The 55,142-nt window shown below is 62.9% G+C and carries 52 protein-coding genes, 1 pseudogene and 1 riboswitch (2 of these 54 cut by a window edge); of the genes and pseudogenes, 34 read left to right on the top strand and 19 right to left on the bottom strand.

Features of this window, described 5'->3' with window-relative positions:
- Both ACIQUI_RS11375 and ACIQUI_RS11370 read right to left on the bottom strand, forming a co-directional pair.
- Positions 1–569, bottom strand: the 5' portion of a protein-coding gene (locus ACIQUI_RS11375) for a YbgA family protein (protein ID WP_403198287.1). The gene continues 400 nt to the left of window position 1, outside the view; 569 of the gene's 969 nt are visible here — the first part of the coding sequence; its start codon is at positions 567–569; its stop codon lies beyond the left edge, outside the window.
- A 100-nt stretch (positions 570–669) separates the two neighbouring features.
- Positions 670–1,656, bottom strand: a complete 987-nt coding sequence (locus ACIQUI_RS11370) for an FAD-dependent oxidoreductase (protein ID WP_391124150.1) — start codon at positions 1,654–1,656, stop codon at positions 670–672.
- A gap of 187 nt (positions 1,657–1,843) precedes the next feature.
- Between ACIQUI_RS11370 and ACIQUI_RS11365 the strand changes: the two genes are divergently transcribed.
- Positions 1,844–2,749 carry a TIGR01777 family oxidoreductase gene (locus tag ACIQUI_RS11365; RefSeq protein WP_403198284.1) on the top strand — a complete coding sequence of 302 codons (906 nt, stop codon included), beginning with the start codon at positions 1,844–1,846 and terminating at the stop codon, positions 2,747–2,749.
- Positions 2,750–2,762: 13 nt separating this feature from the next.
- Positions 2,763–3,776 (top strand): ferrochelatase, encoded by a 1,014-nt coding sequence (gene hemH, locus ACIQUI_RS11360; RefSeq protein WP_403198282.1) that lies wholly within the window; start codon positions 2,763–2,765, stop codon positions 3,774–3,776.
- 132 nt (positions 3,777–3,908) lie between these two features.
- Here the strand turns inward: hemH and ACIQUI_RS11355 are convergent, their stop codons facing one another.
- Complete coding sequence (locus tag ACIQUI_RS11355) at positions 3,909–5,183, bottom strand: uracil-xanthine permease family protein (RefSeq protein ID WP_258655209.1); 1,275 nt, start codon at positions 5,181–5,183, stop codon at positions 3,909–3,911.
- A 2-nt stretch (positions 5,184–5,185) separates the two neighbouring features.
- Entirely contained in the window at positions 5,186–5,824 is a 639-nt protein-coding gene (gene upp / locus ACIQUI_RS11350; protein ID WP_403198280.1) for a uracil phosphoribosyltransferase, read from the bottom strand.
- 160 nt (positions 5,825–5,984) lie between these two features.
- Between upp and ACIQUI_RS11345 the strand changes: the two genes are divergently transcribed.
- The 4 genes from ACIQUI_RS11345 to ACIQUI_RS11330 all read left to right on the top strand — a co-directional run bounded on the left by ACIQUI_RS11345 (position 5,985) and on the right by ACIQUI_RS11330 (position 7,990).
- Positions 5,985–6,542, top strand: a complete 558-nt coding sequence (locus tag ACIQUI_RS11345) for a hypoxanthine-guanine phosphoribosyltransferase (RefSeq protein WP_403198278.1) — start codon at positions 5,985–5,987, stop codon at positions 6,540–6,542.
- Between the two features lie 2 nt (positions 6,543–6,544).
- Complete coding sequence (locus tag ACIQUI_RS11340; protein WP_403198276.1) at positions 6,545–7,018, top strand: WbuC family cupin fold metalloprotein; 474 nt, start codon at positions 6,545–6,547, stop codon at positions 7,016–7,018.
- 142 nt (positions 7,019–7,160) lie between these two features.
- Entirely contained in the window at positions 7,161–7,631 is a 471-nt protein-coding gene (locus ACIQUI_RS11335; protein WP_391124168.1) for a hypothetical protein, read from the top strand.
- A 68-nt stretch (positions 7,632–7,699) separates the two neighbouring features.
- Entirely contained in the window at positions 7,700–7,990 is a 291-nt protein-coding gene (locus ACIQUI_RS11330) for a PA4642 family protein (RefSeq protein WP_201207385.1), read from the top strand.
- A 176-nt stretch (positions 7,991–8,166) separates the two neighbouring features.
- Here the strand turns inward: ACIQUI_RS11330 and mqo are convergent, their stop codons facing one another.
- Together mqo and ACIQUI_RS11320 are read right to left on the bottom strand one after the other, a co-directional pair.
- On the bottom strand, positions 8,167–9,675 hold the full coding sequence (gene mqo, locus ACIQUI_RS11325; RefSeq protein WP_403198273.1) for a malate dehydrogenase (quinone): 1,509 nt from the start codon (positions 9,673–9,675) through the stop codon (positions 8,167–8,169).
- A gap of 601 nt (positions 9,676–10,276) precedes the next feature.
- Entirely contained in the window at positions 10,277–10,510 is a 234-nt protein-coding gene (locus ACIQUI_RS11320) for a hypothetical protein (RefSeq protein WP_403198271.1), read from the bottom strand.
- Positions 10,511–10,715: 205 nt separating this feature from the next.
- Here ACIQUI_RS11320 and ACIQUI_RS11315 point away from each other — a divergent pair, with 205 nt between their 5' ends.
- The gene (locus tag ACIQUI_RS11315; protein ID WP_403198269.1) at positions 10,716–11,300 is read left to right on the top strand and encodes a YajG family lipoprotein; all 585 of its coding nucleotides are present in this window, start codon (positions 10,716–10,718) and stop codon (positions 11,298–11,300) included.
- Positions 11,301–11,411: 111 nt separating this feature from the next.
- Here ACIQUI_RS11315 and ACIQUI_RS11310 read toward each other — a convergent pair whose 3' ends face one another.
- A complete protein-coding gene (locus ACIQUI_RS11310; protein ID WP_003247353.1) occupies positions 11,412–11,618 on the bottom strand; it encodes a hypothetical protein in 207 nt (68 codons plus the stop codon).
- A 159-nt stretch (positions 11,619–11,777) separates the two neighbouring features.
- Between ACIQUI_RS11310 and ACIQUI_RS11305 the strand changes: the two genes are divergently transcribed.
- Positions 11,778–12,038: a hypothetical protein gene (locus ACIQUI_RS11305; protein ID WP_403198267.1), complete on the top strand. Its 261-nt coding sequence runs from the start codon at positions 11,778–11,780 to the stop codon at positions 12,036–12,038.
- Positions 12,039–12,071: 33 nt separating this feature from the next.
- Here ACIQUI_RS11305 and ACIQUI_RS11300 read toward each other — a convergent pair whose 3' ends face one another.
- A complete protein-coding gene (locus ACIQUI_RS11300; RefSeq protein WP_403198265.1) occupies positions 12,072–13,238 on the bottom strand; it encodes a 1-acyl-sn-glycerol-3-phosphate acyltransferase in 1,167 nt (388 codons plus the stop codon).
- A 125-nt stretch (positions 13,239–13,363) separates the two neighbouring features.
- Between ACIQUI_RS11300 and ACIQUI_RS11295 the strand changes: the two genes are divergently transcribed.
- From ACIQUI_RS11295 to ACIQUI_RS11275, 5 genes are all read left to right on the top strand, one after another.
- Complete coding sequence (locus ACIQUI_RS11295) at positions 13,364–13,546, top strand: CPXCG motif-containing cysteine-rich protein (protein ID WP_012270508.1); 183 nt, start codon at positions 13,364–13,366, stop codon at positions 13,544–13,546.
- On the top strand, positions 13,546–13,806 hold the full coding sequence (locus ACIQUI_RS11290) for a putative signal transducing protein (RefSeq protein ID WP_403198262.1): 261 nt from the start codon (positions 13,546–13,548) through the stop codon (positions 13,804–13,806). The genes ACIQUI_RS11295 and ACIQUI_RS11290 overlap by 1 nt, the downstream gene beginning before the upstream one ends.
- Before the next feature lie 15 nt (positions 13,807–13,821).
- The gene (locus ACIQUI_RS11285; protein ID WP_403198259.1) at positions 13,822–14,442 is read left to right on the top strand and encodes an SOS response-associated peptidase; all 621 of its coding nucleotides are present in this window, start codon (positions 13,822–13,824) and stop codon (positions 14,440–14,442) included.
- Between the two features lie 155 nt (positions 14,443–14,597).
- A complete protein-coding gene (locus ACIQUI_RS11280; RefSeq protein ID WP_403198257.1) occupies positions 14,598–16,187 on the top strand; it encodes a M60 family metallopeptidase in 1,590 nt (529 codons plus the stop codon).
- A 159-nt stretch (positions 16,188–16,346) separates the two neighbouring features.
- Complete coding sequence (locus ACIQUI_RS11275; protein WP_403198255.1) at positions 16,347–17,165, top strand: M48 family metallopeptidase; 819 nt, start codon at positions 16,347–16,349, stop codon at positions 17,163–17,165.
- Positions 17,166–17,243: 78 nt separating this feature from the next.
- Here the strand turns inward: ACIQUI_RS11275 and ACIQUI_RS11270 are convergent, their stop codons facing one another.
- The 3 genes from ACIQUI_RS11270 to ACIQUI_RS11260 all read right to left on the bottom strand — a co-directional run bounded on the left by ACIQUI_RS11270 (position 17,244) and on the right by ACIQUI_RS11260 (position 20,113).
- Entirely contained in the window at positions 17,244–17,828 is a 585-nt protein-coding gene (locus ACIQUI_RS11270; RefSeq protein ID WP_264361770.1) for a TMEM165/GDT1 family protein, read from the bottom strand.
- Positions 17,829–17,916: 88 nt separating this feature from the next.
- Positions 17,917–18,056, bottom strand: a riboswitch (yybP-ykoY riboswitch).
- A 39-nt stretch (positions 18,057–18,095) separates the two neighbouring features.
- Positions 18,096–19,094, bottom strand: a complete 999-nt coding sequence (locus ACIQUI_RS11265; RefSeq protein ID WP_403198252.1) for a methyltransferase — start codon at positions 19,092–19,094, stop codon at positions 18,096–18,098.
- A gap of 53 nt (positions 19,095–19,147) precedes the next feature.
- A complete protein-coding gene (locus ACIQUI_RS11260; RefSeq protein WP_403198249.1) occupies positions 19,148–20,113 on the bottom strand; it encodes a 2-hydroxyacid dehydrogenase in 966 nt (321 codons plus the stop codon).
- A gap of 252 nt (positions 20,114–20,365) precedes the next feature.
- Between ACIQUI_RS11260 and ACIQUI_RS11255 the strand changes: the two genes are divergently transcribed.
- From ACIQUI_RS11255 to ACIQUI_RS11210, 10 genes are all read left to right on the top strand, one after another.
- Positions 20,366–22,048, top strand: a complete 1,683-nt coding sequence (locus ACIQUI_RS11255; protein ID WP_403198247.1) for a fatty acid--CoA ligase — start codon at positions 20,366–20,368, stop codon at positions 22,046–22,048.
- A gap of 332 nt (positions 22,049–22,380) precedes the next feature.
- Positions 22,381–24,267 (top strand): DUF1302 domain-containing protein, encoded by a 1,887-nt coding sequence (locus ACIQUI_RS11250; RefSeq protein WP_403198246.1) that lies wholly within the window; start codon positions 22,381–22,383, stop codon positions 24,265–24,267.
- A gap of 25 nt (positions 24,268–24,292) precedes the next feature.
- Positions 24,293–25,657, top strand: a complete 1,365-nt coding sequence (locus tag ACIQUI_RS11245; protein WP_403198244.1) for a DUF1329 domain-containing protein — start codon at positions 24,293–24,295, stop codon at positions 25,655–25,657.
- Positions 25,658–26,010: 353 nt separating this feature from the next.
- Entirely contained in the window at positions 26,011–28,728 is a 2,718-nt protein-coding gene (locus ACIQUI_RS11240; RefSeq protein ID WP_403198241.1) for a LuxR C-terminal-related transcriptional regulator, read from the top strand.
- A gap of 159 nt (positions 28,729–28,887) precedes the next feature.
- Positions 28,888–30,495: a response regulator gene (locus tag ACIQUI_RS11235; protein ID WP_391124217.1), complete on the top strand. Its 1,608-nt coding sequence runs from the start codon at positions 28,888–28,890 to the stop codon at positions 30,493–30,495.
- Entirely contained in the window at positions 30,492–31,184 is a 693-nt protein-coding gene (locus tag ACIQUI_RS11230) for a sensor histidine kinase (RefSeq protein WP_403198238.1), read from the top strand. The genes ACIQUI_RS11235 and ACIQUI_RS11230 overlap by 4 nt, the downstream gene beginning before the upstream one ends.
- Before the next feature lie 169 nt (positions 31,185–31,353).
- Positions 31,354–31,632 (top strand): AbrB/MazE/SpoVT family DNA-binding domain-containing protein, encoded by a 279-nt coding sequence (locus tag ACIQUI_RS11225; protein ID WP_403198235.1) that lies wholly within the window; start codon positions 31,354–31,356, stop codon positions 31,630–31,632.
- Positions 31,629–31,976, top strand: a complete 348-nt coding sequence (locus tag ACIQUI_RS11220; protein WP_019472461.1) for a type II toxin-antitoxin system ChpB family toxin — start codon at positions 31,629–31,631, stop codon at positions 31,974–31,976. Before ACIQUI_RS11225 ends, ACIQUI_RS11220 begins: the two co-directional genes overlap by 4 nt.
- A gap of 18 nt (positions 31,977–31,994) precedes the next feature.
- Entirely contained in the window at positions 31,995–32,639 is a 645-nt protein-coding gene (locus tag ACIQUI_RS11215) for an MBL fold metallo-hydrolase (protein WP_403198232.1), read from the top strand.
- A 109-nt stretch (positions 32,640–32,748) separates the two neighbouring features.
- Positions 32,749–33,471, top strand: a complete 723-nt coding sequence (locus tag ACIQUI_RS11210) for an OmpA family protein (protein WP_012270522.1) — start codon at positions 32,749–32,751, stop codon at positions 33,469–33,471.
- A gap of 131 nt (positions 33,472–33,602) precedes the next feature.
- On the opposite strand, the gene pta is transcribed toward ACIQUI_RS11210, so the two are convergent.
- Complete coding sequence (gene pta, locus ACIQUI_RS11205) at positions 33,603–35,690, bottom strand: phosphate acetyltransferase (RefSeq protein ID WP_403198230.1); 2,088 nt, start codon at positions 35,688–35,690, stop codon at positions 33,603–33,605.
- Between the two features lie 31 nt (positions 35,691–35,721).
- Positions 35,722–36,024: a DUF3565 domain-containing protein gene (locus ACIQUI_RS11200; RefSeq protein ID WP_391124233.1), complete on the bottom strand. Its 303-nt coding sequence runs from the start codon at positions 36,022–36,024 to the stop codon at positions 35,722–35,724.
- Here ACIQUI_RS11200 and ACIQUI_RS11195 point away from each other — a divergent pair.
- On the top strand, positions 36,023–36,508 hold the full coding sequence (locus tag ACIQUI_RS11195) for an FKBP-type peptidyl-prolyl cis-trans isomerase (RefSeq protein ID WP_391124236.1): 486 nt from the start codon (positions 36,023–36,025) through the stop codon (positions 36,506–36,508). The two genes, ACIQUI_RS11200 and ACIQUI_RS11195, sit on opposite strands and share 2 nt — an antisense overlap.
- Before the next feature lie 145 nt (positions 36,509–36,653).
- Positions 36,654–37,136 (top strand): glutathione peroxidase, encoded by a 483-nt coding sequence (locus ACIQUI_RS11190; protein ID WP_403198227.1) that lies wholly within the window; start codon positions 36,654–36,656, stop codon positions 37,134–37,136.
- A 257-nt stretch (positions 37,137–37,393) separates the two neighbouring features.
- Here the strand turns inward: ACIQUI_RS11190 and ACIQUI_RS11185 are convergent, their stop codons facing one another.
- Entirely contained in the window at positions 37,394–38,584 is a 1,191-nt protein-coding gene (locus ACIQUI_RS11185; protein WP_403198224.1) for a glycosyltransferase family 4 protein, read from the bottom strand.
- Between the two features lie 157 nt (positions 38,585–38,741).
- Here ACIQUI_RS11185 and ACIQUI_RS11180 point away from each other — a divergent pair.
- Together ACIQUI_RS11180 and ACIQUI_RS11175 are read left to right on the top strand one after the other, a co-directional pair.
- Positions 38,742–39,539: pseudogene (locus tag ACIQUI_RS11180) on the top strand (PAS domain-containing protein); the annotation flags it as partial.
- 108 nt (positions 39,540–39,647) lie between these two features.
- On the top strand, positions 39,648–40,079 hold the full coding sequence (locus ACIQUI_RS11175) for a methyl-accepting chemotaxis protein (RefSeq protein WP_371321157.1): 432 nt from the start codon (positions 39,648–39,650) through the stop codon (positions 40,077–40,079).
- A 170-nt stretch (positions 40,080–40,249) separates the two neighbouring features.
- Here the strand turns inward: ACIQUI_RS11175 and cysZ are convergent, their stop codons facing one another.
- Positions 40,250–40,978: a sulfate transporter CysZ gene (cysZ, locus tag ACIQUI_RS11170; protein ID WP_403198223.1), complete on the bottom strand. Its 729-nt coding sequence runs from the start codon at positions 40,976–40,978 to the stop codon at positions 40,250–40,252.
- Positions 40,979–41,309: 331 nt separating this feature from the next.
- On the opposite strand from cysZ, the gene trxB reads away from it, so the two are divergent.
- Positions 41,310–42,272, top strand: a complete 963-nt coding sequence (gene trxB, locus ACIQUI_RS11165) for a thioredoxin-disulfide reductase (RefSeq protein WP_201198504.1) — start codon at positions 41,310–41,312, stop codon at positions 42,270–42,272.
- A gap of 175 nt (positions 42,273–42,447) precedes the next feature.
- Here trxB and nadC read toward each other — a convergent pair whose 3' ends face one another.
- Positions 42,448–43,296: a carboxylating nicotinate-nucleotide diphosphorylase gene (gene nadC, locus ACIQUI_RS11160; RefSeq protein WP_403198219.1), complete on the bottom strand. Its 849-nt coding sequence runs from the start codon at positions 43,294–43,296 to the stop codon at positions 42,448–42,450.
- 242 nt (positions 43,297–43,538) lie between these two features.
- Here nadC and ACIQUI_RS11155 point away from each other — a divergent pair, with 242 nt between their 5' ends.
- The 3 genes from ACIQUI_RS11155 to ampE all read left to right on the top strand — a co-directional run bounded on the left by ACIQUI_RS11155 (position 43,539) and on the right by ampE (position 47,177).
- Positions 43,539–45,689, top strand: a complete 2,151-nt coding sequence (locus ACIQUI_RS11155) for a DUF1631 domain-containing protein (protein WP_403198217.1) — start codon at positions 43,539–43,541, stop codon at positions 45,687–45,689.
- 88 nt (positions 45,690–45,777) lie between these two features.
- Positions 45,778–46,350 carry a 1,6-anhydro-N-acetylmuramyl-L-alanine amidase AmpD gene (gene ampD, locus ACIQUI_RS11150; protein ID WP_403198214.1) on the top strand — a complete coding sequence of 191 codons (573 nt, stop codon included), beginning with the start codon at positions 45,778–45,780 and terminating at the stop codon, positions 46,348–46,350.
- A complete protein-coding gene (gene ampE, locus ACIQUI_RS11145) occupies positions 46,347–47,177 on the top strand; it encodes a regulatory signaling modulator protein AmpE (RefSeq protein WP_403198212.1) in 831 nt (276 codons plus the stop codon). Before ampD ends, ampE begins: the two co-directional genes overlap by 4 nt.
- 123 nt (positions 47,178–47,300) lie before the next feature.
- Here ampE and ACIQUI_RS11140 read toward each other — a convergent pair whose 3' ends face one another.
- Positions 47,301–48,077: a TatD family hydrolase gene (locus ACIQUI_RS11140; RefSeq protein ID WP_403198209.1), complete on the bottom strand. Its 777-nt coding sequence runs from the start codon at positions 48,075–48,077 to the stop codon at positions 47,301–47,303.
- A gap of 2 nt (positions 48,078–48,079) precedes the next feature.
- On the bottom strand, positions 48,080–49,075 hold the full coding sequence (gene cra, locus ACIQUI_RS11135) for a catabolite repressor/activator (protein ID WP_403198206.1): 996 nt from the start codon (positions 49,073–49,075) through the stop codon (positions 48,080–48,082).
- Between the two features lie 353 nt (positions 49,076–49,428).
- Here cra and ptsP point away from each other — a divergent pair, with 353 nt between their 5' ends.
- Genes ptsP through ACIQUI_RS11120 form a run of 3 tightly spaced genes read left to right on the top strand, consistent with a single transcriptional unit; the run spans position 49,429 to position 54,965 of the window.
- Positions 49,429–52,281, top strand: coding sequence for a phosphoenolpyruvate--protein phosphotransferase (gene ptsP, locus ACIQUI_RS11130; RefSeq protein ID WP_403198202.1), 2,853 nt, complete (start codon positions 49,429–49,431; stop codon positions 52,279–52,281).
- The gene (gene pfkB, locus ACIQUI_RS11125; RefSeq protein WP_403198199.1) at positions 52,282–53,229 is read left to right on the top strand and encodes a 1-phosphofructokinase; all 948 of its coding nucleotides are present in this window, start codon (positions 52,282–52,284) and stop codon (positions 53,227–53,229) included.
- Positions 53,226–54,965, top strand: coding sequence for a PTS fructose-like transporter subunit IIB (locus tag ACIQUI_RS11120; protein WP_403198196.1), 1,740 nt, complete (start codon positions 53,226–53,228; stop codon positions 54,963–54,965). The genes pfkB and ACIQUI_RS11120 overlap by 4 nt, the downstream gene beginning before the upstream one ends.
- Positions 54,966–55,086: 121 nt before the next feature.
- Here the strand turns inward: ACIQUI_RS11120 and ACIQUI_RS11115 are convergent, their stop codons facing one another.
- Positions 55,087–55,142: the 3' end of a putative quorum-sensing-regulated virulence factor gene (locus ACIQUI_RS11115; protein WP_391124274.1), read on the bottom strand. Its footprint extends 166 nt past the window's final position; only the last 56 of its 222 coding nucleotides appear in the window; the start codon falls outside the window, past its right edge; it ends in the stop codon at positions 55,087–55,089.

Below are 55,142 nucleotides of genomic sequence, written 5' to 3'. Positions count from 1 at the left end.
CGCACCAGCGCGCCACGGCTAAGGCCTTCGGCCAGCAGGCGCTGCCAGTCGGCGTAGGCGTACACACGGCTGATGAAGTTTTCCCGCAATACCGGGTCATGCAGGCGGCCTTCCTCTTCCACTGGCAGGTCCGGGCGTTGTGCGCAGAAGGCCGCTGCGTATACGCCGCGCCCACCCAGGAAAGCCGGGTGGCCGTTGTCCTGGTACACCTTCACCCGCTCAAGGCCGCAAGAAGGTGATTTCTGCATGAAGATGTAGCCGCAGATGTCGTCGAGTTCGCGGGCCATTTGCTCGCCGTAGCTGTGCAAAGGGCCGGTCAGGTCCATGCCAGGATTGCGAGTGCCGACCACTTCCGGCCGCTCGGGGTTACCGACCAGGCGGATCGGGTCGCGCGGTACGCCCAGGCCGATGGCCACCTCCGGGCAGACGGGCAGCCAGTCGAAATGAGCATCCAGTTGCGTACGGCACAGGTCCGAAGCCTTGTGGCCGCCGTTGTAACGCACGCTGTGCCCGGTCAGGCAGGCGCTGATAGCGATACGCGGCTTGCAGTGGGTCGAGGGGTCGTGCATGGCTGCCTCCGGTAAACCTGTACGCTACGCAAATCTTGTACAAGTTTATTCCAGCACAGCCAGGAAGTTATGCAAACTAGAATTTGTGTATAGCGCTACATCACTCCAAGTGTTCGAGCAGCCGTCGCGCTGCTTCCTGGCCGCTAAGCCAGGCGCCTTCTACTCGCCCGGACAGGCACCAATCGCCGCAGGCGTACAAGCCTTGGTCGGCATCGGCCAGCGCGCCCCATTCGTGATTGCTGCTGGGGCGTGCGTAGAGCCAGCGGTGGGCCAAAGCGAAGGAAGGGGCGGGTACCACGCAGCCGACCAGTTCGGCAAATTCGCCCCGCAGATGTTCGATCACTTCTTCCTTGGACAGGTCGATGTGCTGCCGGCTCCAGTCAGACGTGGCGTGCAGTACCCAGGTATCGAGATGCTCGTCACGGCCGGGTTTGCTGCGGTTGCGCGCCAGCCAGTCGAGCGGGTTGTCCTGCACGAAGCAGCCTTGCATCGGGGTGTCCAAAGGTGCCTGGAAGGCCAGGGCGACAGCCCAGACTGGCTCCATTTGCACGCCCGCAGCCACGGCGGCCAGTTTTGGGGTAGAGGCCAGCAGTGGCGTGGCCTGCGGTGCCGGCACGGCGATCACCACGCGGCTGTAGGGGCCGTGGCTGCAGCCTTCGGTGTCCTGCAGGTGCCAGAACTGCTTGCCGCGAAACACTTCGGCGATGCGGCAGCCGAAGTTCACCGTCACATCCTTGAGCAGGCCGCGGGTGATGGCGCTCATGCGGGGCACGCCTACCCAGCGCGTCTGTTCGTCGGGGGAGGGGGTTAGTTCGCCGTCACGGTAGTTGTACAGCTGCGGTTTCCACTGCTCGGCCCAGCCCGCAGCAACCCATTGTTGAACCTGCTCGACGAAGCGCCGGTCACGGGCGGTGAAGTACTGCGCGCCAAGGTCAAGCGCACCGGCCTCGCTGCGCTTGCTGGCCATGCGCCCGCCACTGCCGTGGCCTTTGTCGAACAAGTGCACGGATTGCCCGGCCTTCTGCAAAGCCTGGGCAGCTGACAAGCCGGCGATACCGGCCCCGATGATGGCGATAGGTACTGTCATGATGGCCTCTTCAAACCTTGCTGTAAGCAGACTACGCTGTCAGGCAAACCTGTACAATCCAGAAAATCTGTATAAGGTTATTCCGCTTTGGCGGGCAGGTTGGCCTATGTTTATCCGAGAGCGTCGGGTCAAAAAAGTGCCTTGATGTTAAAAATAGACCACCTCAGCATTCTGCGAGGACACAGCCATGCATATATTGCTGACCGGCGGCACCGGATTGATTGGCAAACACCTCTGCCAGTACTGGCTTGGCCAGGGCCATCGCCTGACGGTGTGGAGCCGACGACCTGAGCAAGTGCCGAAAATCTGTGGCAGTGGCGTGCGTGGGATCGCCCGTCTGGATCAGCTGGAGGCGGACGATCAGCTGGACGCGGTGGTCAACCTGGCCGGTGCGCCGATTGCCGACCGGCCCTGGACGGCAGCCCGGCGCAACCTGCTCTGGGCCAGCCGCGTCACCTTGACCGAGCAGTTGTTGAGCTGGCTGGGCACCCGGGAGCAACGCCCTGAAGTGCTGATTTCCGGCTCGGCGGTGGGCTGGTACGGTGATGGTGGCGAGCGCGAGCTGAGCGAGGCGTCACCGCCGGTGCGCGAAGACTTCGCCAGCCAGTTGTGCATCGCCTGGGAGGAAACCGCCCTGCGCTCCCAGGCACAGGGCCTGCGCGTGGTGCTGGTGCGCACCGGGTTGGTACTGGCCAGCGATGGCGGCTTTTTGTCGCGCCTGCGCGTGCCCTTCAAGCTGGGGCTGGGCGGGCCTTTGGGCGGTGGTCGGCAGTGGATGCCGTGGGTCCATATAGACGACCAGGTCGCCCTGATTGATTTTCTCTTGCAGCACAAGGATGCCAGCGGTCCTTATAATGCCTGCGCCCCGGAGCCAGTGCGTAACCGCGAATTTGCAAGGCGTCTGGGGCGTGCCCTGCATCGGCCGGCGCTGCTGCCGGTGCCGGCATTGCTGCTCAAGGCCGGCCTGGGCGAGATGTCGACCTTGCTGCTGGGCGGCCAGCGGGCACGGCCGGTACGCTTGCTGGCAGCTGGCTTTACCTTCCGCTTCAACGATCTGCAATCGGCTCTGGACAACCTGTCCAGCCGCCTCTGACATAGGACGCTGCATGACCGATCACGCCCTGCTGCTGGTCAACCTGGGTTCCCCGGCCTCCACCTCGGTGGCCGATGTGCGCCGCTACCTCAACCAGTTCCTGATGGACCCGTATGTGATCGACCTGCCCTGGCCGGTGCGGCGTTTGCTGGTGTCGCTGATCCTGATCAAGCGCCCGGAGCAGTCGGCGCATGCCTACGGCTCGATCTGGTGGGAAGAGGGCTCGCCGCTGGTGGTGCTGACCCGTCGTCTGCAGGCAGCCATGGTCGAGCACTGGCCCCATGGCCCGGTGGAGATTGCCATGCGCTATGGCCAGCCAGCCTTGCCCGAGGTGCTGGAGCGCCTGGCGGCCCAGGGCGTAAGCAAGGTGACCTTGGCGCCGCTTTATCCACAGTTCGCCGATAGCACGGTGACCACCGTGATCGAGCTGGCCAGGCAGACGGTCAGCGAGCGCCAGCTGCCGTTGCAGATGCGCGTGCTACAGCCGTTCTACGATCACCCGGCCTACATCGAGGCGCTGGCCGCCAGCGCCCGGCCGTATCTGGAGCAGGATTACGACCACCTGCTGCTGAGCTTCCACGGCTTGCCGGAGCGGCACCTGAAGAAGCTGGACCCGACCGGCAAGCACGACTTCCAGGCCGCCGACTGCTGCAAGGATGCCAGCGCCGAGATGCGTGCGGTGTGCTACCGCGGGCAGTGCCTGGCCACGGCCAAGGCTTTTGCGCAGAAAATGGGCATTCCGGATGGCAAGTGGTCGGTGTCGTTCCAGTCGCGGCTGGGGCGGGCCAAGTGGATTGAGCCCTATACCGAGGCACGGCTGGACGAGCTGGCCAAGGCAGGGGTGAAGAAACTGCTGGTGATGTGCCCGGCGTTTGTCGCCGATTGCATCGAGACGCTGGAGGAAATTGGCATGCGTGGCAGCGAGCAATTTGTCGAGGCGGGCGGACGGGAGCTGGTGCTGGTGCCGTGCCTGAATGATCACCCGGAGTGGGTGAGGGTGTTGGCTGATATGTGTGAAAAAGCCTGATTTTCCCCTCTCCTGAACTGGCCCTATCGCCGGCAAGCCAGCTCCCACAGGATGATCACAGTATTGGAAATCTGTGGTTTACCTGTGGGAGCTGGCTTGCCGGCGATAGGGCCAGATCAGGCTAAAGCCGGATCAAGGCAACTGATCATCCAGCTTCTTGTGCTTCCAGCCATCATTGCCCGGCAGGATCAGGTTCAGCGCAATCGCCACGATCGCACACAGGGCAATGCCCTTCAGGCCCCAGTCATCCGGGCCGTCACCGCTGCCAATCAGCACGCCGCCGATACCAAACACCAGGGTTACCGACACGATCACCAGGTTGCGCGCTTCGGCCAGATCGATCTTGTGGCGGATCATGGTGTTCATGCCCACCGCCGCGATCGAACCGAACAGCAGGCACAGAATGCCGCCCATCACCGGCACCGGGATGCTTTGCAGCAGCGCGCCGAACTTGCCGATGAATGCCAGGGTAATGGCAAACACCGCCGCCCAGGTCATGATCTTCGGGTTGTAGTTCTTGGTCAGCATCACCGCACCGGTTACTTCGGCGTAGGTGGTGTTGGGCGGGCCGCCGAACAGGCCGGCTGCCGTGGTGGCAAGGCCGTCACCCAGCAGGGTGCGGTGCAGGCCAGGCTTTTTCAGGTAGTCACGGCCGGTCACGCTACCGACCGCGATCACCCCGCCGATGTGCTCGATCGCCGGTGCCAGGGCGACCGGGACGATGAACAGGATGGCCTGCCAGTTGAACGCTGGCGCGGTGAAGTTGGGGATTTCCAGCCACGGAGCGGCGGCGATCTTGGCAGTATCCACGACGCCAAACGCGAACGACAGGGCAAAGCCCACCAGCACGCCGGAGATGATCGGCACCAGGCGGAAAATACCTTTGCCGAATACAGCAACGATCAATGTGGTCAGCAAGGCCGGCATGGAGATGAGCATGGCGGTCTTGTAGGGCATCAGCGCAGCGCCATCCCCACCTTTGCCCATTGCCATGTTGGCGGCGATCGGCGCCATGGCCAGGCCGATGGAGATGATCACCGGGCCGATCACCACCGGCGGCAGCATGCGGTCGATGAAACCGGTGCCCTTGATTTTCACCATCAGGCCCATGAACGTGTACACGAAGCCTGCGGCCATTACGCCGCCCATGGTCTCGGCCAGGCCGAACTGGCCCTTGGCGAGGATGATCGGGGTGATGAAGGCAAAGCTGGAGGCCAGGAACACCGGTACCTGGCGGCCGGTGACCAGCTGGAACAGCAGGGTGCCGATGCCTGCGGTGAACAGCGCGACGTTCGGGTCGAGGCCGGTGATCAGTGGCATCAGCACCAGCGCGCCGAATGCCACGAAGAGCATCTGCGCGCCCGAAACGACCTGGCGCCAGAGCGGGTCGTTGAAGCCGTCCTGCATGGTCAGGCGTCCTTTTGCTTGGTGCCGAAGATCTTGTCACCGGCATCGCCCAGGCCCGGCACGATGTAGCCGTGCTCGTTCAGGCGCTGGTCGATCGACGCGGTGTAGATCTTCACGTCCGGGTGGGCTTTTTCCACCACTTCAATGCCTTCTGGCGCGGCGACCAGGACCATGGCGCGAATTTCTTTGCAGCCGGCCTTTTTCAGCAGGTCGATGGTAGCGACCATCGAACCACCGGTGGCCAGCATCGGGTCGATGATCAGGGCCAGGCGCTGGTTGATGTCCGGTGCGAGCTTTTCCAGGTAGGTGTGGGCTTCGAAGGTTTCTTCGTTGCGGGCAACGCCGACGGCGCTGACCTTGGCACCGGGGATCAGGCTGAGTACGCCGTCGAGCATGCCGATACCGGCGCGCAGGATAGGCACCACGGTAATCTTCTTGCCGGCGATTTTTTCAACTTGCACCTTGCCACACCAGCCGTCGATCTCGTAGGTTTCGAGTGGCAGGTCCTGGGTGGCTTCATAGGTCAGAAGCGCGCCGACTTCCTGGGCGAGTTCGCGAAAATTCTTGGTGCTGATATCAGCACGGCGCATCAGGCCGAGCTTGTGGCGGATCAGCGGATGGCGGATCTCACGAGTGGGCATAGGGGGCTCCGAAAGGCGGGCAAAAAAACCGCGCTAGATTAATCTATTCAGCCTGTGCTGTCGTCTGGTCATTCTGGACGTTAGTCCATAAATGCTTGATCTGGGACGAGCGGATGCGTACCTTTGCCCGCTTTTCCAAAATGCCCCCCCGGAGAGCGCCATGTCCGCCGATCTCGAGCACATCCGTCAAGTCATGCTTGAAGCTGACTGCCTGTACAACGAAGCTGAAGTCGAAGCGGCCATCGCCAACGTCGGCGTGCAGATCTGCAAAGACCTGCACGACAAGAACCCGGTGGTGTTCTGCGTGATGAACGGCGGCCTGATTTTCGCCGGCAAACTGCTGACCCACCTGCAGTTCCCGCTGGAAGCCTCGTACCTGCATGCCACCCGCTACCGCAACCAGACCAGCGGCGGTGAGCTGTTCTGGAAGGCCAAGCCAGAAGTGTCGTTCATCGACCGTGACGTGCTGATCGTCGACGACATCCTCGACGAAGGCCACACCCTCGGCGCCATCATCGAGTTCTGCAAGCATGCCGGCGCACGCTCGGTGCACACCGCGGTCCTGATCGACAAGGACCATGACCGCAAGGCCAGCCCGGACCTCAAGGCCAACTACGTAGGCCTGCCGTGCGTCGATCGCTACATCTTCGGTTACGGCATGGACTACAAAGGCTACTGGCGCAACGCCAACGGCATCTTCGCCGTGAAGGGGATGTGACCATGCGCCAGCCTGCGTTCATCGACCAATCGCTGTTCGCCGGGCTGGCCGAAAAGGCTGCTGCCAACCCGCGCGGGCGGCAGCACCATAACTTCCATGAAATGGAAGAGCCTTGCCACCGCATGGCGGTCGGGCTGCAGCCGAACACCTACATTCCGCCACACCGCCACTTGAGCGACGACAAGGCCGAAGCCCTGATCGTGCTCAAGGGCCGTCTGGGCCTGCTGATCTTCGATGAGCAGGGCGCGGTGACCGACAAGCGGGTGTTGCAGGCAGGCGGCGACTGCCTGGGCGTGGATCTTGCCCCCGGTACCTACCATGGCCTGGTGGTACTGGAGCCGGACAGCATCCTGTTCGAGTGCAAGGCCGGGCCGTACCGGCCGGTGGGCGAAGGCGAACATGCACACTGGGCGCCGCGCGAGGGTGAAGCCGGCGTGGCCGAGTACCAGGCCTGGATGCTCGCGCAGTTCGATTGATGTTGCCCTTACCGGCCTCATCGCCGGCAAGCCAGCTCCCACAAGGATAGCGCCGTACCTGTGGGAGCTGGCTTGCCGGCGATGAGGCCGGTACAGCCCAGGCACAGCGTGCTAGAGTGCTCCTTCATACAAGGAGCCTCACATGCGTGCGATTCTTCCCCTCCTGCTGGCAGTCAGCCTGCCACTCGCCGCCGCACCGCTGCACAGCCAGTTCCTGCCACCCGACGATCTCTCCCTGCGCCAGGAAGCGCCGACCGGGCAGCAATTGCTGCAAGTGACCGACTACTCGGTGGTGGTCGGCGCCCAGCGCCAGTCCGATCAGCAGCCGATCCCGATCACCTCATCGTTGCAGGTGCGCCTCAAGGGCAAACCGCTGAGCAAGGGGGCGACCATTGCCCAGGTGCTGCTGACCTTCGACGGTGAAGCGGCCAAGAGCCTGAAGAAACCCGTGTATGACGAGAAAACCCGCACCCTGAGCCTGAATTACCCGGTCAGCGATTACCGGGTGATCATGGACTTGCTGCGCAATGAAACGCTGTATGTGCAGTTTCTGACCTATGCCAACGGCCACATCTGGGCCGACCTGCACACCGGCACCGTACGTACGCGTTGAGGCACGCAGGCTGCGGGGGGTAAACTGCCGGCCTTCGAAATTCCGTGATGGCCCAGTTGGAGTCGGCAATGCGTAAAGACAAGAAACAGGTAATCGGCGACGAAATCAGCGACGATTACATCAAGTCGTTCCTTCAGTTCGAACCGGCCGATGGCGTGACCTCGCCGTCGCTGCACAAGCTGGTCAAGGCCTACCGTGGCCTGCGCGTCGACGACTTCGAGCGCTTTGTCGGCTTCTTTGTCGAGGCTGGCCTGGACCTGGATGGCAAGGACGAGCATGGCAAGACCTTTGTCGAGCAGATTGCCGACCAGCGCAATGCGCCTGAGTACGTCGAGATTATCGCTAACGCCCGTGGCTGATCGTTAGCCTGTACCGGCCTCTTCGCGGGCATGCCCGCTCCCACAGGTTTCGCGTTGCCCCAGGCTTTTCGCTATCCCTGTGGGAGCGGGCGAGCCCGCGAAGAGGCCGGCACAGGCTGACAAAGAACCAGGCACAAAAAAACGCCCCGAGGGGCGTTTTTTCGTTACCGGGCGGCTCAGGCGTAGTGCTTGGCCGCCGGGCTGCTTTCTACCAGGTCCAGCGCCACGTCGTTGTCGGCGCTGATCTTGTGGTACAGGGCGGCATCGGTGGCCAAGGTCTTCTCGCGAGCCGGGAAGATTTCCTTGAGCTTGGCAGCCCAGGCACCTTTGGCCTGCTCGGGGAAGCAGCGTTCGATCAGTTCCAGCATGATCGACACGGTTACCGACGCACCCGGCGAAGCGCCGAGCAATGCAGCCAGGCTGCCATCCTGAGCCGAGACCAACTCGGTACCAAATTGCAGCACGCCGCCTTTCTTCGGGTCTTTCTTGATGATCTGCACACGCTGACCAGCCACTTCCAGGCGCCAGTCTTCGGCCTTGGCCTGCGGGTAGAAGCGGCGCAGGGCTTCCAGGCGCTGCTCCATCGACTGCATCACTTCGCTGACCAGGTATTTGGTCAGGTCCATGTTGTCGCGGGCCACGGCCAGCATCGGGCCGATGTTGCCCATGCGCACCGACAGCGGCAGGTCCATCAACGAACCGTGCTTGAGGAACTTGGTGGTGAAGCCTGCGTATGGGCCGAACAGCAACGAAGTCTTGCCGTCCACGACGCGGGTGTCCAGGTGCGGAACCGACATCGGCGGGGCGCCCACGGCGGCCTGGCTGTAGACCTTGGCCTGGTGCTGCTTGACGATTTCCGGGTTGTCGCAACGCAGCCACTGGCCACTGACAGGGAAGCCGCCAAAGCCTTTGCTTTCCGGGATGCCAGACGCTTGCAGCAGCGGCAGGGCCGCGCCACCGGCGCCGAGGAAGACGAAGCGGGCGTCCACTTCGCGGCTGCCGCCGCTGTTGACGTCCTTGATGCTCACGGTCCAGCCGTTGCCATTACGGCGCAGGCCGACAACCTTCTTGCTGTACTTCACCTGCGCGTCCGGCGAGTCGCCCAGCAGCTTGAGCAGCTTGTTGGTCAGGGCGCCGAAGTTGACGTCGGTGCCTTTGGCTACGCGGGTAGCTGCAATGTGCTGGTCCGCCGGGCGGCCTGGCATCATCAGCGGCATCCAGTCGTTCATCACCGCCTTGTCTTCGGTGTATTCCATGTCGGCGAAGGCGTGGTGCTGCTTGAGCAGCTCGAAGCGCTTCTTGAGGAACGAAACACCCTTGTCACCCTCGACGTAGCTCAGGTGCGGGACAGGGTTGATGAACGCACGCGCCGAGCCAAAGTTGCCCTTCTTGCTCAGGTAGGCCCAGAACTGACGAGAAACCTCGAACTGGGTGTTGATGTGCACGGCCTTCTTGATGTCGATGCTGCCATCGGCGGCCTGCGGCGTGTAGTTAAGCTCGCACAGGCCAGCGTGGCCGGTGCCTGCGTTGTTCCAGGGGTTGGAGCTTTCCGCGGCTCCGGAGTCCATCGCCTCCACGACCTCAAGCTTCAGGGTCGGGTCGAGCTCCTTGAGCAGTACGGCCAGGGTGGCACTCATGATGCCTGCGCCTACCAGTACCACATCAACCGATTCGTTCTGCGCCATTTAACGCGTCTCCACAATCTACAGCTACCTAATTGACAGCATAGGACCTGGGTTCGCCAGGGTCGCCATGTCCGACTTTTCGCAGTTCTTGCAACTTCCGCGGACACCGCCAATCAGTCTTCGGGTTCGGGTATTGAACGCCGTTTGCCACGGGTGCGGCAATTCGACTTATGGTCAAGGTGTCGTGCGTGCGTTATGGAACGGTTCAGACACTCATGCGGGATGAGTGAATTTGCCGCCTGTTCAGGGCTGTTCGGGACACATCTGCCGCTTTTGCACATGCCAGACTGTTCATTTGCTCGCCACACTCTTGTGAAGTTGTGAAAACCGTTTTTTCACGCTCTTTTGGAGACGTGAACCTCAAAAGGGGACTGCGCGATGGCAACCCGCAGGTTCATGCAGTGTGAAGGGCCGGAAAAGCAGGCACGACAGCCGATGCAAGACCTGAGTGGAAGGCTCTCTGTGGGCTAGGCAGTGAAGTTGCCGGGGTCAATCGGCGAGTGCGGGGCCCGATCAGGAGACGTCCTTATAATCGGGGGGAGATTATAGCGATGTCGCGGGCAGAAATGTCGCCATTCGTGGCTTTTTATTGCAGCGTTTGTCAGGCTGCGAGGATGCGCTGGTGCCAGCGGCGGCTTGCGCGTGTGCAAGCCCGGGCGTCGGCGGGCAGCTCGCGGCCCAGCCAGGCCAGCTGGATTTCACTCACCTGGACCCAGCCACTGCCACCGGGTGCCTGGCTGCATTGCTTGAAGGCCAGGCATTTGCCCTGGGCATCGAGGCGGGCGTAGGCGTTGTGGCGCGGGCGTTGGAAGAGCAGGGTCCAGAGCGAAGCCATGGCGGCGAGTCCTGTGCGTTAGGGCTTGGCGCAAGGATAAGGGCGGGGCCATGAAACGATTGTGACAGCGAGCTTCAAGCGACAAGCTGCAAGCTGCAAGCAAATGCCTGCTGCCCGCGCGATCTGCTTTTTCTTGCCGCTTGCCGCTTACAGCTTGCCGCTAGGTATACTGTGGGCCTTTGCCGCATTTTCTGGAGAAACGCGCATGTTGCAACGTCTGTTGTTCGGTTTGATTGCCGTGGCCAGTCTTAGCCTGGTCGGTTGTGCCCACAGCCCGCAACAACTCAATCCGCAACCCACGCTCAATGCCCAGCTTGCGCCGGTCGGCCACGGCCAGCCGGTCGTGGTCCGGGTGGTTGACGGGCGGGCTTCGCAATCGCTGGGCACCCGTGGTGGCATGTATCCCGAGACCAGCACCATCAGTGTCAGCGGTAACGACGTGGTACCCAAGCTGCAAGCCCAGGCCGAAGCTGCCGTGCGCCTGCTTGGCTTCACCCCGACGCCAAACGCTTCTAACGCTCCGCAGCTGACAGTGACCCTGGCAGAGCTGAAGTATCAATCGCCCAAAGACAACCTGTACGTGACCGAGGCCACCATCGGCGCCACCTTCCGTGCCGACGTGCGCAATGGCGGGCGCAGCTACAGCGGCCGTTACGGCGCTTCGCTGGACCAGCGTTTCGGCATGGCGCCGAACCAGGACACCAACACCCAGCTGGTGGGCGATGTGCTGAGCGATGCCCTGACCCGCCTGTTCAAGGACCCGACCATCGGGCAGGTGCTGGGGCAGTAAGCCTCAGGTTGGATAAAGAAAACCCGCTGCCTGTGTTCAGTCAGCGGGTTTTTTGTTGCTTGCGCCGGCCTCTTCGCGGGCACGCCCGCTCCCACAGGGATCGGTGCAGGCTCACGCAGCTTCTATATGGAAATCCAGCAAACTGAAGCCGGTCCCGGCATCCACCTCTGGCAAATCCTCATGCACATGCCCACCCAGCGCGCAGTAGACCAGCCATTGGCGGTCTTGCACGTTGATGGCAAAACCATCGATCAGCGCCTGCTGTTCATCGCTCTGGGCAACGAGGTAGAGGCGGTCCTGGTTTTCGGCGTGCAGCATGACAAGCTCCGGATCATGAAAAGGCCGACAGGGTGGCCTGTTCTGATGACGAGCGAATGACAGATGAAATTTAATGACACTTTGTCGCCCGGGCCGGGCGCCAGGGTGTGACTTGGGTAGAATGCGGGCCTTTGCTGCTGCTCACACCGAGGTCGCGTGATGTCCTTGCAAGTGCTCTGGGGTTTCCTGGCTGCCCATCCCGCCAAGTGGATCAACCTGCTGGCGTTGCTGCTCACCTGCCCAGGCGGGCTGCTGCTGCACAGCGCGCGGCGGCGCGATGCCGAGACCCGCGAATACATGGCGGTGGATGAGGGCGTGGTGGATGCGTTCGACCTTCGAGTGCCGCGCTACTTCTATATTCTCGGTTTTTCGTGCCTGGCGATGGCGTTGCTGTTGTCCTGGTTCAGCACCTGGGTTTGAGAACCTGGGGCCGCGTTGCGGCCCCAAAATCCATCAGGCTACAGGTGCCTGTTGCCTGACCTGGTACTGGTTACGCACCGGCGTCGCATACTGCAACACCAGGTACGGTCGCTGCTCTTCAGGGCAGGCATCCAGGCGGCGTTGCCATTCTTCCTTGGCCTTGGCCAACTCATCGGCCGGGAACACCTTCTCGGCACTCGGCACGTGCAGGGCATCGTCCTGGCCATCCCACATCGCATACGCCAGGTAATGCACCGGGAACAGCCGGTAACCGCCGAGGATCTGCCGGTCAATTTCCACTGCCAGCTGCTTGGTGTCCTCGTAGTACTCGGTCACCGGTGGGGCAAAGCTGATGTGCACCCGGCCCTTGTAGCCGGTAATGCCCTTGGCGATGCTGTTGTCATCCTCGCCCGGCGCCTTCTTGTAAGTGCCGGTGGTGGCGCGGATGTAGAGCTCGCGCGCCTTGGCCTGGTCGCACGGGTCGTATTCGTAGCTGATCGACACCGGTGTAAGGTTCAGGCTCTGGATCACTGCGCCGAAAGGCTCGTCCTTGCGGCTCATGTGGAACATCTTGAGGATCGCCGAATCGGTACGGTCATCACCGTCCTTGGCGCGGCCTTCGGCCTGGGCGATCCAGATCGAGGTGGCGTCGTTGCGGATCGAGTGGCTGATGTAGGCCGAAAGCAACTGGTAGGCGGCCAGCTTCTCACGGCGCCCACTGATCGAACGGTGCACGATGAAGCTCTTGTTCAGGCGCATCATGTCGCTGACAAAGGGCTTTTGCAGCAGGTTGTCACCAATGGCGATACGCGGCGTGGGCAAGCCGGCGTGGTACACCGCGTAGTTGACAAAGGCCGGGTCCATGACGATGTCACGGTGGTTGGCCAAAAACAGGTAGGCGGTGCCGGCCTTGAGCTGCTCCACGCCCGAATAGGTAACGCCGTCGGTGGCGCGGTCGATGGTCTGGTCGACGTAGTACTCGACTTTGTCCTGCAAGGTCGAGACACAGGTGACGCCGGCGAACTCTTTGCGCAAGCGGCGGGCAATCAGCGGCTTGAGCAACCAGCCGAGAGCGCCGGCCGCCCGCGGGAAGCGGAAGTGGGTGAGGATATCGAGGAATGCCGGGTCGCTGAGCAGGCGTGCCAGAACGGCAGGGACCTCAGCGTCGTCGTACGGTCGGATGGCATCGAATTCGCCCATCATGCTCTCTTGTTGGAAACGGCTAGGGTAATAAGGTAGGGCGGGCTCCGAAAATACGGCTCGGACACCCACAGGCCCTGTAAACAGACCGGCAATTATACGCATAAGTCACCCCGGAGGCCGCGATGCTGGAAACTGCGATCTACGATTGCCCTTATTGTGGCGAAGAAGTCGAAACCACGGTGGACCTGTCCGGTGGCGATCAGGAGTACATCGAGGACTGCCAGGTGTGCTGCAAGCCTATCCGCTTCGTGCTGCAGGTTCATGGCGAGGAATGGATGCTGGATGTGTTCGGTGAGAATGACTGATGCGGCGGATCTACGAACCAGAAAACCTGCTGGAAGCCGAAATGCTGCTTGGCATGCTGGCCAGTGAAGGCATCAGCGTTCAGCTGGTGGGCCGTGACCTGATGGGCGGTGTAGGTGAACTGCCCCTGCACGGCCTGCTCGGGCTTGCAGTGGCAGATGAGCAGGCCGAATACGCACGGCAGCTGATCGATGCGTACAATGATGCCCAGCCACTGGTTGGCGACGAACCGGAGAGTTTCCCCGGTACCTTGATCTGCTAGGTTCTGAATTCGCCCATGTGTGGACGTTACGCCCTGTTTCGCTGGCCCCAGGCGCTTGCCAGCCTGCCTGGTTTCCCCGACGGCCAGCCGGCCCAATGGAACATCGCGCCAGGTGCCACGGTGCTGATCCAGCGCCAGCTCGACGGCCAGCAGCAACTGGCCCAGGCGCGCTGGGGGCTTACCCCCGCCTGGCTCACCGACCTTTCGCGCACCCCCGCCCATGCACGGGCGGAGACCTTGGCCGAGCAGCCGATGTTCCGCGAAGCATTTCGCCTGCGCCGTTGCCTGATGCCGGCCAATGGTTTCTACGAGTGGCGCGGTTCGGTGCGTAAACGGCCTTACTGGCTGACGCCAGGGCAGGGTGCCTCGCTGTATTTTGCCGCTGTGTGGGAGGCCTACCCGGTGCAGGACCAAGTGTGGCTGAGTTGTGCAGTGGTGACCCAGGCCGCGATGAACCAGCGCCGACCGCTGCTTCTCGACGAGGCCGGCCAAGCCGCCTGGCTGGACCCGCACACACCGTTGCCGCGCTTGCTTGAGTTGCTCGCCAGCCCGCCGGCGACGCTGCGCGAGCGGGCCCTGGCGAACTTTGTCAATGACCCGAAACTGAACGCGCCAGAGTGCCTGACCCCGGCGTGATATGCGTCTGGTTAAATGCTGAAGCAGTACCTGTCATTTTTGCTAGTTTCCGCTATCGAAAAGTGCTCGTAGAGTAAGTCGTATACCTGAAAACAAAGCGCTTGGTTCATGAGGCGTGGCGTTCTATATAGCGGACTATTTGCAAGGAATTTACCATGGAGCTCAATGCCTTATTGGACGAAGTGCGTGCGCGGATAACGGATTTATCTGAGTCAATGGAATTTCCAATTATGCCCAGTGCGGATGCCGACCGCAGGCGGTATGGACGATGGAGGAAATACGCGGACTTCCAGCCGACAGGGATATTTATCGAGCCGAATGGTACCGTCGAATTTGATCTCGTGTTACCCAGAACGTCCGAAGTTGAAGTACAAGTATGGGTTGGCACTCCCGGGTTCAATGTGAGCGGGTCTGAAGAGGAAGATCTTCGCATCTACGATGTGACTTCGACGAGCGGAACCGTTACAGATCTGCAGGGCGGGCTGCTATGGCTGCGCGTTGTCTCAGATGAGCCGAGTGCAAGATCAAAGGTCGCACAATTCGTGCCCACTCGTCTTGATCGCGCGAAGAAAATTCCAGTATTTGTACAGGGTAAAACATCCCCGCTGCTGTGGCCCTTGATACTGTTTTTCTTTGAGGACCTAGGTGAACGATCACCCGTGCAGTTTGTTAACGATAAGGTCGTGATAACGGCTTGGCGCTCTACCGCAGTGGAATTTGTTACACATAATCCTTCGGAAGTATTGGATGAATATGAAAATATTCTCCGTGTCGAAGATGAAATGGCCGCGATTGGAACGGGTTCGGGGCAGATTCTGCCCAGCCCGCTACGGATTCTTGTTTCAGAAAAAGAACAAGGCATCCCCGATGCCGCTAACTACCGAATCAGCCTGCCACAGTATGGCCGCTCATTGTTGACCGCTGCAGGTGTGCGCGGAGACTGGGGTGTTTGGCATGAATTCGGTCACATGCAGCAGCAAATTGCATGGAGTGCAAAGGCCCTGACCGAAAATTCGGTCAATATCTTCTCGCTCGCGGCGCAGCGTGCGTTGAAGCAATATTCGAGGGTGGCGCCCTACAATCTACAAGCCCATGCGTTCCTTGATAATCCGGATCCGAACAAAAAGTTTGAAGATCTTGGAGATTTTGTCCGGCTTATCATGTGGGAGCAACTGCGAGTAGCCTATGGCGATGAATTCTTTCACCGGCTTCATCATGAGGCGCGGACAAATGGAATCAGCGACACCGGACAAGGCGATGCTCAATACCGTCATTACTTCATGGTTACCAGCTCACTGGCTGCGCGGCACGATCTGACAACCTTCTTCACCCGCTGGGGTTTGCATCCCACAGAGCGCACGCTTACAGCCATCCGAGACCTGAGGCTGCCCCAACCAACCCCTGATCCCTCGACCCTTCACATAAAAGCCGAAACACAGATCGACATTGCCGCCACACATTCCGGCAGCTTCGTGATTATAGGAACTGCCCGTCCGCGCAGCCGGCTGAAAACTACCAATGATCCCAAGCAAGGCTGGTTCGACCCAGAAGGGGGAATTACCTATGCCCGACGCGCGGGAGAGTTCGTCGTAGTCACCAATAGAACGGTGAATGGGAAGTGTGTGGTCAAGTCTTACGACCCGGATACGGGGGAGGCTCTAGGTGAGTCTAACCATGTCTCGCCGGTCTTGGATGACGATACATTGCAATCCTGCCACTGCACGGAACTCACAGATGATCACTGATCGTCTGGAGTTTCAGAGGCTGCCGGTCGCAATCCGCCTTGCGAAGCCTTTCATGAGCGTGTTTGCGTTAGCAGGACTGTAAAGAAACTTTCCTTTGGCTATGGCGGGGTGGGGGCGACTCGGCCTAGGATACGGCGCATGTAAAAAGGGAGTGTTTTCATGCGTAAGTCTTTTGTCGTCAGCCTGTTGAGTGCTGGCATCCTGCTGGCCGGCTGCCAGGCGGTGAACACCACCAGTGGCGGTGCTGTCGGCGTGCAGCGCCAGCAGTACATGTTCAGCATGCTCTCGACCGATGAGGTCAACCAGATGTACGCGCAGTCGTACCAGCAGACCCTGGGTGAGGCCTCGAGCAAAGGCGTGCTCGACAAGTCCAGCGCCGATGCCAAGCGGGTGCAGGTCATTGCCAACCGCCTGATCGCCCAGGCACCCAAGTTCCGCCCGGATGCCGCGCAATGGAACTGGGAAGTCAACGTGATCAAGAGCGATGAACTGAACGCCAATTGCGGCCCGGGCGGCAAGATCATCGTGTACACCGGGCTGATCGATCAGCTCAAGCTCACCGATGCTGAAATTGCGGCGGTGGTGGGCCACGAGATTGCTCACGCCCTGCGCGAGCACAGCCGTGAAGCGATGTCCAAGGCCTATGGCGTACAAATGGCCCGCCAGGGTGCAGGTGCCCTGTTGGGCTTGGGCGAGAGCAGCATGGCAGTGGCCGATGCCGTGGTGAACTACTCCATGACCCTGCCCAACAGCCGGGCCAATGAGAACGAAGCCGACCTGATCGGCCTGGAGCTGTCGGCACGTGCGGGTTATGACCCGAATGCCGCGATCACCTTGTGGAACAAGATGAGCAAGGCTTCCGAAGGTGCGCCGCCAGAGTTCATGAGTACTCACCCGGCTTCTGAAAGCCGCATTGCTTCGTTGCAGGCGGCAATTCCGAAGGTGATGCCGCTGTACCAGGCTGCGGCCAAGCAGTAAGAGCAGCTACAAGTTTCAAGCTGCAAGCTACAAGTCAAGGCAGTATCGGCTTTGCTTGCAGCTTGCAGCTTGCAGCTTTCAGCCCACCCAGCCACTGGCCTTCATCGCCGAATAGACGGCCACGATCGCCAGCACGAAGAACGCCGTGGCCGCCAGGCGACGGATCAGCGTCAGCGGCAGTTTGTCGGCCGCGAAGTTACCCGCCAGCACCACTGGCACGTTGGCAATCAGCATTCCCAGGGTAGTGCCGATAATGACCATGATCAGGTGCGGATACTGCGCAGCCAGCATGACCGTGGCGACCTGGGTCTTGTCACCGATTTCGGCCAGGAAGAACGCGATCAGCGTGGTCAGGAACGGCCCGAAACGGCGTGCCGGGTTCTCGTCGTCATCCATCTTGTCCGGGACCAGGGTCCACAGCGCAGTGGCGGTAAAGCTCGCCGCCAGGATCCAGTGCAGTGCCGAATCGCTGAAAAAACTGCCAAACCACGCGCCCACGGCACCGGCCGCAGCATGGTTGGCCAGGGTAGCGGCGACGATGCCGGCAATGATCGGCCAGGGCTTGCGGAAGCGGGCAGCGAGAATGAGCGCGAGCAGTTGCGTCTTGTCGCCGATTTCGGCGAGCGCAACGATAGCGGTGGGGACCAACAGAGATTCCAGCATCAGGATTCCTACGGGGGCGGGTCGACACGGCTATGACACGTACAGCCTCCCCGCCCCGGGTAAGGTGTGCGTGTCATAGGTCTTGTCAAACCCTGGATCCGTCTACGCGGATCTCTCCATGCAGGCTGGCATGGTGGGTCGCACGCGCCATGGTCTGTGGACCAAGTATGTTGACGCGTACCGGGCGAGCAGTGCGCTCGCGGGAGACTACTCCCCTAGGACGGTGCGGATTCTGCCTAGGCAAAACATTTTCGGCAAGCGGTGTTTTTAACCGCGTGTTGCCTGGTAAATCCGAAAACCGTCAGCCTCGTCGCGTACCTGGCAGTTGCCCAGCGCCCCTTCGATAAGCGGTTGATAGCGCAGGAAGCTGTTGGCAACCAGGCGCATTTCGCCACCTTTTCGCAGATGAACGGCGGATTTTTTCAGCAAGTTTTCCGAGGCCTGGTAGTTGGTGTGCACCCCGGTGTGGAACGGCGGGTTGCTCAGGATCAGGCTCAGCTCGGTGGGTGCTGCGTCGATACCATCACCGCTGATCACATCGCCTTCCAGGCCGTTGGCGGCCAGGGTCAGGCGGCTGGCCGCCACGGCGAAGGCGTCCACGTCCAGCAGGGTTACCCGGCTTTGCGGGTAACGGCGCTTGACCGTGGCGCCCAAAATCCCGGCGCCACAGCCAAAGTCCAGCACATGCCCGCTCGGCAGGCCGTCGAGGTGCTTGAGCAGCAGGGCGGTACCTCGGTCCAGCCGCCCATGGCTGAATACGCCGGGCAGGCTGACCACCTGCAACGGGCCGTCTTCCAGGGCTAGCTCGAAGCGCTCGGCCAGGCTTTGCAGCGGCTTGGCTTCAGGCGCCTGCTCGATGGTCACTTGCCACAGCTGGCAGTGCCGGGCGCTGTCGAGCTTGCGCGGTTTGCCAAAGGCTTGCAGCTGTTTGGCCGCCCCTTCGATGCCGCCGCGCTTTTCGCCGACCAGGTACAGCTCGCGGCCGGCCAGGCGCGATGCCAGGGCATTGAGCAGGTAGGCCGCCAGTTCGCGAGACTTGGGCAGGAACAGCACAGCGCTGTCGAAGGCCGCTGCAGGCGGCTCGACCCCATAATGACTGCGCCCGGCAAAGCGGCTGTCGAGCATGGCCTGATCGCCTGCATGCCAAGTCCAGGCCTGGGCCTGCGGCAATTGCGTGAGCAGGCCATCGGCGGGGGCACCAGCGATCAGCAGCGGCCCCTGGAACAGCTCTGCCTGGCGGAGCAACACTTCACTGCGCGGGTCCATGGACGACGCCTCCTGGAAAAAGTGGCGCAGTGTAGCAGAGGCGGGCGACGGGCTCAGCTGACTACGCGGCGTGGCTGCCCGGCAAAGAAGGCTTGGGCGTTCTCGCTGAGCTGGCCGACGATACGCTGGCGCGACTCCACCGCACCCCAGGCGCTGTGTGGGGTGATGACCAGGCGCGGGATGCCGGGCTCGAGCAGCGGGTTGCCGTTGACCGGCGGTTCCACGCTCAGCACGTCGGTGGCCGCGCCGCCCAGGTGGCCACTGCGCAGCGCGTCGGCCAGCGCCTGTTCGTCGATCAGGCCACCGCGAGCGGTATTGACCACCAGCGCATCGGGCTTGAGCAGGGCCAGTTCGCGGGCACCGAGCATGTGCCGGGTGTGCTCGTTCAGCGGGCAATGCAGGGTCAAGGCGTCGACTTGTGGCAATAGCTCGTCCAGCGGCAGGCGGTCGTCACGTTCCGGGCGCCCAGGGATCTGCCCGCTCAGCACACGCATGCCAAAGGCCTCGGCCAGCCTTGCTACAGCGCCACCCAGTTCGCCGTGGCCAAGCAGGCCGAGGGTTTTGCCTTCCAGCTCGACGATGGGGAAGTCCAGCAGGCAGAACTGGCTGGCCTTCGCCCACTGGCCGTCGGCCACTGCCTGGTTGTAGTCGCACAGGCGGGTTGCCAGGGCCAGCAACAGGGCGAGGGTGTGCTGCGCGACGGACGGCGTGCCGTAGCCCTGGCAGTTGCAGACGGTGATGCCTTGGGCGCGCGCCGCCGCCAGGTCGACGTTGTTGGTACCGGTGGCAGCTACCAGGATCAGCTTGAGTTGCGGGTTGGCCGCCAGGGTTGCGGCGTCAAGCATGACCTTGTTGCTGATCACCGCGACCGCGCCTTGCAGGCGTTCTGCGACCTGGCCGGGACCGGTGGCGGCGAACAGCTCGAATTCATCGAATTGCTGCTTGAGGGGCGAAAGGTCGAGGTCGCCAAGGTCCAGGGACTGGTGATCGAGAAACACGGCGCGACGCGGGCTGGGCATGAGGTTCTCCGGTGGCAGGGCGGGATAATGGTGTTTTGGGCCATTCGCGGGCGTGCCCGCGAAAGGACCCTTTGCTCCAGCACAGGTACTGAAGCTTTCAGCGCAGTGTCTAGCCCGTGGTTACCGCCCGTCAACGCCCGCCGCTCATACCTTCGCCAGGCAAATCATTCCTTCGGCTGATTTAGCCGTCACATTGGCGAACTACAGTAGTTCCCAGACTTGTCCGGCCCGCTTTTCAGAAAAGGGATACCCATGTTGCAGACCCGCATCATCAAACCCGCCGAGGGCGCCTACGCCTACCCATTGCTGATCAAGCGCCTGCTGATGTCTGGCAGCCGCTATGAGAAAACCCGCGAAATCGTCTACCGCGACCAACTGCGGCTGACCTATCCGCAGCTCAACGAGCGCATCGCGCGCCTGGCCAATGTGCTGACCGAGGCCGGGGTTAAGGCCGGTGATACCGTGGCGGTAATGGACTGGGACAGCCACCGCTACCTGGAATGCATGTTCGCCATCCCCATGATCGGTGCGGTGGTGCATACCATCAACGTGCGCCTTTCGCCTGAGCAGATCCTCTACACCATGAACCACGCCGAAGACCGCGTGGTGCTGGTCAACAGCGACTTCGTCGGCCTGTATCAGGCTATTGCCGGGCAATTGACCACAGTCGACAAGACCCTGCTGCTGACCGATGGCCCTGACAAGACCGCCGAGCTACCCAACCTGGTGGGTGAATACGAGCAATTGCTGGCCGCTGCCAGCCCGCACTACGATTTCCCCGACTTCGACGAAAACTCGGTGGCCACCACCTTCTACACCACCGGCACCACCGGCAACCCCAAGGGTGTGTACTTCACCCACCGGCAACTGGTGCTGCACACCCTGGCTGAGGCCTCGGTCACTGGCAGTATCGACAGCGTGCGCCTGCTGGGCAGCAACGACGTGTACATGCCCATTACCCCGATGTTCCACGTGCATGCCTGGGGCATTCCCTACGCTGCCACCATGCTTGGCATGAAGCAGGTGTACCCGGGGCGCTACGAGCCAGACATGCTGGTCAAGCTGTGGCGTGAGGAGAAAGTCACCTTCTCCCATTGCGTGCCGACCATCTTGCAGATGCTGCTCAATTGCCCGACCGCGCAGGGCCAGGACTTCGGCGGCTGGAAGATCATCATCGGTGGCAGCGCGCTCAACCGTTCGCTGTACCAGGCTGCCCTGGCGCGTGGCATCCAGCTGACCGCCGCCTATGGCATGTCCGAAACCTGCCCGCTGATTTCCGCTGCGCACCTGAACGACGAACTGCAGGCCGGCAGCGAGGATGAACGTATCACCTACCGGATCAAGGCTGGCGTGCCGGTGCCGCTGGTTGAGGCGGCGATTGTCGACGGTGACGGCAACTTCCTGCCGGCCGATGGTGAAACCCAGGGCGAGCTGGTGCTGCGCGCGCCGTGGCTGACCATGGGCTATTTCAAGGAGCCGGAAAAGAGCGAGGAGCTGTGGCAGGGCGGCTGGCTGCACACCGGTGACGTCGCCACCCTCGACGGCATGGGCTATATCGACATCCGCGATCGCATCAAGGATGTGATCAAGACCGGTGGCGAGTGGATTTCCTCTCTAGACCTGGAAGACCTGATCAGCCGTCACCCGGCCGTGCGCGAAGTCGCCGTGGTTGGGGTGGCCGACCCGCAATGGGGCGAGCGCCCGTTTGCCCTGCTGGTGGTGCGCGACGGCCAGGCCATCGATGCCAAGGCGCTCAAGGAACACCTCAAGCCGTTCGTCGAACTGGGGCACATCAACAAGTGGGCGATTCCCAGCCAGATCGCCGTTGTTACTGAAGTTCCCAAGACCAGCGTCGGCAAGCTCGACAAGAAACGCATCCGTCAGGACATCGTCCAGTGGCAGGCCAGCAACAGCGCGTTCCTTTCAACACTGTAACCGCCGTGCGGGTCGCGAACGTCAGAACGCGACCCGCACGCTAGAGGCCTCGGCGCCTTGCCAAACGGCAGAAATGCGCCATCCTTTAGCACTGCCAGCCCGCAACCGGAGCAACAGTGCAGCGAGTTGGCGGCACGGAGCGCAAATCACACTTTAGAGGGATCAAGCGCCTGTGCCTTGCTGGCTATAGTCGGGGCCAGGGGATTTTCAGGAATGGGGGAGGGCGACACGCGCAAGCCGTGTCGCCGCGGGCGAAAGCCTGCAAACCGGTCGCTCGGGCCGTTCTTGAAGGGACTCACTGCCATAACAATAAAGTACATGGAGTAGCGTCGATGAAATCTGCAAACCTGTTCTGGCGCCGGGCCAAGTTGCCCCTGGCCGTCAGCCTTGCTTCCACGCTCGCAAGTCCTGCTTTCGCTGTCAGTTTCAACATTGGTGAAATCGAAGGCCAGTTCGACTCCTCGCTCTCCATCGGCGCCAGCTGGTCGACGGCCAACCCCAACAAGAACCTGATCGGGGTGAACAACGGCGGCAAGGGCCTGTCGCAGACCTCCGACGACGGCCACCTGAACTTCAAGAAGGGCGAAACCTTCTCCAAGATCTTCAAGGGTATCCATGACCTGGAGCTCAAGTACGGCGATACCGGTGTGTTCGTGCGCGGCAAGTACTGGTACGACTTCGAGCTGAAGGACGAGGGCCGTGAGTTCAAGGACATCAGCGACTCCAACCGCAAGGAAGGCGCCAAGTCTTCCGGCGCCCAGTTGCTCGACGCCTTCGTGTACCACAACTACTCCATCGGTGATCAGCCTGGCTCCGTGCGCCTTGGCAAGCAGGTGGTGAGCTGGGGCGAAAGTACCTTCATTGGCGGTGGCATCAACTCGATCAACCCCATTGATGTATCGGCGTTTCGCCGCCCAGGGGCCGAGATCAAGGAAGGCCTGATCCCGGTCAACATGTTCTACATCTCGCAAAGCCTGACCGACAACCTGTCGGCCGAAGCCTTCTACCAGATCGAGTGGGACCAGACGGTTGTCGACAACTGCGGCACCTTCTTCTCCCAGCCGGACATCATCGCCGATGGCTGTACCGACAACCTGCGTGTGCTTAACAGCAGCCGTACGGTGCCGGGCGCGGCCCAGCAGTTCCTCGCCACGCGTGGAGTGAACATCAACGAAGAAGGTGTAATGGTGGCCCGTGGCGCCGACCGCGACGCCCGTGACAGCGGCCAGTTCGGTGTGGCCATGCGCTACATGTTCGAACCGCTCGACACCGAATTTGGCGCCTATTTCATGAACTACCACAGCCGGGCGCCGATCTTCAGCGCTACCGGTGCCGCGCCTTCGGTATTTGCCGGGCTGAGTGCGCTGCCGGCGCAACTGCGTGCACTGGCGCCGTTGATCGTCGCGGGTAACTCGAAGTATTTCGTCGAGTACCCCGAAGACATCCGCCTGTATGGCCTGAGTTTCTCCACCACGCTTCCCACCGGCACCGCGTGGAGCGGTGAAATCAGCTACCGGCCGAATGCCCCGGTGCAGCTCAACACCACCGATATCCTGTTCGCTGGCGTGCGTCCGATTGGCGGTGCATTGACCAACGCCTCGCTGCTTACCGGTACGCCAGGGCAGGACCTGCACGGCTATCGTCGCAAGGAGATCACTCAATTCCAGACCACCCTGACGCACTTCTTCGACCAGGTGATGGGCGCCAGCCGCATGACTGTAGTGGGCGAAGTTGGGGTCACCCACGTTGGCGGCCTGGAAAACGCACGCGAGACCCGCTATGGCCGTGACCCAGTCTTCGGGCCTGGCCCGCTGCCTGCCACCGGCGGTGCCGACACCTGCCAAGCGCTCAATGCCAGCACCATCGCGGGTGCTGGTGCGGGGGCATCCACTGCCAACCTGAACCGCAACTGCGAGAACGATGGCTACACCACCAGCACTTCCTGGGGTTACCGCGCCCGCGTCATCTGGGACTACAACGACGTGTTCGCCGGGGTCAACCTGAAACCGAGCGTGGCCTGGTCGCATGACGTTTCCGGCTACTCGCCAGGCCCTGGTGCGAACTTCGAGGAGGGCCGCAAGGCAATTAGCCTGGGCCTGGACGCCGAGTACCAGAACACCTACACGGCGAGCCTGTCGTACACCAACTTCTTCGACGGCAAGTACACCACCGTGGATGACCGCGACTTCGTCGCCCTCAGCTTCGGCGTGAACTTCTAAGCACACAGATCCAGGACGACACGACATGAACAAGACCAGAAGTCTGCTGCAAGCCGGTGTGCTGGGCCTGTCCCTGCTGGCGACCAGCGTGATGGCTGCAGTATCCGCCGACGAGGCGGCCAAGCTGGGCAGTACCCTGACCCCGATGGGCGCCGAAAAGGCCGGCAACGCCGATGGCTCGATCGGCCCGTGGGAGCCGCTCTCGAAGACCGCAGGCAGTGTCGACGGCAAGGGCTTTTTGTCCGACCCGTATGGCAGTGACAAGCCGCTGTTCACCATCACCGCGCAAAACGCCGAGCAGTACAAGGACAAACTTTCGCCAGGCCAGCTGGCCATGCTCAAGCGCTACCCGGATACCTTCAAGATCCCGGTATTCAAGACCCATCGCGGCTCGACCGTGCCGGCTGATGTGTTCGCCGCCATCAAGGAAAACGCCACCAAGACCACCTTGGTCGAGGGTGGCAACGGGCTGAACAACTTCCGCACGGCCGTGCCGTTCCCGATCCCCAAAAGCGGCCTGGAAGTGATCTGGAACCACATCACCCGCTACCGCGGTGGCAGCGTCAGCCGCCTGGTGACCCAGGCCACGCCGCAGCAGAACGGCTCGTTCAACCCCGTGTACTTCTCCGACCAGTTCGTGTTCCGCGACAAGATGAAGGATTACGACCCGAGCAACCCGGGCAACATCCTGTTCTACTTCAAGCAGGAAGTGACCGCGCCCGCACGCCTTGCCGGTACCGTGCTGCTGGTGCACGAAACCCTCGACCAGGTAAAAGAACCGCGCAAGGCGTGGATCTACAATGCCGGCCAGCGTCGCGTGCGCCAGGCACCGCAAGTGTCGTATGACGGCCCGGGCACCGCCGCGGACGGCCTGCGGACTTCGGACAACCTGGACATGTTCAACGGTGCGCCAGACCGCTACGACTGGAAGCTGGAAGGCAAGAAGGAGCTGTACATCGCTTCCAACGCCTTCAAGCTGGATGACCCCAAGCTGAAGTACACCGACATCATCAAGGCCGGGCACATCAACCAGGACCTGGCCCGCTACGAGCTGCGCCGTGTCTGGCATGTGGTCGCGACCCTCAAGCCGGGCCAGCGGCACATCTACGCCAAGCGTGACTTCTACATCGACGAGGACACCTGGCAGGCTGCAGTGATCGACCAGTACGACGGTCGCAACCAGTTGTGGCGCGTTTCCGAAGCCCATTCCCAGCCGTACTACAACAATGAGGTGCCTTGGTACACCCTGGAAACCATCTACGACCTTCAATCGGGGCGCTACCTGGCCCTGGGCATGAAGAACGAAGAAAAGCGTGCCTACGACTTCGGCTTCAGTGCCAGCAAGGCCGACTTCCAGCCTGCAGCGCTGCGTCAGTCGGGTATTCGGTAAGCTGAAGGTTTCAACTCCGTGTGATCCCCAGAACGCCCCGGCTTGCCGGGGCGTTTCTATTTGCCTGTACGGGCCCTTTCGCGAGCACGCCCGCTCCCACAGGGATTGCACCGCTTTCAAAGCCAGTGCAGTACCTGTGGGAGCGGGCATGCCCGCGAAGAGGGCGGAGCAGGCAATAAGTCTGCTGAATACCCACCCAAACCCCCGCCCCAGCCCTTGTCCATCAGCCATGTTGCTTTTTGTCGCAGTCTTTTCCACGCCAATAGCGTCCATCATCTTCAAATGCGCTGCGTTACCGGCTAGTCTCGCAAGCATCCATAACGCCGTAGTCTTCCACCCAGAATGAGCCGGCCATGACAGATCTGTCCCGTACGCATGGATTCACCAGCCAGGCCCTGGGCCTGCTGGACGGGCGTTTCTTCCGGCCGCCGCTGCCGGACGGCCATGTGCCACGTCTACGGTTGTGCCAGCGTCTGCGCGCCGGCCTCGGCGGCCGCTTGCTGTTGGTAAATGCGCCGGCCGGTTTCGGTAAAAGCTCCCTCGCCATCGAATTTTGCGAAGCGCTGCCTCAGCACTGGCGCAGCCTTTGGCTGGGCCTGAGCCAACGGGATGCCGACCCTGGCCGTTTCCTCGAGCGCTTGCTCGAAGGCCTGCAGCAGTACTGCCCGGCCCTGGGGGGCCAGGCGATGGGCTTGCTGAAAATGCGCCAGCGCCACCAGCCGTTCGCCTTCGAAGAGTGGCTCGACGGCCTGCTCGACGAGCTGGCGCTGTACCTGCAAGCCGATACGCCGGTGCTACTGGTGCTGGACGACTATCACCTGGCTCAGGGGCCGGTGCTTGACCGCTGCCTGCAGTTTTTCCTCAATCACTTGCCTGCTGGCCTGGTGCTGCTGGTTACCAGCCGCCAGCGCCCTGACTGGCATCTGGCGCGCTTGCGCCTTTCACGGCAACTGGTCGAACTTAACGAACAGGAACTGCGCCTCACGGCAGATGAGTCGCTGGCAGTAATCGGTCGCCAGCCCACCGGCCTGCGTGGCCAGGCGCTGGACAACCTGATCCAGCGTAGCGACGGCTGGGTGGCCGGGTTGCGCTTCTGGCAGCTGGCGGCCAGCGACAGCGCCGACGAGCAGGCCTTGCCCCAGGCACTGCATGGCGGCGAGGGCCTGATCCGCGACTACCTGCTTGAAGAAGTCATCGACATGCTGCCCGCCGATGTGCAGGCCTTCCTGTACGAAACGGCCAGTCAGGAGCGTTTCTGCGCGCAGCTTTGCGATGCCGTGCGGGGCCGCCACGACAGTGCCGCAGTGCTGCGCTTCCTGCAGGCGCACCAGGTGTTCCTGGTGCCGCTGGACGAGCATGGCCACTGGTTCCGCTACCACCACCTGTTTTCCGACCTGCTGCGCAGCCGCCAGGCCAGCGAACCGCTGGCCGGCTTGCACCTGCGGGCGTGCCGCTGGTTCGAAACCCAGGGCTTGCTGGACGAAGCGGTGGAGCAGGCGCTACGTGCCGGCCACCTCGATGTTGCTGCCGACCTGGTGCAAAGCTTGTCCGAAGAGCAACTGCTGGCCGAACAGAACGTTGGCATGCTGTTGCGCTGGAAGATGGACCTGCCCGACAGCCTGCTGATCAGCACGCCACGGTTGATCGTGCTGTACAGCTGGGCGCTGGGCCTGGCGTGCCAGCTGGACGCGGCCGAGGAACTGGCCGGCTACCTCAGCCGCTTCCTGCCCGCGCCTTCGGCGACCGCGCAAAAGTCGATGCTGGCCCAGTGGCTGGCGCTGAGCGGGATCATTGCCCGTGGTCGTGGCGACCGCGAGCGAACCCTGGCCTATTGCGGTGAAGCGCTGCAGAGCCTGCCGAGCAAGCGCTATGGCCAACGCCTGGTGTGTTTGTCGACGCTGTCCAACCTGGCCATCGCCGATGGTGATTTCTGGCGGGCCCGCGGCTGGAACCGAGAAGCCCTGGAGCTGGCCCAGCGAGTCGGCAACCCGTTGTTCGAGGCCTTGGCGCATTACGACCGGGCGCGTGTACTGCACGCCCGTGGCGAGGTATTGCGGGCGCTGGACGAAGTGCGCCAAGGGCTGCAACGCCTGCAGGGGCTTTCGGCACAGCGGTTGTATGCCGTGCGCGCACGCCTGACGCTTTACGAAGGTTATCTGCTGGTTTCGCGCCTGCAGCCGGCCCAGGGTCGTGCGCGGTTGCGCGCGGGCCTGGGCGAGGCGCGGGCCTGCCGGGACATCAGTGTACTCATCGGCCATTGTGTGATCGCCACGCTCGATGGGCGGGAAGGGCACTTTGCCGAGGCCTTTGCCGAACTGGCCGAAGCTGAGCGCCTGATGCATATCTGGGACGTCCCCCCGGTCTACTACCTGGCCATGATTACCCTGGTCAAATGCGAGCTCTGGCTGGCCCAGGGGCGCACCGACCTGGCCGAGTCGTGGCTGCTGCGCCTGGGCCAGACCTACGGCGGTGAGCAGCCAGCGGCAGCACCGGAGTTCCACCCACTGCTGCCGTTGCACATTGCGCTGCAGCAGGCGCTGCTCGAGCGCATCCAGTTACGTGGCGACGACGCCGTGCAACGCTTGGCAAGCCTGGTCGAGCGGGGGCAGGCAAGTGGCGGCATGATGCTCACCGTCAGCGCCCTGTGCCAATGGCTCTCCCTGCTGCTGGACGAAGGCCGCGAAGGGCAGGCCGCGCAGTTGCTGCCAGGCTTGCTTGAGGCCGCACAGGGCGGCGTGCTGCAACCATTCCAGCCACTGCTGGAAAAGCACCCGCTTTGGTTACACGAGCAACTGCAGGCAGGTGTCACCTGCCCGGTGCAGGCGGAACTGCTCAAGCGCCTGCCGCCGTTGCCAAGCGCAAGTACAGGCAGCGGTGAAGCGCTGAGCGGCCGCGAGCTGGCCGTGCTCGAACTGATTGCCCAGGGCTGCTCCAACCAGCAGATCAGTGAGCGGCTGTTCATTTCCCTGCACACGGTGAAGACCCATGCCAGCCACATCAACAGCAAGCTTGGGGTGGAGCGGCGTACCCAGGCGGTGGCCAGGGCGAAATCCCTGGGGCTGCTGGCCTGATACTGGCCCTGCATGACATTGCCCGCTAAAGTGATGGCCTGAGGCCATGGTTAGTGGCCGGCAATGCTCTACCCTCATCTTTCCCGACCAGCTGCCGATACAGCGATCGGTGGCATCGCCTAGCGCGATTTTTCAATCATTTCAAGGCAGGTCGTGTTGATGCTGCAGTACGGGCAAAAAAGCTTTCTGATCGTCGACGACTTTACCGACTTTCGCACGTCGACCCGTTCCATGCTGCGCGAGCTTGGCGTGCGCGACGTGGACACCGCTGACAGCGGCGAGCAGGCGCTGCGCATGTGTGCGCAGAAACGCTATGACTTCATCCTGCAGGACTTCCACCTGGGCGATGGCAAGAAGAACGGCCAGCAGGTGCTCGAAGACCTGATCATCGACAAGCACATCAGCCATGAGTGCGTGTTCATCATGGTCACGGCCGAGAGCAGCCAAGCCATTGTCCTCAGCGCCATCGAGCACGAGCCTGATGCCTACCTGACCAAACCGTTCAATCGGGTTGGCCTGGCCCAGCGCGTCGAGAAGCTGTTCCAGCGCAAGACGCTGCTCAAGCCGATTTTGCAGGCGCTGGACCGCAACCGGCCGGCCGAAGTGCTGGCGGCCTGTGCCGAGCTGTGCAAGAAGGACCCGCGCCTGGCACCGCTGTGCCTGCGCTATCGGGCCGATGCCCTGCGCAACCTCAACCGCTTCGAAGAGCTGGAAAAATTCCTCAAGGCCATCCTGGCCAGCCGTCCGCAACCTTGGGTGTACGCAGCGCTGGGCGCCCTGATGCACAAGCGTGGCCAGAATGCCCAGGCCCAGGGTGTTTACGAGCAGGCGCTCAAGGCCTTCCCGATCATGCCAGGCCTGTACGACGGCATGGCCGAGGTGCTGGTGGCACAGGGTGATACCAAACGGGCGCAAAACCTGCTTGAAGAAGCCGTGCGCCTGTCGCCGCTGTCGGTGCGCCGACAGTCGACGCTGGGCAAGCTGGCGTTGGAAAACGAAGACTTCGAGAGCGCATCCAAAGCGTTCCGCCATGCGGTGAACCAAGGGCAGAGTTCGCGCTACAAGGATGCCGAAAACAATCTCGGCCTGGTGCAGGCGCTAATGAGCAAGAACGCAGGCTTTGGCCTCGACGCCCGCACTCGGGTCGAGATCAACACCACGCTCAGTGAGGTGGCCAAGGAAAACCCCGAGGACCAGGGCTTGCAGGTGCGTGCGCGGATGATGAAGGCCGCCAGCCTGCAGCAGGCCGGCGACCCTGAAACGGCCGCCAAACTGACTGAACAGGCGATCCAGCGCCTGGACAAGATGAACCAGTTCTTCTCGGTCGATTCGGCCCTTACCGTTGCCGCGCAGTTGCAGGCAATGGGCCAGGAAGCCGCCGCCATCGGCGTGCTGAAAAGCTGTGTGGAAAGCTATGGCGATGACCCCAAGGTCATGGAGAAAGTGGGCAAGTTGACCGACGACCCCACCGTGCTCAACGCCATTACCGAAGCGGTCACCCTCAATCGCCAGGGTGTGCGCAGTTACCAGGGAGGGCAGCTTGGCGAGGCGTTGCAACTGTTCCGCAAGGCGCTGGGTATGCAGCCGAAGAACATCAGCATCGCCCTCAACACCGCCCAGGCGCTGCTGCGCATCGGCGGTGACAACCCTCAGCCTGCGATCATGCAGGAGTGCCAGGACGCCTTGACCAGCGTGGCCGGCATCCCTGCCAGCGACAATCGCTATGACCGTTACCGCAAACTGCACATCCGAGTGTTCGGCGCATGAATCTAGACAACCAGGGGCTGGACTTTTCCACGGTGATCGCCTCCACCGTGCACGACCTCAAAAGCTCTTTGTCCGCGCTGATCCAGTCCCACAACCAGTGGATGGACCGCTTGCCCGAAGAGCTGCGAGGCGGTGCCGAGCAGGGCATCATGGAGCACGAGTTTCGCCACCTCAACGGCATGCTGGTGCAACTGCTTGGGCTCTACAAACTGGGCATCAACCAGCTACCGGTGTGCCCGGATTACCATGAGCTGGACGATTTCATCGAGGCCCAGTTGGCAGCGCACCAGGAAGTGCTGAAACACAACGATATCCTCGCCACCTGGCGCATCGACACCGACAACCCGCTGGGTTTCTTCGACCGCGAGCTGGTGGCCTCGGTGATCGCCAACGTCATCACCAACGCCACCCGCTTTGCCGGGCACGCCTTGCTGATCACCATCGAAGAAGCAGACAACCAGTTGGCGATCTGTGTAAACGATGATGGCCCGGGTTATCCAAAGCACATGCTCGAGCGCCAGGAGGAGTACATCCAGGGCATCGACTCGACCAGCGGCAGTACCGGCCTGGGGCTGTACTTTGCGGCGCGGATTGCAGCGCTGCATGAAAGCGGCGGGGTGCGTGGGCGGATCGAGATTTCCAACGGCGGGGCGCTTGGGGGTGGGTTGTTCAGGTTGTTTTTGCCTTGATCACTGGCTGAGCTTGCGTTTCGTTTTTTTACAGTTGGAAGGTGGTTTCCCAAGGTGATGTAGGAGGTTTCCTTCTTGAGGTTGCAGGGCTTTTGTCCGGTGCGGACAGATGACAATGTAGATACGACGTTTCTACATTTCGCTTGCAATCGCTTGGAGGGTTTCTACTATGTATCTACCTTGGGAGATACTCATGCAGATCAAGATTCAGCAGTGGGGCAACAGCGCCGCCATCCGCTTGCCGGCGGCAGTGCTCAAACAGATGCGCCTCGGTGTCGGCTCCACCCTGAGCCTGGACACAGCGGGAGAAACGATGGTGCTCAAGCCCGTCCGATCGAAACCCAAATATACCCTTGAGGAATTGATGGCCCAGTGCGACCTGAGCGCACCGGAGCCAGAGGACATGGCCGACTGGAATGCGATGCACCCAGTGGGACGTGAAGTGTGAAGCGGGTGAAATTCGCCAGGGGCGATATCGTTCGCGTCAATCTCGACCCCACAGTGGGGCGAGAACAACAGGGTGAGGGGCGACCCGCACTGGTACTCACACCGGCGGCGTTCAATGCGTCAGGGCTGGCAGTGATCGTCCCGATCACCCAAGGTGGTGATTTTGCAAGGCATGCGGGTTTCGCAGTGACGCTCAGCGGTGCGGGCACGCAGACTCAGGGGGTGATGCTCTGCAACCAGGTCCGCACAGTCGACCTTGAAGCACGCTTCGCCAAGCGCGTAGAGTCAGTGCCAGAAGTCGTCATCCTGGATGCACTGGCCCGTGTGCAAACCCTATTCGATTAACCGGTTCCCGTATTCACCATGCACAATCCATCGCCCGCGCTCATCCGCGAAACCTTCCCCGTAGGCCCCCTGCAATGCAACTGCACGCTGATCGGCGACCCCTTGACCAAAAAGGCCATCGTCGTCGACCCGGGCGGTGACCCGGACAAGATCCTGGCGCGCTTGCAGGCCCACGGCCTGACGCTGGTGAGCATCATCCACACCCACGCGCACTTCGATCACTTTCTGGCTTCGGGCAAGCTCAAGGAGCTGACCGGCGCCACCCTGCACCTGCACAAGGACGACCAGGTGCTGTGGGATAACCTGGAGATGCAGTGCCAGATGTTCGGCGTTCCCTACACACCAGTACCGTCACCCGACCGCTGGCTGGGCGATGACGAAGAGCTGGCCTGTGGCTGTGGCGTGGCGCTGCATACGCCAGGGCACACACCAGGCTCGATGAGCTTCTGGTTCGCCGGTGCCAAGCTGTTGATTGCGGGTGACACCCTGTTCCGCCGTGGCATTGGCCGCACGGATTTGTGGGGTGGTGACCAGCGTGCCATCGTGCGTTCCATCAAGGAGCGGCTGTACCGGCTGGACGAAGAGGCCATCGTGGTCACCGGCCACGGTCCCGACACCCGTCTGGGCGACGAAATGCGCGAAAACCCGTTCGTGCGTGCCTGATGGCACATGAAGGCACTTTCATGGAATTTTTCGTTGCCGATGCGATCCAAGGCTGGCATAGATCCCTTTGAGATCTGCCGCATTTATGAATTTCAGTAGGAGCTTGTCCATGTTCACCATGCGTCGTCTGATTATCGTCGCAACCGCCGCTGCCCTGATGACCGGCTGTGCCAGCCAGAACCCGTATGACAACCAGGGTCAGGCACAGGGCTCCACGGGGATGAGCAAGACCGCCAAATACGGCGGCCTGGGCGCGCTGGCCGGTGCCATCGCCGGTGCCGCCATCGACCACAACAACCGTGGCAAGGGTGCACTGATCGGCGCTGCTGCGGTGGGTGCTGCCGCTGCCGGCTACGGCTACTACGCTGACAAGCAGGAAGCAGAGCTGCGTGCGCAGATGGCCAACACCGGGGTGGAGGTTCAACGCCAGGGTGACCAGATCAAACTGATCATGCCGGGCAACATCACCTTCGCCACCGACTCGGCCAACATCGCCCCAAGCTTCTACTCGCCGCTGAACAATCTGGCCGGCTCGTTCAAGCAGTTCAACCAGAACACCATCGAAGTGGTCGGCTTCACCGACAGCACTGGCAGCCGCCAGCACAACATGGACCTGTCCCAGCGCCGTGCGCAGGCGGTCAGCACTTACCTGACCTCGCAGGGTGTGGATGCCTCGCGCATTTCGGTTCGTGGCATGGGCCCGGACCAGCCGATCGCCAGCAACGCCGACGCCAATGGCCGTGCACAGAACCGCCGTGTGGAAGTCAACCTGAAGCCGATTCCAGGTCAGCAGTATGACCAGCAGCAAGGCCAGGTCCAGCAGTATCCCTGATTGCCCCCTGGGGCCGCTCTGCGGCCCTTCGCGGGCTCGCCCGCTCCCACAGGATGCGAGTTCGGGGCAGAAGTTCGCTATCCCTGTGGGAGCGGGCAAGCCCGCGAAGGGCTGCAGAGCAGCCCCTGCTTCTAGCGCACTACGCTGGCCTGAATGGCGGTCAGGGCAATGGTATGCACGATATCGTCGACCTGAGCCCCGCGCGGCAAGTCGTTCACCGGCTTGCGCAACCCCTGTAGCATCGGCCCAAGGCTCACCCCATCAGCACTGCGCTGCACCGCCTTGTGCGTGGTGTTGCCAGTATTCAGGTCAGGGAACACGAACACCGTGGCGCGCCCGGCCACCGGGCTATCCGGCGCCAGCTCCCGTGCAATCGCCGGGTTGGCCGCTGCGTCATACTGCAATGGCCCATCGATCAGCAGCTGCTGCGCTGCACCCTGTGCCAGGCGTGTTGCTTCGCGCACTTTCCCCACTTCTTCATCACTGGCCGAATCGCTGGAATAGCTGATCATCGCCACCCGTGGCGCGATGCCGAAGGCCTGCGCCGATTCGGCACTCTGCCGGGCGATCTCGGCCAACTCGGCAGCGCTCGGGTGCGGGTTCATCACGCAGTCGCCGTACACCAGCACCTGCTCGGGGAACAACATGAAGAACACCGACGACACCAGGCTTGAGCCCGGCGCGGTCTTGATCAGTTGCAGGGCAGGGCGGATGGTGTTGGCGGTGGAGTGCACCAGGCCCGACACCAGGCCGTCCACTTCGTCCAGGGCAAGCATCATGGTGCCGACCACCACCGGGTCTTCCAGTTGCTGTTCGGCCATCGGTGCATTGAGGTTCTTGCTCTTGCGCAGCTCGACCATCGGTTCTACGTAGCGCCCGCGAATCAGCTCGGGGTCGAGGATTTCCAGGCCCGGCGGCAAGGTGATGCCCTGAGCGCGGGCCACGGCGTCGACATCCTCGGGCTTGGCCAGCAGCACGCAGCGCGCAATGCCACGGGCCTGGCAGATGGCTGCAGCCTGCACAAGCAATGGTTCGGCACCTTCCGGCAGGACGATGCGCTTGTTGGCCTGCTGCGCCCGCTGGATCAACTGGTAACGGAACACCGCTGGCGACAGGCGCATTTCCCGTGGGGTGCCGCAGCGCTGGTGCAGCCAGGCCGCGTCGAGGTGGCTGGCGACAAAATCGGTGATGAACTCGGCGCGCTCGCGGTCGTCGACCGGGATTTCGCGGTTCAGCGAATTGAGCTGGTTGGCGGTGTCGTACGAGCCGGTGCTGACCGACAGGATTGGCAGGCCAGCCTGCAGCGCACCGCGGCACAAGCCAAGGATGCGCGCATCGGGCTTGCTGTCACTGGTCAGCAGCAGCCCGGCCAGCGGGACGCCATTGATCGCCGCCAGGCTGACAGCGAGGATGATGTCGTCGCGATCGCCCGGGGTTACCACCAGGGTGCCGGAGGTCAACAGCGGCACTGTGTTGGCCACGGTGCGTGCGCAGATGATGATCTTGCTCATGCGCCGTTGCTCATAGTCACCGGCGTTGAGCACTTGGGCACCCAGCAGCTCGGCCACGTCGCGGGTGCGCGGGGCATTCAACTCGGGCTGGTACGGAATGCAGCCGAGCAGGCGGAAGTCGTTGCCGCGCAGCAGGGGGGAGTGCTCGCGCAGGCGGGTGGCGAAGTCCGCCATGCTTTCGTCGGTGCGCACCTTGTTGAGGATGACCCCGAGCACTTTCGGGTCGCGTGGGCCGCCGAACAGCTGCGCTTGCAGCTCGACCCGGCCGGACAATTCGCTGAGCACTTCGTTTTCCGGTGCCGAGACCAGGATCACCTCGGCATCCAGGCTCTTGGCCAGGTGCAGGTTGACCCGCGCCGCATAGCTGGCGTGGCGTGTGGGCACCATGCCCTCGACCACCACCACGTCGTTGCCAACGCAGGCTTGCTGGTAGAGGCGGATGATTTCTTCAAGCAGCTCGTCCAGCTGACCGTCGCCAAGCATGCGCTCGACCTGGGCCAGGCTCAGCGGCACAGGGGGCTTGATGCCGTGGGTGCGGGCTACCAGTTCGGTCGAGCGTTCGGGGCCGGTGTCACCCGGGTGGGGCTGGGCGATCGGCTTGAAGAAGCCGACCTTGAGGCCTGCGCGCTCAAGGGTGCGCACCAGGCCCAGACTGATGGAGGTCAGGCCGACACCGAAGTCGGTCGGCGCAATGAAAAATGTCTGCATGCGTGCTTCTCGAAATAAGCGGTGCAAGAAATTAACGGCCAAGGGTAGCGCTATCGGCCCCTTGCGCGCACCAGCCGCATGCGAAAGGCTGGCCGATGTGCTGCGCACGCTGGGCCGGGTCGAGCACCCAGGGGCGTGCCTGCCACGGTGGTTGGTGGCGCAAGTGCTGGGTATGGCCGCAGGACAGTTCGGCCACCCAGTGGCCTTCTTCGTCCTGATGAAAGCCGGTGATCCGACTGATGGGCCGTTGCTCGTCCGCAGTGCGTTCGCAATCGGGCGATGGCTTGGTTACACTTGTCCGCTCTACATACTTTTGCAAAAGGTCTTGCCCCATGCTGATCGCCGCCAACAAGGCTGTCTCCATCGACTATACCCTGACCAACGACGCCGGGGAGACCATCGACAGCTCCGCCGGTGGCGCGCCGCTGGTTTACCTGCACGGTGCCGGCAACATCATTCCGGGCCTGGAAAAAGCCCTGGAAGGCAAACAAGCCGGTGACGAGCTGAACGTTTCCATCGAGCCGGAAGACGCCTACGGCGAATACCTGGCCGAGCTGGTAAGCACCCTGAACCGCAGCATGTTCGAAGGCGTCGACGAGCTGGAAGTGGGCATGCAGTTCCACGCTTCGGCGCCGGACGGCCAGATGCAGATCGTCACCATCCGTGACCTCGACGGCGACGACGTCACCGTTGACGGCAACCACCCGCTGGCCGGCCAGCGCCTGACCTTCCAGGTCAAGGTTGTCAACGTGCGTGACGCCAGCGACGAAGAAATCGCTCACCGTCACATCCACGGTGAAGGTGGCCATCACCACTGATTTTCTGCGCTAAGCTCAGAAAGTCGCCAGGCGCTCGGGCAAGCCGATTTGCCTTCCTACGGGAGGGGGACGGTTTGGACGGGCGCCTTTTTAGTGGGCGCAATTCGCCTGCGCGGCAACCGGGAACCTGAGAGGGGATGTCATCATGAGTGCATTTCACGACCTGAAACTGGGCGCGCTGAACGGCGGGGAACTGCCCCTCGCTCCGTTCAAGGGCCAAGTGGTGCTGGTGGTCAACGTTGCCTCCAAATGCGGCCTTACGCCGCAATACAAGGCTCTGGAAAACCTCTACCAGGTTTACAAGGACAAGGGCTTCAACGTGCTGGGCCTGCCGTGCAACCAGTTTGCCGGGCAGGAGCCGGGTAGCGAAAAGGAAATCCAGGTTTTCTGCACCCTGAACTACGGCGTGAGCTTCCCGCTGGGGGGCAAGCTGGAAGTCAACGGGCCGCAGCGCCATTCGTTGTACCGCCTGCTGGCGGGTGAGGGGGCCGAGTTCCCCGGCGACATTACCTGGAACTTCGAGAAGTTTCTGGTCGGCAAGGATGGGCGGGTGCTGGCGCGCTTTTCGCCGCGTACGGCGCCGGATGACCCGGCGGTGGTGCAGGCGATAGAGAAAGCGTTGGCCTGAAGAGTGCCTGTCGCGAAACTTTTGGCGCCTGTGAGATCGAGCGCCGCCCGCGCGGCGCATCGCGAGCTAAGCTCGCTCCTACATTTGTTTCGGGCCAGTCAATCCTGTGCCAGTCGCGCGCGATCGCCTTGTTAGCAGGGCGCGTAATCGAGCCGTGCGCCAACGGGGTCGCGCGCAAATCCATCAGGAATAATTGGCCCGAAACAGATGTAGGAGCGAGCTTAGCTCGCGATGCGCCGCGCGGGCGGCGCTCGATCTCACAGGCGCTGCAAAAATGGTGCAGAACGCCCAGCCGCAACACCTGGTTGCCTGCAAGCGTTGCACAGGTATCCCTCAAATTCTTCGACAATCGTCGCCCACCCCTGGCGGCTGGCATGCTGGCGGGCATTCAGACGCACCCGCCGTAACGTCTCTTCTTCCTCCAGCAACCAGCAGGCCGCATCGATGAAGGCCGCCTGGTCCCCCGGCATGGCCAGCGCGCCACTGTGCCCGTGGCGAATATGCTGCGCTGCCGCCGCCTCGTCATAAGCCACCACCGCCAGCCCCGAGGCCATGGCTTCAAGTACCACATTGCCAAAGGTTTCGGTCAGGCTTGGGAACAGGAACAGGTCGCCACTGGCGTAGTGCTCGGCCAGTACCTCGCCGCGCTGGGCACCACAGAACACCGCGTCCGGCAATTGCTGTTCAAGCGTGGCCCGCTGTGGGCCGTCACCGACAAAAACAAGGCGCAGGCGTTTCTGTGGATAATTCTTCTGCAGTGCCTCAAGGCAAGGCCGTAGCAAGCCAAGGTTCTTTTCCACTGCCAACCGGCCGACATGCAGCACGGCGATATCGTCCGGCCCAAGCCCCCAGCTTTCGCGCAATGCCTGGCTACGGCGGGCCGGGTTGAACAGGCCGGCATCGACACCCCGGGCCAGCAGTTCCAGGCGTTCGAAACCACGGCGCTCCAGTTCCAGGCGCTGGCTGAGGCTAGGCACCAGGGTGATGGCCGTGCGCCGGTGGAACCAGCGCAGGTAGTGCGTGAGCATGCGTGCCAGCAGGCCCAGCCCGTACTGGCCGGAATACTGCGGAAAATTGGTATGGAAGCCGCTGACCACCGCCACCCCCAGGCGCCGCGCCGCACGCAGCGCGCTGAGCCCCAGCGGCCCCTCGGTGGCGATGTACAGCACATCCGGGCGCTGCCGGCGCCAGCGGCGCAGTAACTTGTGCATCGACACCTCGCCCCACTGCAAGCCCGGGTAGCCAGGCAGCGCCCAGCCGCGGCACAACATCAGGTTCGGGTCGTTGTGCGCTGGCCCCTCGGCGGCCTGGCGAGGGCGTACCACCTCGACATCGTGGCCGCGTTGGCGCAACCCTTCGCTGAGGCGGCCAAGGGTGTTGGCCACGCCGTTGATCTCGGGTGGGAAGGTTTCGCTGACCAGGGTAATGCGTAGGGCGGGTGTATTCATGACAAAAAGTTTCCGCCTGCTCGGTTGCGCCTATGTGACCGCCATGTGACATGCAGATGACGCCTGACCACCGTCGCGTTGGGTGTTGAGAATATTTCCGTGCACGTCTCTCAAGAAAGCCGCTTCGCCAGCCGATGCAGATGCATTCGACTAGGTGATGCGCTCCGGGAGAGCGGTGATGTTCAACAGCAAGCTCAAGCAAGAAATCCGGCAACTGCGCGAAGACCTGATGTCCGTGGAGCAGGTCAAGAGTAGTCTCGACAACGAGATGCTGGTACTTCAGCTCGACCCCCAGGGACGGATCGAGATGGTCAACGGCAACTTCGAGAGCGAGATGCTCTACCGTGCCGAACAATTGCTTGGACGCAACATCGAGGACATCGTCCCCGGCCATGTGAAGTCGCTGGACTTCTATCAGCGCATGAAAAGCGCGATCAGCCGCGGCGAGCACCTGAACGGCGCCTTCCGCCTGCTGCGCGGCAATGGCCAGGAGGCCTGGCTGCGCTCGATCCTGCAGCCGGTCAAGAACAGTGAAGGGCGCATCAAGTATTTCACCCTGCACTCCAGCGACCTCACCCGCACCATCGAGACCTCGCGCGAGCATGAAAGCCTGATCAAGGCGCTGATGCGCTCTACCGCCGTGATCGAGTTCAACCTAGACGGCACCATCCTCACCGCCAATGATCGTTTCCTGGCCACCGTCGGCTACCGCCTTGAGCAGATTCGTGGCAAGCACCACCGCATGTTCTGTGAGCCAGAGGAGGCCAGTTCGGCCGGCTACCAGGCGTTCTGGGACAAACTGCGGCGTGGAGAATACGTTGCTGAACGTTTCAAACGCATCGATGCCCATGGCCGGGTGATCTGGCTGGAGGCTTCGTACAACCCTATCTTTGACGCCCACGATGAGCTGTACAAAGTGGTCAAGTTCGCCACTGTGATTACCGACCAGGTCAACCGGGAGCAGGCAGTGGCGGAAGCGGCTGATGTTGCCTACAACACCTCGCTGGGTACCGATGTCAGCGCCCAGAAGGCCACTGATGTGGTTACCCAGACTGTCAGCGTGATGCGCGGCCTGGAAGCTTCGATGCAGGAGGCGGCCGAGGGCATCCAGGCGCTGGATACACAATCGCGGGTGATCGGCTCGATCATCAAGACCATCAGCGACATTGCCGGGCAGACCAACCTGCTGGCGCTGAACGCTGCCATCGAAGCGGCCCGCGCGGGCGAACAGGGGCGTGGTTTTGCCGTGGTTGCCGACGAAGTGCGCCAACTGGCGTCGCGCACCAGCACCGCCACCGAAGAAATCGCCCGGGTGGTTAAGCAGAACGAGCAGCTGGCGCAGGCGGCGGTTGAGATCATCGATACCAGCAAACGCCAGGCGGAGCAGGGGCTGGCGCTGGCTGACGAGACCGGTAACGTGATTGTCGAGATCCAGGACGGGGCCAAGCGGGTGGTGGATGTGGTGGGGCAGTTTTCCAGCCGGTTGGGGCAGTGAAGTTCAGCGATAGGGCCGTCACGCGGCCCTTGTGGGACTAACTGTCTTGCTCAAAATCTAAAAGGCTGAAGCCATCCCTGTGGGAGCGGGCTTGCCCGCGAACACGGGCGAAGCCCGTGCCATCCACCGCGGTGCCTGCTCCCACAGGTACCATGTCGCACTCGAAGTTCTCAGTTCCTCTCGCGCACCCAGAACAACGTAGCCCCGGCCACCGCCGCCGGCATCATCAGCACGTTCACCCCCGGAATCATCAACGCCAGGTAGGTAATCCCGCCAAAGCCCAGCGACTGCCAGCGCTTCTGGCGCAGCCAGGCCAGCATGTCCTGCCAGCTCATCTTGTTGTTGTCCGCCGGGTAGTCGATGTACTGGATGGCCATCATCCACACCCCGAACATCAGCCACAGCGGTGCGGCCACCACATTGACCACCGGGATCAGCGACAGGATGAACAGGCCGATTGCCCGCGGCAGGAAGTAGCCCAGCTTGCGCATTTCGCGGCTGAAGGTGCGTGGCACCATGGCCACCAGCTCGCCCCAGCTGAACGCCGGAAAGGTGTCTTCACCACGTACCACCACCTCGACCTTTTCCGCCAGAAAGCCGTTGAACGGCGCGGCAATGATATTGGCCACCAGGGTGAAGGTGAAGAACACCATCAGCACCAGCAAGGCCACGAACAGCGGCCAGAGAATGTAGCTGAGAAAGCTCAGCCAGCTCGGCAGCGTCGGCATCAGGGCATCCAGCCACAGGCTGAACTGGTGGCCGGCGAAGTAGACCAGGCCACCGAACAGCAGCAGGTTGACCGCCAGCGGCAGCAGCACGAACAACCGCAGGTTGGGGCTCAGCACCAGTTTCAGGCCTTCGCGCAGGTATTGGGGGCCAGAGAGGACAGGGGCTTGCATCGGGAGACTCCGCAGAGAAGGAAAACGCGCTGACCTTACCGAGTTTGCCGCGCCGACGAAAGGCGGGTAGCGGGCGGGAAACGGGATGTAACAAAAGCGCCAGCGGCTTGTTTATCGATGAAATCGCAGCATAGACGATGCCTATGAGGTGGATTGTCTAAGGATATTTCCTTAATCTTTGCGACCTCGCTACAGTGCGCTCAACTTTCCGCTTTTCGGGCCTGCGCGTTGTAGCCTTCCCCAAGTGCTGCGTGGGTCCGTTTTAAATTTCCAGCTGGCGCAGCCGGTACACCGATGCCGGCCCGTGCGGCCCGCTCGACAGGAGTTCGACATGTCTGAAGTACGTCATTCGCGCGTCATCATTCTCGGTTCCGGCCCTGCCGGTTACAGCGCTGCAGTCTATGCTGCCCGCGCCAACCTCAAGCCGCTGCTGATCACCGGCATGCAGGCCGGCGGCCAGCTGACCACCACCACCGAAGTCGACAACTGGCCAGGCGACCCCCACGGCCTGACCGGCCCTGCCCTGATGCAGCGCATGCAGGAGCACGCCGAGCGTTTCGAGACCGAAATCGTCTTCGACCACATCAATGCCGTCGACCTGGCCAACAAGCCGTTCACCCTGCAGGGTGACAGCGGCAAGTACACCTGCGACGCACTGATCATCGCCACCGGCGCCAGCGCCCGCTACCTGGGCCTGCCGTCGGAAGAAGCCTTCATGGGCAAGGGCGTTTCGGCCTGCGCCACCTGTGACGGTTTCTTCTACCGCAACAAGCCGGTTGCCGTGGTGGGTGGTGGTAACACTGCCGTGGAAGAAGCGCTGTACCTGGCCAACATCGCCAGCAAGGTAACCCTGGTGCACCGTCGCGAGACATTCCGCGCCGAGAAGATCCTGGTCGACAAGCTCAATGCCCGTGTGGCCGAAGGCAAGATCGAGCTCAAGCTCAACGCCACCCTGGACGAAGTGCTGGGCGACAACATGGGCGTGACCGGTGCGCGCCTGAAGAACAACGACGGCAGCAGCGACGAAATCAAGGTCGACGGCGTATTCATCGCCATTGGCCACACCCCGAACACCTCGCTGTTCGAAGGCCAGCTGACCCTGAAGGACGGCTACCTGGTGGTGCATGGCGGCCGTGAAGGCAACGCCACCGCCACCAACGTTGAAGGCGTGTTCGCTGCGGGTGACGTGGCTGACCACGTTTACCGCCAGGCCATTACCTCGGCCGGCGCCGGTTGCATGGCGGCACTGGACGTTGAGCGTTACCTGGACGGCCTGGCCAACGCCTCGTTCTGATCCAGGATCGCCGGGGCTGCTTTGCAGCCCATCGCCGGCAAGCCAGCTCCCACAGGTACTGCACTGTCCTCAGGCCTTACACCTGACCTGTGGGAGCTGGCTTGCCGGCGATAGGGCCTTGGGCAACCCCAAAAAAACCGGCTCGATGGCCGGTTTTTTATTGCCTGCGGTCAGCTCACAGGCTTAGTCGCATCGACAGGTCCACCGCCTTTACATCCTTGGTCATAGCGCCGATCGAGATGTAGTCCACGCCGGTTTCGGCAATCACACGCAGGGTTGTTTCATTGACCCCGCCGCTGGCCTCCAGCTTGGCCTTGCCCGCGTTGATGCTCACCGCTTCGCGCATTTCTTCAAGGTTCAGCTCATCCAGCATGATGATGTCCGCGCCAGCGGCCAGCGCCTCGCGCAATTCAGCCAGGCTTTCCACTTCGATTTCCACCGGTTTGCCCGGCGCGATGCGGTGCGCCGCAGCCACTGCCTCGGCCACGCCACCACTGGCGGCGATGTGGTTTTCCTTGATCAGGAACGCGTCGTACAGGCCGATGCGGTGGTTATCGCAGCCGCCGCAGGTCACCGCGTACTTTTGTGCCAGACGCAAGCCTGGCAGGGTTTTGCGAGTGTCCAGCAGGCGCACCTGGGTGCCCTCCACCAAGTCAGCCAGAAAGCGTGCACGGGTAGCCACGCCCGACAGCATCTGCAGGAAATTCAGCGCACTGCGCTCACCGCTCAGCAGCGAACGGGCCGGGCCTTCCAGGTGAAACAGTGGCTGGTTGGCCGTGGCACGTTCGCCGTCGGCCACCTGCCAGTGCACCGCCACGCGTGGGTCGAGCTGGCGGAACACGGCATCGACCCAGGCGGTGCCGGCAATCACGCAGTCTTCACGGGTGATGATGGTGGCCTTGGCCAGGCGCTCGGTCGGGATCAGCTGCGCGGTGATATCGCCGCTGCCGATGTCCTCCAGCAGCGCGCGGCGTACGTTGGCTTCGATTTCGGCGGTCAGGTCGGCAAGGCGTAGGTTCGGCATGGTCGGCTCCACAAGCTAGATGCCCGCGATTATAGGGCAGGGGGCTGGTGTGTACAGCCGCCTTGGCGATGACCTTTGGTCGGGCGCAGTGAGCAAACGCAGCCGATCCGGGTCTTTAGCCGGCCGGTGAATCGGTGCTGGCAGGTGTGCGTTTTTTTACCGATAATAGCGCCCAGTATTTGGCGTCATAGCTTTGACGATCTTGGCCCGCTCCGGGCAAGACACCCTGCAAGGAATCCAGGATGCATAAAGAAGGCAAGTTGGTGTCCTTGGCGGCAGCCAACGACCGAGGGGGGCGTATGCCTCTGCCTTGCCTTCCTGTATTGCTGCTGCAGGTGCGCGACAAGGCTGCGTTGCAATTGCGCCAGGGTCTGCAGGATTTGTTCGACAACGCCGATGACACGCTCTTCGAAATGGCCGACAAGTCCGTCGACCGCTGTGACCGGAACCTGTACTTCGAAGCCATGCGTGACCTGCGCCTGAAGCGCAAGAGCATCGAGCGTGGCTTTCTGGATACGTTCTACGACACTTTCGTGCGTATCGGCCAGGTCGACCTGCTGGCGAACCTTGCCGAGCCGGGCAAGCCGCGTGGCAAGGCCCAAGGGGAGCGGGCTGTCGCCATCGAAGGCATGGTGGCAAGGGTGCTGTCACGCGATGGCATTGCCCTGCAACAGTTGAACCTGCGTTTGCAGGCCTTGCTCGATCGGCCGCTGAACGAACAGCACAACCCTTTGGGGCCTACCGCATTATGTGGCTACTTCCTGGATGCAGGGCGCAACCTGGGGGTTGGGCTGCGGGTCAAGCTGGTGCTGCTGAAACTGTTCGAGCGCTATGTGCTGCGCGATGCAGACATGATCTATGGCGAGGCCAACCAGTTGCTGGGCGCCGCTGGTGTACTGCCCGAACTGCAACCGGTACCGCGCCGGCGGGCCGAAGACCGATCCATGCGCGCGCAACGTGGGCCACTGAAACTTGGCCAAGAAGTGGGCACCGACGCAGCAGGGCAGGCCTTCTTCGCCTCGGTGCAAGCGCTGCTGGCCCCGGTTCGCGGGCAGTTTGCACCTCGATTGCAGGCCGTGGCTGCCGCCCGGCCGATCAGTACCGCTGACCTGCTGAGGCTACTGTCGCATTTGCAGCACTACGTACCCGCCACCCACGAGGCCGATGACTTCGACCTTGGCCAACAGCTTGAGCAGCTGTTGTTGCGGGTCAGTGTGCGCAGTGGCACGCGCCGGCGCATCGACGTGGCGGACGAGGACATGATCAACCTGGTCGCCATGCTGTTCACCTTTATCCAGGGCGATGACAACCTGCCAGCCGGCCTGCGCGCGCTGCTTGTGCGCCTGCATATTCCCTTGCTCAAGGTCGCGCTGATGGACAGGGCGCTGTTCAGCCGGGCCAGCCATCCGGCACGCCGGCTGCTCAACGAGATCGCAGGCGCGGCCATTGGTTGGGAATGCGATGGCAAGGGCCTGCGTGACAACCTGCAGGTGCGGGTAGAGCGTATCGTCCAGCGTTTGCTCAGTGATTTTGTCGAGAATTGTGGCCTGTTTGCCGAGTTGCTCGACGAGTTCCTTGCCTTCAACCAGGAGGAGCGGCGGCGCAACGAATTGCTGGAGCAACGCACCCGCGATGCCGAAGAGGGCCGGGCCCGGACGTTGCAGGCCAGGCAGCAGGTGCAGCACGTGCTCAATCAGCGCCTGCGTGGCCGCGTTTTGCCGCAGGTGGTGGTGCACATGGTGGTGCAGGCCTGGAGCCAGGTGCTGTTGCTGGCCTGGCTCAAACAGGGCGAGGCGTCCCAGCCCTGGCGGGATGCGCTTGATACCCTGGATACGCTATTGGCCAGCATCACCCCCGGGCACGAGCCGCAAACCCTGTTGCAGCAGGTGCCGGGCTTGCTCAAGGCACTGCGTGATGGCTTGGCCAGCGTGGCCCTGGATTCGGCGGCAACCCGTGAATTCTTCCTGCAACTGGAACAACTACACCTGCGTGCCTGCTCAACTGCCAAGCTAGCCACTGGTAGTGATGTTGTCGAAGTGCTGGTGGACGAAGACATCGTGCTGGCGATTGCCGAAGAGCCTGGCTGCGCACCGCTGCACATTGCCGATGGGCAGGCACTGGCGATGCGCCAAGTGCAGCGCTTACGTATCGGTACCTGGGTTGAAGTCCGCGATGACGACGAAGCACTGCGCTGCAAACTGGTGGCGCGCATTGGTAGCAGCGACCGGCTGGTATTTGCCAACCGCACCGGCTTGAAAGTGCGTGAGTGGAACGGAACCGGCCTGGCCCAGGCACTGAACCGAGGCGATGTGCGGGTGCTGGATGACGGGTTGTTGTTCGAGCGAGCACTGGAAGCGGTGCTCGACGGGCTACGGCAGCCGCAGGTGCAGTAGGCGGCAACATTACAATCATTCACATGCAAACGGCGTTTGCGGCAGGGCATACTGTGGCTCTGTTCACGGCGCTTTCAGGATCTGCCCCATGCAATTGGACCGTGCCACTGGCTGGTTCCACGGAATCGGAATCACCCACTGCCCCTCGCCGAATTTCAATGCCCGCCCCGACGGCGAATCGATTTCCCTGCTGGTGATCCACAACATCAGCCTGCCGCCAGCCTGTTTCGGCACCGGCAAGGTGCAGCAATTCTTCCAGAACCGCCTGGACCCCGACGAACACCCTTACTTCGCCAGCATCAACCACCTGACCGTATCGGCACACATTTTTGTCGAACGTGACGGGGCGGTGACCCAGTTTGTGTCGCTGCTCGACCGCGCCTGGCACGCGGGTGTGTCATGTTTCGACGGGCGCGAAGGCTGCAATGATTTCTCCATCGGTATCGAGCTGGAAGGTACTGACGACCTGGCCTATACCGATGCCCAGTACGCCGTGCTGGAGCAACTCACCCAACACATTCGCAGTGCCTGGCCTGCCATCGACCTGGGTCGTATCCAGGGCCACAGCGACATTGCCCCGCAACGCAAGACCGACCCCGGCCCGTCCTTCGATTGGCCGCGTTACCGCGAAGCGTTGCTGCATAAGGAGGACAAGGCATGAGTTTTCTGGTGTTGCTGCTGGCGCTGTGGGTCGAGAAGTTTTCGGCCCTGCGTCATCAGGTGCAGCGTGACGGGTTTTTCCTTGGCGAGTTGGTGCGGCTGGAACGCAGCGGCAAGGTTCACCCCGGGTGGACGCTGGCCATCCTGGTGCTGGCACCGGTAGCGCTGCTGGTATTGCTGCTGCATGTACTGGAGCCGGTAGCGTATGGGCTGTTGGCCTTGCCGGTACACCTGTTGGTGCTGGTCTATAGCCTGGGCCGTGGCGATGCCAAGGCTTCGCTTGGGCCGTTCCGCGATGCCTGGCGGCGTGGTGATGACCAGGCGGCGCTGCATGTTGCGGAGCGTGACCTGGGCCTGGCGGCCGACGAGCCACACAGCCTGTTGGTGCGCGTGCAGGGCAACCTGCTGTGGCAGGTGTACCAGGGCTTTTTCGCGGTGATCTTCTGGTACTTCGTGCTGGGCCCGGGAGCAGCGCTGGCTTACCGCCTGCTGGCGCTGTGCGGCGAGCACAGCCAGCAGCCGGCATTGAAGGCACGTGCCGAACAGCTGCGGCATATCATGGATTGGTTGCCGGTTCGTTTGCTGGCGTTGAGCTTTGCTTTGGTTGGCAACTTCCTCGCGGTTACCCGGGTGATGCTGCATGAGGTGCTCAACTGGCACATCAGCGCTGCGCACCTGGTGGCCAGGGTAGGGCGCATTGCCGACGATATTCCCGAGGAAGAAGACAGCCAGCGCGGGCTGGGGCGGCTGGACAGTCTGTGGGAACTGCTGCTGCGCTGTGCGGTGCTGTGGTATGCCGGGTTTGCGCTGTGGACGGTGCTGGTCTGAAACCATTCATTGGCCTCTTCGCGGGCAAGCCCGCTCCCACAGTACGGCGTAGTTTCCAGAGCTGGCGCGGACCCTGTGGGAGCGGGCTTGCCCGCGAAGAGGCCACCACAGGCAACAAGACATCTACCAGCCAAACAACTCGCAAGCATTTCGGCTACTGGCCTCTGCCAGCTCTCCGACATCAATCCCCATCACTTCGGCCAGCGCGCCGGCAATCTCCGGCAGATGCTCCGGGCTGTTCCGAACCCCCGGGTACATCACCGGCGCCATATCCGGCGCATCGGTCTCCAACACCACACTCTCCAACGGCAACCGCGCCAAGGTCCTGCGTAGCCGCAGCGCCTGCGGCCAGGTTGCGGCACCGCCAAGCCCGAGCTTGAAGCCCAGCTTGATGTATTCGCGCGCCTCTTCGTAACTGCCGGCAAAGGCATGGATCACCCCCGCCCGCGCCGGCTTGTAGCGCTTGAGTGTGGCGATCACCTGGGCATGGCTGCGGCGCACGTGCAGCAGGGCGGGCAGCGTGAAGTCGCAGGCCATTTGCAGTTGCGCTTCAAACAGCTCCTGTTGGCGGGCTTTGTCCAGGTCTTCAAGGTAGTAGTCCAGGCCAAACTCACCCACTGCACAAAGCCTTGGGTCGCCGTGCAGGCGCTCCAGCCATTCGCGCAATTGCACCAGGTGCTCCGGGCGGTGCTGGTCGAGGTAGACCGGGTGCAGGCCGAGCGCCGCGAACAGGCGCTGATCGGTGCTGGCCAGGTCCAGCACCCGCTGGAAGTTCGCCTGATACACCCCCAGCACCACCATCCGTTCCACGCCACGCGCCGCCGCGTTGGCCAGCAGGCGCGGGCGGTCGGCGTCGAAGTCGGGAAAGTCCAGGTGGGTGTGGGTGTCGATCAGGCGCATGTTCAGGCCGCTGTGATGCGCTGCTTGAAGGTGCGGCCGACGGCATGCACACCAGGTTCGTAGCGCTTCTCCTCGATGGCCGCCAGCGCCAGTTCGAGCGCTGTGGCCGCAATCAGACCGTGTTGCTGGGCCATGGCATTGACCGGCAGCGGCAGGAAATCGAGCAACTGGTTATCGCCAAAGGTACCCAGTTGCAGTTGGCGAGAATCGGCAGGGCGTGCCTGCAAGGTGTCGAACACGCCTTGCAGCAGCACGTACGAGGTGGTCACCAACGCATCTGGTAGGCCGCCCAGATCATCGATCAGCTGCTGCATCAGGCGCTGGCCGCATTCACGGCTGAACGCTTCGCCCTGGTAGCGCCGCACTTCACCGGCATAACCTTGCAGTGCTTCTTCGAACCCGCCGGCACGCGCCTGGCTTACGGACAGCTCAGGGCGCGCGCCGATCAGGGCAATACTGCGTGGGGCGGCGCTGAGCAGGCTGGCGGCCAGTTGGCGGCTGGCGTCGCGGTCATCGCTGATCACCGAGCAGAAGTGCGCAGGGTCCAGACGGCGGTCAATGGCGATCACCGGCAGGCCTTTGTCCTGAAGGTCGCGGTAGCTGTGGTCTTCTGGCGGCAGGCAGCTGGCGACAAACAGCGCGTCGCAACGGCGCGCGCGGAACAGTTGCTGCAACTGGCGCTCGCTGTCGGGCTGGTCGTCGCTGCTGGCGATCAGCAGCTGGTAACCACGGGCGCGCGCACCTTGCTCCAGCTGCTTGGCAATACGGGCGTAGCTGGGGTTCTCCAGATCCGGGAGAATGAAGCCCAGGGTGCGGGTGTGCCGGCTGCGCAGGCCGGCAGCCTGCGGGTTGGGAGTGAAGCCGTGGGCCTCGACCACCGCACGCACGCGCTCGACGGTGGTATTGCTGATGCGCTGCTGTTCAGCCTTGCCGTTGATGACGTAGCTGGCTGTGGTCACGGACACACCGGCCAGACGGGCGATATCGCTGAGTTTCACCGAATTTTCCTTGTTATTTCCGGGGCTGGCTGTAAGGCCGGACCGGGTAGTTTGACCCAGCGCAGGCATCACGCGCAGACGACCATTGTCGCAATTGTCCGACAGGATGGGGCTTTTTACCGGGCAGATTATCGAGTAACGTGGCCGTCTGGTCAGATTAATCGTTTCAGCTGCCGAATTTTCTGAAGCAGCTCTAAGTTGCAAGCTGCAAGCTACAAGAAGAAGCGGCCTGCGCACGGGCTCGCTTTTTCTTGCAGCTTGCAGCTTGCAGCTTAGAGCTCGTAACTGGCCATTCCCTTGAATTTCACAACAATACTCCAGTACCCGACCGGGAACTGCAAAAGGAGAAGGTCATGCTCGAGCTCGCCAAGGAGCAGATAGCCATGGGCCAGGTGGCCGCCGACAAAGCCGAGGCATTGCGCCTGCTGGCCGAGCGGCTGGTTGCCGATGGCCTGGTCGCCGCCGGGTACCTGCAAGGGCTGCAGGCCCGCGAGGCCCAGGGCTCGACGTTCCTCGGCCAGGGCATCGCCATTCCCCATGGCACGCCGCAGACCCGTGACCTGGTGTATGCCACCGGCGTGCGCCTGTTGCAGTTCCCCGAGGGCGTGGACTGGGGTGATGGGCAAAGGGTCTACCTGGCCATCGGCATTGCCGCACGCTCCGATGAACACTTGCGCCTGCTGCAACTGCTGACCCGCGCCCTGGGTGAGACCGACCTGGCCGAAGCATTGCGCCGGGCCGGTTCTGCCGACGCGCTGCTCAAGCTGCTGCAAGGTGCGCCTCGGGAACTGGCACTGGATGCGCAACTGGTCGGCCTGAACCTGCCCGCTGAAGATTTTGACGAACTGGCCTGGCGTGGTGCCCGCCTGCTGCAGCGTGCCGACTGTGTCGACAGCGGCTTTGCCGCCGTGCTGCAACAGGCTGAGCCGCTGCCACTGGGCGAGGGCCTGTGGTGGCTGCACAGCGAGCGTCAGGTGCGACAACCAGGCCTGGCGTTTATCACCCCGCAGCAGCCACTGCGTTACCGCGGCCAACCGCTTAACGGCCTGTTCTGCCTGGCCAGCCTGGGTGCCGCTCACCAGGCCCTGCTCGAGCGCCTGTGCGAAGTGCTGATCGAAGGCCGTGGGCAGATGCTCTACCAGGCCACCAGCAGCCGTGCGGTGCTCGAAGTCCTGGGGGGCGAGGCACCAGCGGACTGGCCCGGCGCGCGCGTCGTGCTGGCCAACCCGCATGGCCTGCATGCCCGCCCGGCCAAGGTGCTGGCGCAACTGGCCAAAGGCTTCGAGGGGGAAATCCGCGTTCGTCTGGTCGACAGCGCGCAGCCGGCGGTGTCGGTGAAGAGCCTGAGCAAGCTGCTCAGCCTTGGTGCCCGCCGTGGCCAGACGCTGGAGCTGGTGGCCGAGCCGGGCATCGCCGCCGAAGCTTTACCGGTACTGGTGGCCGCCATTGAGCAAGGCCTGGGTGAAGAGGTGGAGCCGCTGGCGCAACCTGTGGCAGCCGTTGCCAGTGCCGCGCCCGAGGTGCTGCAAGTGCCCGGGGCCGGTAGCCGCATTCAGGGCGTGGGTGCTGCCCCCGGCATTGCCAGCGGCCCGGCGCATGTGTGTGTCGAGCGTGACATCGATTACCCGCTACGTGGTGAATCCACTGCAGTGGAACGGCAAAAGCTGCGCCAGGCCATGGCGATGGTAGACAGCGACCTGCAGGCGTTGGTGAAGCGAAGCGACAAGGCCATCGGCGAGATCTTCGTCACCCACCAGGAAATGCTCGCCGACCCGGCCCTGACCGACGATGTCGAACAGCGCCTTGCCCAAGGCGAAAGCGCCGCGGCAGCCTGGATGGCGGTGATCGAAGCCGCAGCACGTCAGCAGGAGGCGTTGCACGATGCCTTGCTGGCCGAGCGCGCCGCCGACCTGCGCGACATCGGCCGCCGCGTGCTGGCGCAATTGTGTGGCGTGCAGGCTCAGGTTGAGCCCGAGCAACCGTACGTGCTGGTGATGACCGAAGTCGGCCCGTCCGATGTGGCCCGGCTGGACCCAGGCCGGGTTGCCGGTATCGTCACCGCCCAGGGCGGCGCCACCGCCCACAGTGCTATCGTTGCGCGCGCGTTGGGCATCCCGGCGGTGGTCGGCGCAGGTGCGTCGATACTGCTGCTGGAAAGCGGCACGCCGCTGTTGCTCGATGGCCAGCGCGGGGTGGTCAACGTGGCGCCGCCAGCGGATGAGCTGCAACGGGCGCTGGCCGAGCGCGACCTGCGCGAGCAAAGGCTGCAGGCTGCCTGGGCCAACCGCTTCGAGCCGGCGGTGACCCGCGACGGCCACGCTGTCGAGGTGTTCGCCAACATCGGTGACAGCAACGGCATTGCCAAGGTGGTGGAACAGGGCGCCGAAGGCGTGGGCCTGCTGCGCACCGAACTGATTTTCATGGCCCACCCCCAGGCCCCGGACGTAGCCACCCAGGAGGCCGAGTACCGCCGCGTGCTCGATGGCCTGGGCGGGCGGCCGCTGGTGGTGCGCACCCTTGATGTCGGCGGTGACAAGCCACTGCCATACTGGCCGATCGCCGCCGAGGAAAACCCCTTCCTGGGTGTGCGGGGCGTGCGCCTGACCCTGCAGCGCCCGCAGATCATGGAAGACCAGTTGCGCGCCTTGCTGCGCGCTGCCGACCAGCGCCCGCTACGCATCATGTTCCCGATGGTTGGCCAGGTGCACGAGTGGCGCGAGGCGCGGGCCATGGTCGAGCGCCTGCGGGCTGAAATACCGGTGGCCGACCTGCAACTGGGGATTATGGTCGAGGTACCTTCGGCCGCTTTGCTGGCCGCGCAACTGGCGCGTGAAGTGGACTTTTTCAGCATCGGCACCAACGACCTGACCCAGTACACCCTGGCCATCGACCGTGGCCACCCGAGCCTTAGCGCCCAGGCCGACGGCCTGCACCCGGCGGTGCTCAGCCTGATCGAGATGACCGTGCGTGCTGCCCATGCCCATGGCAAGTGGGTCGGTGTGTGCGGCGAGTTGGCGGCCGACCCTCAGGCGGTGCCGGTGCTGCTGGGCCTGGACGTGGATGAACTCAGCGTTTCTGCGCGCAGCATCGCCGAAGTCAAGGCTCTGGTTCGCCAGGCCGATCACCAGACGGCCCGCGCCCTGGCGCGCGAGGCCCTGCAACAAGACAGCGCCGCAGCGGTTCGCGCGCTGGTGGAGCGTTACTGAATGGCCAAGATCCTTACCCTCACCCTGAACCCGGCGCTGGACATCACCATCGGTCTTGGCACCTTGCGCCCTGGGCAGGTCAACCGCAGCCAGGCGCAACAGAGCCACGCGGCGGGCAAAGGGCTGAACGTTGCCCAGGTGCTGGCCGACCTGGGCCACAGCGTGACCGTTGGCGGCTTCCTCGGGCAGGACAACCTGCAGCCCTTCGAGGCACTGATCGGCTGGCGCGGCTTTGCCGACTGCTTTGTGCGCGTGCCCGGTGAGACCCGCAGCAACATCAAGCTGGTCGAGGCTGATGGCCGCGTCACCGACATCAACGGCCAGGGGCCGGAGGTCGACGAGGCGGCGCGCAGCGCCTTGCTGCGCCGGCTGGAACAGGTTGCCCCGGGCCACGATGCCGTGGTGGTGGCAGGTAGCCTGCCGCGCGGGATCAGTGCCGAGTGGTTCCGCCAGTTGCTTGAGCAACTGAAGGCCCAAGGCCTCAGGGTAGCCCTGGACAGCAGCGGCGAAGCCCTGCGTGCAGGCCTGCAAAGCGCGCCCTGGCTGGTCAAGCCCAATACCGAAGAGCTGGGCGAAGTACTTGGCCTGGCTGTGGATAACCCGGCGCAGCAGCGTGCTGCCGCCGAGCGCCTGCTGGCAAGCGGCGTAGAACACGTGGTGGTGTCTGCCGGTGAGCAAGGTGTCAGCTGGTTTGCCAGCGGCCTGGCGTTACACGCCCGCCCGCCCGCCGTGCGGGTCGCCAGCACGGTGGGCGCGGGGGACTCGTTGGTCGCTGGCATGGTGCATGGCCTGTTGCAGGGCGAGCCCCCTGCGCAGACGTTGGCCCGCGCCACCGCGATTGCCGCCCAGGCCGTCACCCAGGTTGGCTTCGGCATCCGTGACCGCCAGCAACTGGCGCGGCTGCAAGCCGCCGTGCAACTGACAGAACAACAAGAGGGTTGCCGATGAACATTGCCATTGTCACCGCCTGCCCCAACGGCCAGGTGTCGAGTGTGCTGAGTGCGCGGCTGTTGTCTGCCGCTGCCCAGCGGCGCGGCTGGAGCACCAGTGTAGAAGTGCAGGATGCCGAGCATCCCGAGCGGCAGCTGAGCGCCGCGCAGGTCGCCGAGGCCGACTGGGTGCTGGTGGTCAGCACCGGCCCGGTGGACCTGGGCCGCTTCGTCGGCAAGCGCGTGTACCAGAGCACGCCCTCGCAGGCCCTGGCTGATCGCGAAGGCTTCCTCGATGAAGCCGCCAGCAATGCCCGGTTGCTGGCAGATGTGCCGGCAAGCCCGGTAGTGGCTGACAGCGCCGGCGCACGCATCGTTGCCGTCACTGCCTGCCCGACTGGCGTAGCGCATACGTTCATGGCCGCAGAGGCCTTGCAGCAAGCCGCGCAGCAGTTGGGATACCAACTGACCGTCGAGACCCAAGGCTCGGTGGGCGCGCGCAACCCGTTGTCTGCCGAGGCTATCGCTGCCGCCGACGTGGTGCTGCTGGCCGCCGACATCGAGGTGCCCACTGCCCGATTTGCCGGTAAACGCATCTACCGTTGCGGCACCGGCATCGCCCTGAAGCAGGCGCGGGCCACGCTGGACAAGGCCCTGGCCGAAGGCAAGGTGCAAGGCAGTACCGACGCCGCAGCGCCAGCCACGCCAGCCAAGGGCGAGAAGACCGGGGTGTACAAGCACCTGCTTACCGGCGTGTCGTTCATGCTGCCGATGGTGGTGGCTGGCGGCCTGCTGATTGCCCTGTCATTCGTGTTCGGCATCGAAGCCTACAAAGAGCCCGGCAGCTTGCCGGCGGCGCTGATGCAGATTGGTGGCGAGGCTGCGTTCAAGCTGATGGTGCCGCTGCTGGCGGGCTATATCGCCTGGTCCATTGCCGACCGCCCGGGGCTTGCGCCCGGCATGATCGGCGGCCTGCTGGCCAGTACCTTGGGCGCCGGTTTCATCGGTGGCATTGTCGCCGGCTTTCTGGCCGGTTACAGCGCCAAGGCCATTGCCCGCTGGGCGCGCTTGCCCACCAGCCTTGAAGCGCTCAAGCCGATCCTGATCATTCCGCTATTGGCCAGCCTGTTCACCGGGCTGGTGATGATCTACGTGGTTGGCCAACCGGTCGCGGCCATGCTCGAAGGCCTCACGCACTTCCTCGACAGCATGGGCACCACCAATGCCATCCTGCTGGGGCTGTTGCTGGGCGGGATGATGTGCGTCGACCTTGGCGGGCCGATCAACAAGGCTGCCTATGCCTTTTCGGTAGGGCTGCTGGCCTCGTCCAGCTACGCACCGATGGCGGCGACCATGGCTGCCGGCATGGTGCCGCCGATAGGCCTGGGCATCGCCACCTTCCTTGCCCGGCGCAAGTTTGCCCAGAGCGAGCGCGAGGCGGGCAAGGCGGCCTTGGCGCTGGGCTTGTGCTTCATTTCCGAAGGGGCGATCCCGTTTGCTGCCAAGGACCCGCTGCGGGTGATTCCGGCCAGTATTGCCGGTGGCGCGTTGACCGGGGCGTTGTCGATGTACTTCGGTTGCAAGCTGATGGCGCCGCATGGTGGGTTGTTTGTGCTGCTGATCCCCAATGCGATCAACCATGCACTGCTGTATTTGCTGGCGATCGTGGCGGGTAGCCTGCTGACGGCAGTGGTGTATGCGGTTATCAAGAAGAGCGAGCAGGTGGAGTTGGCGGTGGCGCCGGTGAAAGTGTAAAGATTTTCATAGGGGCTACAGGCCTCTTCGCGGGCGCGCCCGCTCCCACAGGGATCCTGCAAACCTCAAGTTCATGCGGTACCTGTGGGAGCGGGCGTGCCCGCGAAGAGGCCGGAACAGGTCAACGCCCGTGCTTTTGCCGCAACGGCACCAGCAGGTCACCCAGGCCGTTGTGGT

Source organism: Pseudomonas sp. NPDC090592 (genome assembly GCF_044769185.1).
Classification (GTDB): Bacteria; Pseudomonadota; Gammaproteobacteria; order Pseudomonadales; family Pseudomonadaceae; genus Aquipseudomonas.
This window is presented reverse-complemented; position numbering and strand designations above follow the sequence as displayed.

What these genes read in the sequence shown, in the direction of transcription:
- ACIQUI_RS11370 (WP_391124150.1), bottom strand. Translation starts at nt 1,656, where the DNA reads ATGACAGTACCTATCGCCATCATCGGGGCCGGTATCGCCGGCTTGTCA.
- ACIQUI_RS11365 (WP_403198284.1), top strand. Translation starts at nt 1,844, where the DNA reads ATGCATATATTGCTGACCGGCGGCACCGGATTGATTGGCAAACACCTC.
- hemH (WP_403198282.1), top strand. Translation starts at nt 2,763, where the DNA reads ATGACCGATCACGCCCTGCTGCTGGTCAACCTGGGTTCCCCGGCCTCC.
- ACIQUI_RS11355 (WP_258655209.1), bottom strand. Translation starts at nt 5,183, where the DNA reads ATGCAGGACGGCTTCAACGACCCGCTCTGGCGCCAGGTCGTTTCGGGC.
- upp (WP_403198280.1), bottom strand. Translation starts at nt 5,824, where the DNA reads ATGCCCACTCGTGAGATCCGCCATCCGCTGATCCGCCACAAGCTCGGC.
- ACIQUI_RS11345 (WP_403198278.1), top strand. Translation starts at nt 5,985, where the DNA reads ATGTCCGCCGATCTCGAGCACATCCGTCAAGTCATGCTTGAAGCTGAC.
- ACIQUI_RS11340 (WP_403198276.1), top strand. Translation starts at nt 6,545, where the DNA reads ATGCGCCAGCCTGCGTTCATCGACCAATCGCTGTTCGCCGGGCTGGCC.
- ACIQUI_RS11335 (WP_391124168.1), top strand. Translation starts at nt 7,161, where the DNA reads ATGCGTGCGATTCTTCCCCTCCTGCTGGCAGTCAGCCTGCCACTCGCC.
- ACIQUI_RS11330 (WP_201207385.1), top strand. Translation starts at nt 7,700, where the DNA reads ATGCGTAAAGACAAGAAACAGGTAATCGGCGACGAAATCAGCGACGAT.
- mqo (WP_403198273.1), bottom strand. Translation starts at nt 9,675, where the DNA reads ATGGCGCAGAACGAATCGGTTGATGTGGTACTGGTAGGCGCAGGCATC.
- ACIQUI_RS11320 (WP_403198271.1), bottom strand. Translation starts at nt 10,510, where the DNA reads ATGGCTTCGCTCTGGACCCTGCTCTTCCAACGCCCGCGCCACAACGCC.
- ACIQUI_RS11315 (WP_403198269.1), top strand. Translation starts at nt 10,716, where the DNA reads ATGTTGCAACGTCTGTTGTTCGGTTTGATTGCCGTGGCCAGTCTTAGC.
- ACIQUI_RS11310 (WP_003247353.1), bottom strand. Translation starts at nt 11,618, where the DNA reads ATGCTGCACGCCGAAAACCAGGACCGCCTCTACCTCGTTGCCCAGAGC.
- ACIQUI_RS11305 (WP_403198267.1), top strand. Translation starts at nt 11,778, where the DNA reads ATGTCCTTGCAAGTGCTCTGGGGTTTCCTGGCTGCCCATCCCGCCAAG.
- ACIQUI_RS11300 (WP_403198265.1), bottom strand. Translation starts at nt 13,238, where the DNA reads ATGGGCGAATTCGATGCCATCCGACCGTACGACGACGCTGAGGTCCCT.
- ACIQUI_RS11295 (WP_012270508.1), top strand. Translation starts at nt 13,364, where the DNA reads ATGCTGGAAACTGCGATCTACGATTGCCCTTATTGTGGCGAAGAAGTC.
- ACIQUI_RS11290 (WP_403198262.1), top strand. Translation starts at nt 13,546, where the DNA reads ATGCGGCGGATCTACGAACCAGAAAACCTGCTGGAAGCCGAAATGCTG.
- ACIQUI_RS11285 (WP_403198259.1), top strand. Translation starts at nt 13,822, where the DNA reads ATGTGTGGACGTTACGCCCTGTTTCGCTGGCCCCAGGCGCTTGCCAGC.
- ACIQUI_RS11280 (WP_403198257.1), top strand. Translation starts at nt 14,598, where the DNA reads ATGGAGCTCAATGCCTTATTGGACGAAGTGCGTGCGCGGATAACGGAT.
- ACIQUI_RS11275 (WP_403198255.1), top strand. Translation starts at nt 16,347, where the DNA reads ATGCGTAAGTCTTTTGTCGTCAGCCTGTTGAGTGCTGGCATCCTGCTG.
- ACIQUI_RS11270 (WP_264361770.1), bottom strand. Translation starts at nt 17,828, where the DNA reads ATGCTGGAATCTCTGTTGGTCCCCACCGCTATCGTTGCGCTCGCCGAA.
- ACIQUI_RS11265 (WP_403198252.1), bottom strand. Translation starts at nt 19,094, where the DNA reads ATGGACCCGCGCAGTGAAGTGTTGCTCCGCCAGGCAGAGCTGTTCCAG.
- ACIQUI_RS11260 (WP_403198249.1), bottom strand. Translation starts at nt 20,113, where the DNA reads ATGCCCAGCCCGCGTCGCGCCGTGTTTCTCGATCACCAGTCCCTGGAC.
- ACIQUI_RS11255 (WP_403198247.1), top strand. Translation starts at nt 20,366, where the DNA reads ATGTTGCAGACCCGCATCATCAAACCCGCCGAGGGCGCCTACGCCTAC.
- ACIQUI_RS11250 (WP_403198246.1), top strand. Translation starts at nt 22,381, where the DNA reads ATGAAATCTGCAAACCTGTTCTGGCGCCGGGCCAAGTTGCCCCTGGCC.
- ACIQUI_RS11245 (WP_403198244.1), top strand. Translation starts at nt 24,293, where the DNA reads ATGAACAAGACCAGAAGTCTGCTGCAAGCCGGTGTGCTGGGCCTGTCC.
- ACIQUI_RS11240 (WP_403198241.1), top strand. Translation starts at nt 26,011, where the DNA reads ATGACAGATCTGTCCCGTACGCATGGATTCACCAGCCAGGCCCTGGGC.
- ACIQUI_RS11235 (WP_391124217.1), top strand. Translation starts at nt 28,888, where the DNA reads ATGCTGCAGTACGGGCAAAAAAGCTTTCTGATCGTCGACGACTTTACC.
- ACIQUI_RS11230 (WP_403198238.1), top strand. Translation starts at nt 30,492, where the DNA reads ATGAATCTAGACAACCAGGGGCTGGACTTTTCCACGGTGATCGCCTCC.
- ACIQUI_RS11225 (WP_403198235.1), top strand. Translation starts at nt 31,354, where the DNA reads ATGTATCTACCTTGGGAGATACTCATGCAGATCAAGATTCAGCAGTGG.
- ACIQUI_RS11215 (WP_403198232.1), top strand. Translation starts at nt 31,995, where the DNA reads ATGCACAATCCATCGCCCGCGCTCATCCGCGAAACCTTCCCCGTAGGC.
- ACIQUI_RS11210 (WP_012270522.1), top strand. Translation starts at nt 32,749, where the DNA reads ATGTTCACCATGCGTCGTCTGATTATCGTCGCAACCGCCGCTGCCCTG.
- pta (WP_403198230.1), bottom strand. Translation starts at nt 35,690, where the DNA reads ATGCAGACATTTTTCATTGCGCCGACCGACTTCGGTGTCGGCCTGACC.
- ACIQUI_RS11195 (WP_391124236.1), top strand. Translation starts at nt 36,023, where the DNA reads ATGCTGATCGCCGCCAACAAGGCTGTCTCCATCGACTATACCCTGACC.
- ACIQUI_RS11200 (WP_391124233.1), bottom strand. Translation starts at nt 36,024, where the DNA reads ATGGGGCAAGACCTTTTGCAAAAGTATGTAGAGCGGACAAGTGTAACC.
- ACIQUI_RS11190 (WP_403198227.1), top strand. Translation starts at nt 36,654, where the DNA reads ATGAGTGCATTTCACGACCTGAAACTGGGCGCGCTGAACGGCGGGGAA.
- ACIQUI_RS11185 (WP_403198224.1), bottom strand. Translation starts at nt 38,584, where the DNA reads ATGAATACACCCGCCCTACGCATTACCCTGGTCAGCGAAACCTTCCCA.
- ACIQUI_RS11175 (WP_371321157.1), top strand. Translation starts at nt 39,648, where the DNA reads ATGCGCGGCCTGGAAGCTTCGATGCAGGAGGCGGCCGAGGGCATCCAG.
- cysZ (WP_403198223.1), bottom strand. Translation starts at nt 40,978, where the DNA reads ATGCAAGCCCCTGTCCTCTCTGGCCCCCAATACCTGCGCGAAGGCCTG.
- trxB (WP_201198504.1), top strand. Translation starts at nt 41,310, where the DNA reads ATGTCTGAAGTACGTCATTCGCGCGTCATCATTCTCGGTTCCGGCCCT.
- nadC (WP_403198219.1), bottom strand. Translation starts at nt 43,296, where the DNA reads ATGCCGAACCTACGCCTTGCCGACCTGACCGCCGAAATCGAAGCCAAC.
- ACIQUI_RS11155 (WP_403198217.1), top strand. Translation starts at nt 43,539, where the DNA reads ATGCATAAAGAAGGCAAGTTGGTGTCCTTGGCGGCAGCCAACGACCGA.
- ampD (WP_403198214.1), top strand. Translation starts at nt 45,778, where the DNA reads ATGCAATTGGACCGTGCCACTGGCTGGTTCCACGGAATCGGAATCACC.
- ampE (WP_403198212.1), top strand. Translation starts at nt 46,347, where the DNA reads ATGAGTTTTCTGGTGTTGCTGCTGGCGCTGTGGGTCGAGAAGTTTTCG.
- ACIQUI_RS11140 (WP_403198209.1), bottom strand. Translation starts at nt 48,077, where the DNA reads ATGCGCCTGATCGACACCCACACCCACCTGGACTTTCCCGACTTCGAC.
- ptsP (WP_403198202.1), top strand. Translation starts at nt 49,429, where the DNA reads ATGCTCGAGCTCGCCAAGGAGCAGATAGCCATGGGCCAGGTGGCCGCC.
- pfkB (WP_403198199.1), top strand. Translation starts at nt 52,282, where the DNA reads ATGGCCAAGATCCTTACCCTCACCCTGAACCCGGCGCTGGACATCACC.
- ACIQUI_RS11120 (WP_403198196.1), top strand. Translation starts at nt 53,226, where the DNA reads ATGAACATTGCCATTGTCACCGCCTGCCCCAACGGCCAGGTGTCGAGT.